At 72.3% G+C, this 57,671-nt stretch carries 45 protein-coding genes and 1 pseudogene (2 of these 46 only partly in view); 25 read left to right on the top strand and 21 right to left on the bottom strand.

Going from position 1 to position 57,671, the window contains the following annotated elements; translation table 11 throughout:
• Window positions 1-1,191 carry the 3' portion of a histidinol-phosphatase gene (locus tag ACZ5NW_RS03395; protein WP_468742007.1) on the top strand. The gene continues 492 nt to the left of window position 1, outside the view, so only the last 1,191 of its 1,683 coding nucleotides appear in the window; the start codon falls outside the window, past its left edge; it ends in the stop codon at window positions 1,189-1,191.
• A 10-nt stretch (window positions 1,192-1,201) separates the two neighbouring features.
• Here ACZ5NW_RS03395 and ACZ5NW_RS03390 read toward each other — a convergent pair whose 3' ends face one another.
• Genes ACZ5NW_RS03390 through ACZ5NW_RS03375 form a run of 4 tightly spaced genes read right to left on the bottom strand, consistent with a single transcriptional unit; the run spans window position 1,202 to window position 4,971 of the window.
• A complete protein-coding gene (locus ACZ5NW_RS03390; RefSeq protein WP_468742006.1) occupies window positions 1,202-1,657 on the bottom strand; it encodes a MaoC family dehydratase in 456 nt (151 codons plus the stop codon).
• The gene (locus ACZ5NW_RS03385; protein WP_468742005.1) at window positions 1,654-3,168 is read right to left on the bottom strand and encodes an acyl-CoA synthetase; all 1,515 of its coding nucleotides are present in this window, start codon (window positions 3,166-3,168) and stop codon (window positions 1,654-1,656) included. Before ACZ5NW_RS03385 ends, ACZ5NW_RS03390 begins: the two co-directional genes overlap by 4 nt.
• Window positions 3,169-3,178: 10 nt before the next feature.
• Window positions 3,179-4,054, bottom strand: a complete 876-nt coding sequence (locus ACZ5NW_RS03380) for an amidohydrolase family protein (protein ID WP_468742004.1) — start codon at window positions 4,052-4,054, stop codon at window positions 3,179-3,181.
• Window positions 4,054-4,971 (bottom strand): SDR family NAD(P)-dependent oxidoreductase, encoded by a 918-nt coding sequence (locus ACZ5NW_RS03375; protein WP_468742003.1) that lies wholly within the window; start codon window positions 4,969-4,971, stop codon window positions 4,054-4,056. Before ACZ5NW_RS03375 ends, ACZ5NW_RS03380 begins: the two co-directional genes overlap by 1 nt.
• Before the next feature lie 144 nt (window positions 4,972-5,115).
• On the opposite strand from ACZ5NW_RS03375, the gene ACZ5NW_RS03370 reads away from it, so the two are divergent.
• The gene (locus ACZ5NW_RS03370; RefSeq protein WP_468742002.1) at window positions 5,116-5,586 is read left to right on the top strand and encodes a MarR family winged helix-turn-helix transcriptional regulator; all 471 of its coding nucleotides are present in this window, start codon (window positions 5,116-5,118) and stop codon (window positions 5,584-5,586) included.
• Between the two features lie 25 nt (window positions 5,587-5,611).
• Window positions 5,612-6,394, top strand: a complete 783-nt coding sequence (locus ACZ5NW_RS03365) for an IclR family transcriptional regulator (RefSeq protein WP_468742001.1) — start codon at window positions 5,612-5,614, stop codon at window positions 6,392-6,394.
• Between the two features lie 19 nt (window positions 6,395-6,413).
• Here ACZ5NW_RS03365 and ACZ5NW_RS03360 read toward each other — a convergent pair whose 3' ends face one another.
• The 4 genes from ACZ5NW_RS03360 to ACZ5NW_RS03345 form a co-directional block, all read right to left on the bottom strand.
• Window positions 6,414-8,519, bottom strand: coding sequence for an MMPL family transporter (locus ACZ5NW_RS03360; RefSeq protein ID WP_468742000.1), 2,106 nt, complete (start codon window positions 8,517-8,519; stop codon window positions 6,414-6,416).
• Window positions 8,520-8,662: 143 nt separating this feature from the next.
• The gene (locus tag ACZ5NW_RS03355) at window positions 8,663-9,127 is read right to left on the bottom strand and encodes a GNAT family N-acetyltransferase (RefSeq protein WP_468741999.1); all 465 of its coding nucleotides are present in this window, start codon (window positions 9,125-9,127) and stop codon (window positions 8,663-8,665) included.
• Window positions 9,124-9,810, bottom strand: coding sequence for a response regulator transcription factor (locus ACZ5NW_RS03350; protein ID WP_468741998.1), 687 nt, complete (start codon window positions 9,808-9,810; stop codon window positions 9,124-9,126). Before ACZ5NW_RS03350 ends, ACZ5NW_RS03355 begins: the two co-directional genes overlap by 4 nt.
• On the bottom strand, window positions 9,807-11,066 hold the full coding sequence (locus tag ACZ5NW_RS03345) for a sensor histidine kinase (protein WP_468741997.1): 1,260 nt from the start codon (window positions 11,064-11,066) through the stop codon (window positions 9,807-9,809). The genes ACZ5NW_RS03350 and ACZ5NW_RS03345 overlap by 4 nt, the downstream gene beginning before the upstream one ends.
• 241 nt (window positions 11,067-11,307) lie before the next feature.
• On the opposite strand from ACZ5NW_RS03345, the gene ACZ5NW_RS03340 reads away from it, so the two are divergent.
• The 4 genes from ACZ5NW_RS03340 to ACZ5NW_RS03325 all read left to right on the top strand — a co-directional run bounded on the left by ACZ5NW_RS03340 (window position 11,308) and on the right by ACZ5NW_RS03325 (window position 15,831).
• On the top strand, window positions 11,308-12,612 hold the full coding sequence (locus tag ACZ5NW_RS03340) for a lipase family protein (RefSeq protein ID WP_468741996.1): 1,305 nt from the start codon (window positions 11,308-11,310) through the stop codon (window positions 12,610-12,612).
• Between the two features lie 287 nt (window positions 12,613-12,899).
• Entirely contained in the window at window positions 12,900-14,312 is a 1,413-nt protein-coding gene (locus tag ACZ5NW_RS03335; RefSeq protein WP_468741995.1) for a glycoside hydrolase family 16 protein, read from the top strand.
• Between the two features lie 70 nt (window positions 14,313-14,382).
• Complete coding sequence (locus ACZ5NW_RS03330) at window positions 14,383-15,411, top strand: NADP-dependent oxidoreductase (RefSeq protein ID WP_468741994.1); 1,029 nt, start codon at window positions 14,383-14,385, stop codon at window positions 15,409-15,411.
• Between the two features lie 39 nt (window positions 15,412-15,450).
• Window positions 15,451-15,831 carry a MerR family transcriptional regulator gene (locus ACZ5NW_RS03325; protein ID WP_468741993.1) on the top strand — a complete coding sequence of 127 codons (381 nt, stop codon included), beginning with the start codon at window positions 15,451-15,453 and terminating at the stop codon, window positions 15,829-15,831.
• A gap of 39 nt (window positions 15,832-15,870) precedes the next feature.
• Here ACZ5NW_RS03325 and ACZ5NW_RS03320 read toward each other — a convergent pair whose 3' ends face one another.
• Complete coding sequence (locus tag ACZ5NW_RS03320) at window positions 15,871-16,794, bottom strand: helix-turn-helix domain-containing protein (protein ID WP_468741992.1); 924 nt, start codon at window positions 16,792-16,794, stop codon at window positions 15,871-15,873.
• 190 nt (window positions 16,795-16,984) lie between these two features.
• Between ACZ5NW_RS03320 and tkt the strand changes: the two genes are divergently transcribed.
• From tkt to ACZ5NW_RS03275, 9 genes are read left to right on the top strand one after another with little or no spacing between them, the layout of a single operon-like run.
• Complete coding sequence (gene tkt / locus ACZ5NW_RS03315; protein WP_468741991.1) at window positions 16,985-19,081, top strand: transketolase; 2,097 nt, start codon at window positions 16,985-16,987, stop codon at window positions 19,079-19,081.
• Window positions 19,082-19,100: 19 nt separating this feature from the next.
• Window positions 19,101-20,255, top strand: coding sequence for a transaldolase (gene tal / locus ACZ5NW_RS03310; protein ID WP_468741990.1), 1,155 nt, complete (start codon window positions 19,101-19,103; stop codon window positions 20,253-20,255).
• Complete coding sequence (zwf, locus tag ACZ5NW_RS03305; RefSeq protein ID WP_468741989.1) at window positions 20,252-21,784, top strand: glucose-6-phosphate dehydrogenase; 1,533 nt, start codon at window positions 20,252-20,254, stop codon at window positions 21,782-21,784. Before tal ends, zwf begins: the two co-directional genes overlap by 4 nt.
• The gene (gene opcA, locus ACZ5NW_RS03300) at window positions 21,781-22,710 is read left to right on the top strand and encodes a glucose-6-phosphate dehydrogenase assembly protein OpcA (RefSeq protein WP_468741988.1); all 930 of its coding nucleotides are present in this window, start codon (window positions 21,781-21,783) and stop codon (window positions 22,708-22,710) included. The genes zwf and opcA overlap by 4 nt, the downstream gene beginning before the upstream one ends.
• Entirely contained in the window at window positions 22,703-24,343 is a 1,641-nt protein-coding gene (gene pgi, locus ACZ5NW_RS03295; protein WP_468741987.1) for a glucose-6-phosphate isomerase, read from the top strand. The genes opcA and pgi overlap by 8 nt, the downstream gene beginning before the upstream one ends.
• A gap of 8 nt (window positions 24,344-24,351) precedes the next feature.
• The gene (gnd, locus tag ACZ5NW_RS03290; protein ID WP_468741986.1) at window positions 24,352-25,233 is read left to right on the top strand and encodes a phosphogluconate dehydrogenase (NAD(+)-dependent, decarboxylating); all 882 of its coding nucleotides are present in this window, start codon (window positions 24,352-24,354) and stop codon (window positions 25,231-25,233) included.
• 7 nt (window positions 25,234-25,240) lie between these two features.
• Complete coding sequence (locus ACZ5NW_RS03285; protein WP_468741985.1) at window positions 25,241-25,834, top strand: histidine phosphatase family protein; 594 nt, start codon at window positions 25,241-25,243, stop codon at window positions 25,832-25,834.
• A 45-nt stretch (window positions 25,835-25,879) separates the two neighbouring features.
• Window positions 25,880-27,310 carry a membrane-associated oxidoreductase gene (locus ACZ5NW_RS03280; protein ID WP_468741984.1) on the top strand — a complete coding sequence of 477 codons (1,431 nt, stop codon included), beginning with the start codon at window positions 25,880-25,882 and terminating at the stop codon, window positions 27,308-27,310.
• A complete protein-coding gene (locus ACZ5NW_RS03275) occupies window positions 27,307-27,990 on the top strand; it encodes a TetR/AcrR family transcriptional regulator (protein ID WP_468741983.1) in 684 nt (227 codons plus the stop codon). The genes ACZ5NW_RS03280 and ACZ5NW_RS03275 overlap by 4 nt, the downstream gene beginning before the upstream one ends.
• Window positions 27,991-27,999: 9 nt before the next feature.
• On the opposite strand, the gene ACZ5NW_RS03270 is transcribed toward ACZ5NW_RS03275, so the two are convergent.
• The gene (locus ACZ5NW_RS03270) at window positions 28,000-28,605 is read right to left on the bottom strand and encodes an LmrA/YxaF family transcription factor (protein WP_468741982.1); all 606 of its coding nucleotides are present in this window, start codon (window positions 28,603-28,605) and stop codon (window positions 28,000-28,002) included.
• Between the two features lie 109 nt (window positions 28,606-28,714).
• Here ACZ5NW_RS03270 and ACZ5NW_RS03265 point away from each other — a divergent pair, with 109 nt between their 5' ends.
• A complete protein-coding gene (locus tag ACZ5NW_RS03265; protein WP_468741981.1) occupies window positions 28,715-29,593 on the top strand; it encodes an NAD(P)-dependent oxidoreductase in 879 nt (292 codons plus the stop codon).
• On the opposite strand, the gene ACZ5NW_RS03260 is transcribed toward ACZ5NW_RS03265, so the two are convergent.
• Window positions 29,590-30,039, bottom strand: coding sequence for a PPOX class F420-dependent oxidoreductase (locus tag ACZ5NW_RS03260; protein ID WP_468741980.1), 450 nt, complete (start codon window positions 30,037-30,039; stop codon window positions 29,590-29,592). The two genes, ACZ5NW_RS03265 and ACZ5NW_RS03260, sit on opposite strands and share 4 nt — an antisense overlap.
• A 53-nt stretch (window positions 30,040-30,092) precedes the next feature.
• On the opposite strand from ACZ5NW_RS03260, the gene ACZ5NW_RS03255 reads away from it, so the two are divergent.
• From ACZ5NW_RS03255 to ACZ5NW_RS03245, 3 genes are read left to right on the top strand one after another with little or no spacing between them, the layout of a single operon-like run.
• Entirely contained in the window at window positions 30,093-30,686 is a 594-nt protein-coding gene (locus ACZ5NW_RS03255; RefSeq protein ID WP_468741979.1) for a TetR/AcrR family transcriptional regulator, read from the top strand.
• The gene (locus tag ACZ5NW_RS03250) at window positions 30,683-32,095 is read left to right on the top strand and encodes an MFS transporter (RefSeq protein WP_468741978.1); all 1,413 of its coding nucleotides are present in this window, start codon (window positions 30,683-30,685) and stop codon (window positions 32,093-32,095) included. Before ACZ5NW_RS03255 ends, ACZ5NW_RS03250 begins: the two co-directional genes overlap by 4 nt.
• A 56-nt stretch (window positions 32,096-32,151) precedes the next feature.
• Window positions 32,152-33,384 (top strand): serine hydrolase domain-containing protein, encoded by a 1,233-nt coding sequence (locus ACZ5NW_RS03245; protein WP_468741977.1) that lies wholly within the window; start codon window positions 32,152-32,154, stop codon window positions 33,382-33,384.
• A gap of 6 nt (window positions 33,385-33,390) precedes the next feature.
• On the opposite strand, the gene ACZ5NW_RS03240 is transcribed toward ACZ5NW_RS03245, so the two are convergent.
• Window positions 33,391-34,536 carry an NAD(P)/FAD-dependent oxidoreductase gene (locus tag ACZ5NW_RS03240; RefSeq protein WP_468741976.1) on the bottom strand — a complete coding sequence of 382 codons (1,146 nt, stop codon included), beginning with the start codon at window positions 34,534-34,536 and terminating at the stop codon, window positions 33,391-33,393.
• 35 nt (window positions 34,537-34,571) lie between these two features.
• Entirely contained in the window at window positions 34,572-35,231 is a 660-nt protein-coding gene (ribA, locus tag ACZ5NW_RS03235; RefSeq protein ID WP_468741975.1) for a GTP cyclohydrolase II, read from the bottom strand.
• A 39-nt stretch (window positions 35,232-35,270) separates the two neighbouring features.
• Here ribA and ACZ5NW_RS03230 point away from each other — a divergent pair, with 39 nt between their 5' ends.
• Window positions 35,271-36,059: a creatininase family protein gene (locus ACZ5NW_RS03230; RefSeq protein WP_468741974.1), complete on the top strand. Its 789-nt coding sequence runs from the start codon at window positions 35,271-35,273 to the stop codon at window positions 36,057-36,059.
• 92 nt (window positions 36,060-36,151) lie between these two features.
• Here the strand turns inward: ACZ5NW_RS03230 and ACZ5NW_RS03225 are convergent.
• From ACZ5NW_RS03225 to ACZ5NW_RS03205, 5 genes and pseudogenes are all read right to left on the bottom strand, one after another.
• A pseudogene (locus tag ACZ5NW_RS03225) lies at window positions 36,152-37,243 on the bottom strand (lysylphosphatidylglycerol synthase transmembrane domain-containing protein); the annotation flags it as partial.
• On the bottom strand, window positions 37,240-38,331 hold the full coding sequence (locus ACZ5NW_RS03220) for a class I SAM-dependent methyltransferase (RefSeq protein ID WP_468741973.1): 1,092 nt from the start codon (window positions 38,329-38,331) through the stop codon (window positions 37,240-37,242). The gene ACZ5NW_RS03220 and the pseudogene ACZ5NW_RS03225, both read right to left, overlap by 4 nt.
• The gene (locus tag ACZ5NW_RS03215; protein ID WP_468742973.1) at window positions 38,328-39,524 is read right to left on the bottom strand and encodes a glycosyltransferase family 4 protein; all 1,197 of its coding nucleotides are present in this window, start codon (window positions 39,522-39,524) and stop codon (window positions 38,328-38,330) included. The genes ACZ5NW_RS03220 and ACZ5NW_RS03215 overlap by 4 nt, the downstream gene beginning before the upstream one ends.
• A gap of 11 nt (window positions 39,525-39,535) precedes the next feature.
• Window positions 39,536-39,934, bottom strand: coding sequence for a 6-pyruvoyl trahydropterin synthase family protein (locus tag ACZ5NW_RS03210; protein WP_468741972.1), 399 nt, complete (start codon window positions 39,932-39,934; stop codon window positions 39,536-39,538).
• A 116-nt stretch (window positions 39,935-40,050) separates the two neighbouring features.
• Window positions 40,051-41,034 (bottom strand): zinc-dependent alcohol dehydrogenase, encoded by a 984-nt coding sequence (locus ACZ5NW_RS03205; RefSeq protein WP_468741971.1) that lies wholly within the window; start codon window positions 41,032-41,034, stop codon window positions 40,051-40,053.
• 107 nt (window positions 41,035-41,141) lie between these two features.
• On the opposite strand from ACZ5NW_RS03205, the gene ACZ5NW_RS03200 reads away from it, so the two are divergent.
• Window positions 41,142-41,900: a CDP-alcohol phosphatidyltransferase family protein gene (locus ACZ5NW_RS03200; RefSeq protein WP_468741970.1), complete on the top strand. Its 759-nt coding sequence runs from the start codon at window positions 41,142-41,144 to the stop codon at window positions 41,898-41,900.
• Between the two features lie 130 nt (window positions 41,901-42,030).
• On the opposite strand, the gene ACZ5NW_RS03195 is transcribed toward ACZ5NW_RS03200, so the two are convergent.
• Window positions 42,031-46,734: a glycosyl hydrolase family 18 protein gene (locus tag ACZ5NW_RS03195; RefSeq protein ID WP_468741969.1), complete on the bottom strand. Its 4,704-nt coding sequence runs from the start codon at window positions 46,732-46,734 to the stop codon at window positions 42,031-42,033.
• Between the two features lie 213 nt (window positions 46,735-46,947).
• Between ACZ5NW_RS03195 and ACZ5NW_RS03190 the strand changes: the two genes are divergently transcribed.
• The 3 genes from ACZ5NW_RS03190 (at window position 46,948) to ACZ5NW_RS03180 (ending at window position 56,856) form a co-directional block, all read left to right on the top strand.
• A complete protein-coding gene (locus ACZ5NW_RS03190) occupies window positions 46,948-53,217 on the top strand; it encodes a protein kinase domain-containing protein (RefSeq protein ID WP_468741968.1) in 6,270 nt (2,089 codons plus the stop codon).
• Window positions 53,218-53,237: 20 nt separating this feature from the next.
• Entirely contained in the window at window positions 53,238-56,144 is a 2,907-nt protein-coding gene (locus ACZ5NW_RS03185) for a helicase-related protein (protein ID WP_468741967.1), read from the top strand.
• An 82-nt stretch (window positions 56,145-56,226) separates the two neighbouring features.
• Complete coding sequence (locus ACZ5NW_RS03180; protein ID WP_468741966.1) at window positions 56,227-56,856, top strand: hypothetical protein; 630 nt, start codon at window positions 56,227-56,229, stop codon at window positions 56,854-56,856.
• A 60-nt stretch (window positions 56,857-56,916) separates the two neighbouring features.
• Here ACZ5NW_RS03180 and ACZ5NW_RS03175 read toward each other — a convergent pair whose 3' ends face one another.
• Window positions 56,917-57,108, bottom strand: a complete 192-nt coding sequence (locus ACZ5NW_RS03175) for a DUF397 domain-containing protein (RefSeq protein ID WP_468742972.1) — start codon at window positions 57,106-57,108, stop codon at window positions 56,917-56,919.
• A gap of 250 nt (window positions 57,109-57,358) precedes the next feature.
• Window positions 57,359-57,671 carry the 3' end of a GH1 family beta-glucosidase gene (locus ACZ5NW_RS03170; RefSeq protein ID WP_468741965.1) on the bottom strand. Its footprint extends 1,046 nt past the window's final position, so only the last 313 of its 1,359 coding nucleotides appear in the window; its start codon lies off the right edge, out of view; its stop codon occupies window positions 57,359-57,361.

Raw genomic sequence — 57,671 nt, 5'->3', positions numbered from 1 at the left:
CTGCTCACCCGGTTCGAGAGCGCCTACGACGGCAAGCTGCTCGGCTACACCGACGGCGCCCCGGACAGCCCGAACACCGCCCGCAACGAGGCGCACGCCGTCAAGGCGATCCAGTGGCTGGCCGAGCAGCGCCGCACCGGCTACGTCGATGACGTCCTCGTCCTCGCCAACCACCCGATGCGGCTCGGCATCGACTCCCCGCACGAGCTGCGCGACTGGCGGGACGCGGCCCCCGAGATCATGATCGGCATGGAGGGCGCGCCGGGCGCCCAGGGCGCCGCGATCCCCGGCCGGCGCGGCGCGACGTCGATCCGCGGCGAGTACGAGAACAAGCCGTCCGCCAACTCCTTCGCGGGGTATCCGGCGGGCGCCTACCTCACGTACGGCGGCTTCGACTGGGCGACCGCGACGGTGGGCGGGCTGTGGGACTCGATGCTGGCGGAGGGCCGCCTGTTCTCGATCACCACCAACTCCGACGCCCACCGGATCGTCTTCGACACCTGGCGGAACGGCGACTGGCCGGCCGGGCAGACCTTCGACACCACCGGCAGACTGCCCGACCCGGTGAACACCGGCACCCCGCAGCCCGGCAGCGACTTCTGGCCCGGCCAGTTCAGCCGCACCCATGTCGGCGTCACCCGTTTCGGCTACCGCGCGGTGATGGCCGGTCTGCGCGCGGGCCGCGTCTGGCTCGACCACGGCCATCTGCTGGACGGCCTCGACGTGCGGCTGAAGCGCCACTGCGACCTCGGCCGGGGTGTCACGCTCGGCGGCCGGCTGCGCGTGCGCAAGGGTGAGCGGCTCACCCTGAGCGTCACCGTGACCAGCGCCTCCCGCCCCAACCCCCAGGGGATCCTGCCCCAGTTGGCGCATGTGGACGTCGTCCGGGGCGCGGTGCGCGGCCCGGTGGACGACCGCGACGGCTGGCGGGCGCCCGACACCCGGGTCGTCCACACGTCGGACGTGACGGGGCGGACGGGGACGTACACCCTGCGGATCCCGCTGACCGCCGGCGACGAGTCCTTCTACGTCCGGCTGCGCGGCAGTGACGGCAACCGGCACGGCGCTGGCTTCCTCGGCGCCGCGGTCGACCCGCACGGCCCGATCCCGCACGCGCCCGGTGACGGCGACCCGTGGACCGACACGTGGTTCTACTCCAACCCCGTGTTCGTGGACGTCACCGGAGCCTGACCCGCCTCGGTCAGGCGTAGAACCGGGACAGGCTCTGGAGTACCGCGGCCGGCTTGGCGGCGCCCTCGATCTCGATGGTGCCGTCGACGGTGATCTGGACACCGCCGGGCACCTCCTCGACATCGGCGAGTTTGCCGACCAGGCGGATGCGGGAGCCGACCTTCACCGGGGAGGGGAAACGCACCTTGTTCAGCCCGTAGTTGACCTTCGTGGTGACGCCCTGGACGTCCAACAGCTCGGTGAACAGCGGGATGAACAGCGAGAGAGTCAGGTAGCCGTGGGCGATCGGGGCGCCGAAGGGGCCCTCGGCCGCACGCTCCGGGTCGACGTGGATCCACTGGTGGTCGCCCGTGGCGTCGGCGAAGGTGTTGATGCGCTCCTGGGTGACCTCGATCCACTCGCTGGTGCCCAGGTCGCTTCCGGCCAGCTTCTTGAGTTCGTCGAGGCCGTTGACGGTGATGCTCATGAGGTTCCTTCACTGTTGCCGTACCGGGTACGGACACGGGACTTGAGGAGTTTTCCGGAGGCGGTGCGCGGCAACTCGTCCGCGACGACGACCGACTTGGGGATCTTGTACTTGGCCAGGCGGCCGGCCAGGGACGCCAGCACCGCGTCCGGGTCGAGCTCGGCGCCCGCGCGGGGCACCACGACCGCCCGCGGCACTTCGCCCCATTTGTCGTCCGGTACGCCGATGACCGCGCACTCGACGATGTCCGGGTGGGTGAGGAGCAGGTCCTCGATCTCGGCGGGGTAGATGTTCTCGCCGCCCGAGATGATCATGTCCTTGATGCGGTCGACGATGAAGACATAGCCGTCCTCGTCGACGCGGGCCGCGTCCCCGCTGCGGAACCAGCCGTCCGTGAAGGACGCGGCCGTCTCCTCGGGGAGCCCCCAGTAGCCGGGCATGACGTGCGGACCGCGGACGACGACCTCGCCGGTCTCGCCGACGTCGACCGGTGCCATGTCCGGTCGTACGACCCGTACGTCGCTGAAGAAGTGGGGCACGCCCGCCGAACCGGCCTTGCGCACCGCGTGCTCGGCGTCCAGGAACAGGGTTCCGGGGGAGGCCTCGGTCATGCCGTAGCCCTGGAGGAAGGTCAGGCCCCGCTCCTGGTAGACGCGGATCATCGACGTGGGGACCGGTGAGCCGCCGCAGGTGAGGATGCGGAGGGAGGACAGGTCCGCGTCCGGCCAGCGCGGGTGGCGGGCGATCTGCTCGAACATCGTCGGGACGCCGAACATGAAGGTGATCCGGTGCTGTTCGATCAGGTCGAAGGTCGCATGGGGGTCGAAGGCCTCGACCAGGACACAGGTGCCGCCCTTCAGCAGCACTGGCAGCGTCAGCATGTTCAGACCCGCCGTGTGGAACAACGGGGCCGAGACCAGGGCGCGTTCGTCGGCGATCAGGTCGTGGTCGATCAGGACGTTGATCGCGTTCCAGGTGAGGTTGCCGTGGGTGAGCATGGCGCCCTTGGGCCGGCCCGTCGTGCCGGAGGTGTACATGATGATGCAGGTGTCGTCGGGGGCGACGGGTTCGTCGATCGGTTCGTCGGGCGCGCCGGCCAGCGCCTCCTCGTAGTCGGCGCCGACCTCGACGTACGTCCGCACATCGGTGTGCCCGGGCAGGCCGGCGACGACCGCGGAGTGGGCGGGGGCGTGGATGAGGGCCTTGGCGCCGGAGTCGGCGAGCTGATAGGCGATCTCGGGGCCCGCCAGGCGGGTGTTGAGGGGGACGAAGACCGCGCCGAGCGATCCGGCGGCGAAGAGGGTCTCCAGGTAGGAGGGGTGATTGGGGCCGAGGTAGGCGACGCGGTCGCCGCGCCGGATACCCCGGGCGCGCAGGGCGTGGGCCAGGCGCGTGGTGCGTGTATGCAGTGTGCGGTAGTCCGTCGACTGCTCACCGTGGACCAGGGCGGTGCGGTGCGGGGTCTTGCGGGCCCGGCGTGCGGGCCACGACCCCAGTCCCTCGTTGCGCATCTGCGGCCCCTTATGACTTCGTCAGCCCGAGCAGGCGGGCGGCGTTCTCCTTGAGGATCTTCGGCCTGACCTCGTCCTTGATCGGCAGCTTCGCGAAGTCGGCGAGCCAGCGGTCGGGGGTGAGGACGGGGAAGTCCGAGCCGAAGAGGACCTTGTCCTTCAGCAGCGTGTTGGCGTAGTGCACGAGCTGCGGCGGGAAGTACTTCGGCGACCAGCCGGACAGATCGATGTGGACGCCCGGCTTGTGCGTGGCGACGGCCAGGGCCTCGTCCTGCCAGGGGAAGGACGGGTGCGCCAGGATGATCTTGAGGTGCGGGAAGTCGGCGGCCACGTCGTCCACGTGGAGCGGGTTGGAGTACTTCAACCGGATCCCGCCGCCGCCCGGGACTCCGGCGCCGATGCCGGTCTGGCCGGTGTGGAAGAGGGCGATCGTGCCGGTCTCCTCGATGACCTCGTAGAGGTCGTAGGCCACCGCCCGGTCGTTGGGGAAGAAGCCCTGGATGCTGGGGTGGAACTTGAAGCCCTTGACCCCGTACTCCTCGACCAGGCGGCGCGCCTGCCGCACGCCCGCCTTCCCCCGGAAGGGGTCGATGGAGGCGAAGGGGATGAGGACGTCGGCGTTGGCGGCGGCGGCCTCGGCGACCTCCTCGTTGGGGACGGGCGGGGTGCCGGTCGCGGACTCGGCGTCCACCGTGAAGATCACGGCGGCCATCGACCGTTCGCGGTAGTGGGCGGCCGTCTCCTCAAGGGTCGGCTTCCGCTCGCCCTCGACCTTGAAGTAGGCCGACGAGGCGTTGTGCAGGTCGTCGTCCAGGGAGGAGTGGCCCTTCGAGGACACCTCCGCGTGGGTGTGGACGTCGATGGCCACCAGGGAGTCGAGGTCCATCACGCCTCCGGGAGCTTCGGCGCCGGGATGCCGACCGTCTGGAGTTCGGCGCCGACCGAGGCCGGGAAGACGTCGGCGAGGGTCTCGGGGGTCCAGCCGCCGTCGGCGTAGGCCGTGCGGATCTCCTGCGGATGCGACCAGAGTGCCACCTTGTCGCCGCCGATGCCGATGGCCTGGCCGGTGATGCCCCGGGCGGCCTCGGAGGCGAGGAAGGGGACGATCGCCGCGCAGTCCTCGGGGGTGCCGAAGCCCTCGCCCTTGCGCAGGAAGTCCGGGAGCGCCTCGCCGTTCCTCATCGCCTCGATGTACGGGGCGAAGGCGGGGATGGTCTCGGTCATCGCGGTCGCGGCCACCGGAACGATCGCGTTGACGGTGATGCCCGCCCGGCCCAGTTCCATGGACCAGGTGCGGGCCATGGCGGCGATGCCGGCCTTGGCGGCGGCGTAGTTGGTCTGGCCGAAGTTGCCGCGCTGGCCGGCCGGGGAGCCGACGAGGATCAGCGTGCCGCCCTCGCCCTGCTCGCGCAGGCGTACGGCGGCGGCGCGGGCGCAGGTGAAGGTGCCCCTGAGGTGGGTGGTGAGCACCGCGTCGAAGTCGTCGTCGGTCATCTTCCACAGCACCTTGTCGCGCAGGATGCCGGCGTTGGTGACGAGGACGTCGAGGCGGCCGAACTCCTCGACCGCGCGGTTCACGAGCCGGTCGGCGGCCTCGGCGGTGCCGACCGGGACGACCTCGGCGACGGCGGTGCCGCCGGCCTCGGCGATGGATTTCACGGCCGCCTCGGCCACCGCCTCGTCGACGTCGTTGACGACCACGGACGCGCCGTGGGCGGCCAGCGCGTGGGCGTAGGCGAGGCCGAGGCCCCGGCCGCTGCCGGTGACGACGGCGACCTTGCCGGTCAGATCGATGGTGGGCACGGCTGTCCCTTCGGTTGCGGGGCGCGGGATGCGCCGCGCCTCGGTGTCGGGGCGCGGGATGCTCTGCGACGAGATCGAAGCTAAGAGCAATAATTGTTGTCGTCAATAGTTGTTCCGGACCGGCGGCTGCGGAAGACTGGGGTCATGAAGACGACGAAGACGCCGGCCATCGACGCGAACGAGCCCTGGATGCGGGCCCTGCACGCCGACACCGGCTATCTGCTCTACCGGCTGGGCCTGCGCTCGGGGCAGCTGTTCAACGCCTGCCTCCAGGAGTCCGGGCTGCGCCTGCGCCACTACGCGGTGCTGCGCTTCCTGGCCACCGGCGAGGGCGCGCTCCAGCGCGAACTGGCCGCCCGGCTCGGCTACGACCCGAGCGCGATCGTGGGGCTCGTCGACGACCTGGAGCGGCAGGGCTTCGCCGAGCGCCGCCCCTCCCCCGACGACCGCCGCAGCCGGATCGTCGTACTGACCGACGCGGGCCGCGCCTTCCTGCGCGACACCGACGAGGCCGGCCTGCGGGTGACCGGCGACCTGCTGGACCCGCTGGACGCGGCCGAACGGGAGACGCTGCACGCGCTGCTGCTGCGGATCGCCGGGGACGGCCTCCAGTGACAGGTGGGGGGAGGGAAGCGGCGGGATGACGGCCTCCCGTTCCGCGCCGGACCGGCTGCTGTCCGTGCTCGCCGCGTTCGACCACGAGCATCCGGCGCTGTCGCTGACCGAGATCGGCCGACGGGCCGGACTGACCCTGACCACCGCGCACCGGCTGGTGGGCGCCCTCACCGCGTGGGGCGCCCTGGAGCGGGACGCGTCGGGGATGTACCACGTGGGGCTGCGGCTGTGGGAGGTCGCCGCCCTCGCCCCGCGCGGCCTGGCGCTGCGCCAGGCCGCGCTGCCGTATCTGGAGGACCTGTACGAAGCCACCCACGAGAACGTGCAGTTGGCGGTCCGGGACGGCTCCGAGGTGGTCTACACCGAGTGGATCTCGGGGCGTTCGGCGGTCGGCGTGCACATCCGGGTGGGGGCGCGGTGGCCGCTGCACGTCACCGGGGTCGGCCTGGCGCTCCTCGCCCACGGCGACCCCGAGCTCCAAGAGGCTTACTGCGCCGGGCCGTTGGCGTCCTTTACCGAGCACACGGTCACCGATCCGGCCCGGTTGCGCCGGATGCTCGCCGACGTACGGCGTACCGGCGTGGCGGTGAGCAGGCGTCAGGTCACCGATGACGCCCTGTCGGTGGCCGCCCCGGTGCGCGGACCCGGCGGCGGTGTGACCGCCGCCGTGTCGGTGGTGGTGCGCGCCGCCGACGCCCAGGTCGCGACGCTCGCCCCGGCGGTACGGCTCGCCGCGCGGGGCATCTCCAGGGCCCTGGGCTGGCGGCCTGAGGACCACCGGGGAACGGCGCCGGCGTCCGGTCCGTGAGGTCGCGTGCGGTGGGTGGTCAGGCGCTCGTAGCGGCCCGTGGTCCGGGCGGTGCCGGTTCCTCCCGGGGGCCGAACCGGTCGTGCGCCCGCCGCAGCGCCGGCGGGGCCCACCAGGCCCTGCGCCCCAGCAGCGCCATCGTCGCCGGCACCAGCAGCATCCGGACGACCGTCGCGTCGATGAGCACCGCCAGCGTCAGACCGAGGCCGATCTGGAGGATCGGGGCGAAGCCACCCGTCATGAAGGCGCCGAACACCACCGCCAGAAGCAGCGCCGCGCACGTCACCACGCGGCCCGAGCGGCGCAGCCCGGTCACCACGGCCTCCTGGTCGTCGCCGGTCCGCAGACGTGCCTCGCGCATCCGGGCCAGGATGAACAACTCGTAGTCCATGGCCAGGCCGAAGGCGATCGCGACGATCAGGGGCGGGGCCGTCAGGCTGAGCGCGCCCAGGCCCTGGGAGCCCAGCGCCCCGGCCAGGTGACCGTCCTGGAACACCCGGACCACCACGCCGAGCGCCGCGCCCAGGCTGAGCAGCGTCGTCGCGATGGTGCGCAGCGGGATCAGCACGGACCCGGTGAACGCGAACAGCAGCGCGAAGATCCCGGCCAGCACGGTCAGGGCCGCCCAGGGCGCCCGATCGGCCAGCATCGCCCGGAAGTCCACCAGCCGGGCCGCCGCGCCGGTGACCTGGACCGGCTCGTCGCCGCGCACCTCCCGCACCTTCCTCACCAGCGCGGTCGCCGCGGCGCCGTCCACGCTGCCGCCCGGGGGCAAGGAGACGACCGTCGTCCCGTCGGGCAGCGCGCGTGCCGAGGCGGCCGGGGAGAGTGCGCGGATGGCACGGGCGGTCCCCGGGTCCGTGCCGGGCTTCAGTACGACGGTGACGGGTGAGACGCCTGTGCCCGGCGGGAAGTGGGCGTCCACCGTGTCGTAGAGCTGCCGTGCCTCGGTGTCCGGCGGGAGTTGCCGGGCGTCCCCGATGTCGACGCGCAGGCCCGTGACCGGCAGCGCGAGCAGCAGCAGCGCGGGGACGACCACGGCGAGCACGGCGACCCTGCGGCGCGCCGCGAAGCGGGCCAGCCGGGCGAACACACGGCCCTCCTCGCCGCACGGGCGGGCCTTCGCCGGGGCGATCCGGCCGCCGAACCGGGCGAGCAGGGCCGGCAGCAGGGTGATCGCGGCGAGCATGTCGACGACCACCACGGCGGCCACGGCGAGGCCCATGCTGCGCAGGAACGTGCTGGGGAAGACCAGCAGCCCGGTCAGGCTGACCGCGACCGTGAGGCCGGAGAACAGCACGGTGCGGCCGGCGGCGGCGACCGTGCGGTACACGGCCTCGACGACGTCCGGGGTGGCGCGCCGCTCCTCGCGGAACCGCACCAGCATCAACAGGGCGTAGTCCACGGCGAGTCCGAGCCCCAGCATGGTGGTGACCTGGATCGCGTACACCGAGATGTCGGTGACCTCGCTGAACAGGAACAGCGCGAGGAACGCGCCCGCGATCCCGCCCACCGCGATCACCAGGGGCAGGGCGGCCGCGCGCAGCCCGCCGAACACGACGAGCAGCAGGGCGAGGACGACCGGCAGGGAGATCAACTCCGCGTTCCGTACGTCCTCCTGGGCCCGCTCGCCCATCTGCGTGCCCAGCAACGGGCCGCCGCTGACATGGACTTCGGGGGCCTCGATCCGCTTGATCCGGGCGACGGCCGCGTCGACGGCCCGCTCCTCGGCGGCGTCGTCCAGACCGCCGTCGAGGGTCACCGGGACGACCAGCGCCCGCCCGTCCTCGGCCAACAGGCCGCGGGTGGTGTACGGGTCGGGGACGGCGGCGACCCCGGCGACGGTACGGACGTCGGCCACGGCCCGCTCGATCCGGGCCCGCGGACCCGGCTCGGACACGGCGAGGCCCTCGACGACCGCGGTGATCGTCTCCCCGGTGGGGTCGACGCGGTCGAGGTACTGCGCGGCCGTCTCCGACTCCGTTCCCGGCACCTCGGGAACGTTGTCGGACAGGCGCCCGAAGACACCCGTGCCGAGGCCGAGGCCGAGCAGCAGGAAGAGCGTCCAGAGCGAGATGACGGTGAGCGGACGGCGGGTCGCCGCCCGGGCGATGGTGGGGAGCACGGTCCCTCCCGGCGAGACTGGGGTCGGCATGCCCTCAGACTCGTGCGGGGGCGCCGGTGGCGGATCGCCGGAGGGAGCGGTTTCCCGGCCTCCGTCGTACGGGGGAGAAGGGGGGCCTCCTCCCTCGTACGGGGGAGGAATCGTCAGCCCCGGTTCCCGGGGTCGCCGGTCAGCGGGTAGTCGTAGCGGATGAACCCCTTGAAGGCCGCCAGACTGTCGTACAGAGCGCGGGCGGTGGTGTTGTGCTCCTGGGTGGTCCAGTAGAGGCGTTCGGCGCCGTGTTCCCGGGCCGCGTCGGCCACCCGCTCGATCAGCGCCCGCGCCGCGCCCCGGCCGCGCGCCGCCTCGGCGACGAACAGGTCCTGGAGGTAGCAGCTGCTGTCCGTTGTCCACACCGTGCCGTGGAACACGTAGTGCGCGATGCCGATCAGCCTGCCGTCGGCCCGGGCCCCGACGCCGTACACCCCGCTGCCGTCGTCCAGCAGCCGTCGCCACATGTGTTCGTAGCCCTCGTCGGAGACCTCGGTGGCGTAGAACTCCTTGTAGCCGCGCGCGAGTTCTTCCCAGGCGGCGCGGTCCTCCGCGTGCAGCGGTCCTATGTCGATCATGGTGGTCCATCCTGGCCCGCGCCGCCCGGCGTGACCAGTCCCGTCTCGTACGCGCAGATCACCGCCTGGACGCGGTCGCGCAGGCCCAGCTTGCCCAGCACATTGCTGACATGCGTCTTCACGGTGTGTTCGCTGACGAAGAGGGTCGTGGCGATCTCCGCGTTGGACAGTCCGCGGGCCAGCATCCGCAGGATCTCCACCTCGCGCGCCGTGAGCACGTCCAGGCGCCGCGGCGCGGCCTCGGTGGCGGCCTCCGCGCGGCGGCGGCGCACGATGTCCGCGACCAGGCGGCGCGTCACGGCCGGCGCGAGCAGCGAGTCCCCGGCGGCGACCACCCGCACCGCGTGCACCAGGTCGTCGCGCCGCACGTCTTTGAGCAGAAAGCCGCTGGCGCCCGCGTACAGCGCCTCGTACACGTACTCGTCGAGGTCGAACGTGGTCAGCATGACCACCTTGCAGCCCGAGTCGGCGCAGATCCGGCGCGCCGCCTGGAGCCCGTCCACCACCGGCATCCGGATGTCCAGCAGGGCCACGTCGGGCGTGTGCCGGCGCACCGCGGCGACCGCCTCCGCGCCGTCCCCGGCCTCGGCGACGACCTCGATGTCACCCTGCGCCTGGAGGATCATCGAGAAACCGCTGCGCACCAGTTCCTGGTCGTCGGCGACGACCACCCGGATACTCACCCCAGTGCCGCCTCCCGGTCGGCGGCGGCCGGCAGCCGTACGACGACCCGGAAGCCGCCCCGAGGGCCACGGCCGGCCCACGCGCTGCCCCCGCACGCGGCGGCCCGTTCCCGGATGCCGATCAGCCCGTGCCCGCCGTGGTCACCACCGCCGCCGCCCTGGTCGTCCTGGTCGTCCTGGTCACCATGGTCACCTAGGGTGCCCGTTGCGCTCGCGGGGCCCCGCCCGTCGTCCGTCACCATCAGTGTCAACGCGTCCTCCGCCCAGTCGAGTTCGACGACCGCGCTGGAAGCGTACGCGTGCTTGACGGTGTTCGTGAGGGCCTCCTGAACCACTCGGTAGGCGGCGACACCGGTGTCGGGCGGCAGCGGGATCGGCGCGCCGCGCACCCTCAACTCCACGCGCAGACCGGCCGAAGCGCCGACCTGACGGACGAGCGCGTCGAGCGCGCCGAGACCGGGCTGGGGCGTGCGCCGGGCCTCGCCGTCCTGACCCTCCTTCAGCACCCCGAGGATGCGGCGCAGTTGGGACATGGCGTCCCGTCCGGCCCCCGCGATCGCGTCGAACGCGGCCTCCGCGCGCGCCGGATCGCTGCGGACGACGACCGGTCCCGCCTCCGCCTGCACCACCATCAGGCTGACCGCGTGCGCCAGGACGTCGTGCATGTCCCGGGCGATCAGGGCCCGTTCCTGCGCCCGGGCCCGCGCGGTGTCCGCCGCCCGCTCCCGCTCAAGGCGCCGCGCCCGGTCCTCCAGCTCGGCCGTGTAGGCGCGCTGCACCCGGGCGAGCACCCCGAACGCGTAGGCGCAGACCACGCTGAGCAGTTGGAAGGCGTACTCGAAGGGCTGCGCGCCCTCCTTCTCGGCCATCGTCACCGACACGCCGATCAGCCAGCCCACCAGCATGAACCGGCGCTGCCAGGGTCTGCCCAGCCCGGCGATGGTGTAGAGGGCGACGATGCCGCCGTACATCACGTCGGGCGGCGGCGCGTGGTAGACGGCCTGGGTGGACGTCGCCAACGACACCGCGCAGGCGGTCGCGAACGGCGCCCGCCGCCGCCACACCAGCGGCAGGGCCGTGGCGGCGCCCAGCAGCCAGCCCTGCCAGGTCAGCCGGTCGTCCCCCTCGTCGGGGAACATCCACTGGAGGGAGGCGGCGAACAGCACGAGAGCGGCCAGGGCGGCGTCGACGGCGTAGGGATTCGCCGTGCGCAACCGGGCGAGCGCGCCGGCGTACCAGGTGCGGAGGACGGGCATCGACGGCTCCTTCGGGCAGCGGCCCTTCCAGTCTCCCGGGCCGGGCCGGCGCCCGCCTCACCGGTGCGAGGGATTTCCGGCGGCTGGTCAGCGGCCGGCCGGCGGCTAGTCACAGGAACACCAAGCTGCCGGCTCCGGTTCGTCGTCCTTTAACTATCAGCGCTTACCTACGGCTCCGTAACCTCACGGTCTGCTCCACCGCAGATGCCTTTTCACCCCACGGAAGGGACGTTCCGAGGTGATGTCACACAGCAAGCGCAGTGTGCGGAACAGGTCCGGGAGAGCCGCCCTGGCCACGGTGTGCCTCGTCGCGGGCGCGGCGCTGGCGGTGCCCGTCGGCACCGCCGGGGCCGCCGCCACGGCGGACACCTGCACCGCCGCCGACACCGCCATCTACCGGCCGCAGGACACGGCCACCCCCGCTCCGGGCGAGATCGCCGACTGCCGCGCGGTCGCCACCCTGCCCATGGTGATCACCAGCACGCCGTACTCCGCGTGGAAGGTGCGCTACGGCTCCACGGACGGCCACGGCCGGGCGGCCCCCGTCGCCGGGACGGTGATCGTGCCGCGCACGCCCTGGACCGGGCCCGGGGAGCGGCCGCTGGTCGCGTTCGTGCCCGGCACGCTGGGCATCGGGTCGCAGTGCGCCTTCTCCAAGCAGCTCGCCGGCGCCTACCAGGACGCCTACGAGGGCCCGAACCTGGCCGCCCTGCTGGACGCCGGGTACGCGATCGCCGCCACGGACGGCGCCGGGTACCTCGACGGCCAGGTCCATCCGTACGTCTCCGGCGCCGACGCCGGGCACGCCGTGCTCGACCTCGCCCGTGCGGCCTCCCGGGTGCCCGGCGCCGGGGTGAGCGCGACCGCGAAGGTCGGCATCTGGGGTTACTCGGAGGGCGGCTCCGGCAGCCTGTGGGCGGCGCAGCTCGCCGCGTCGTACGCCCCCGAACTGCACGTGGTGGGGGTGGCGTCCGGTGCGGCGCCGGCCGATCTGAAGCAGGTCGCCGCGCAGCTCGACGGCGGCACGTTCGCCGGGTTCCTGGTCGACGCGGTGATCGGACTGGCCGCCACCCATCCCGACCTGCCCTTCGACTCGCTCCTCAACGACCGGGGGCGTACGGCGGTCCGGGACGCGAAGGCGCAGTGCGCGATCGGCACGGTTGCCCGGTTCGCCGGCGCCCGCATCGAGAACTACACCGAGGACCGGCTCACGCTGGACCAGATGTACGCGCTGACCGGCCCGGACGGGACGAGCTGGGGCGACGCCGTCGAAGCGAACAAGCTCGGCGTCGGCGTGGGCCGCCCCGGCTCCGGCGCGCGCTACGAGATCGGTTTCCCGGTGCTTCAGTACCGCGGGGTGCTCGACGAGGTGATCCCCGCCGCGACCGCCGACGCGACCCGGCGGGCCTACTGCGCGGCGGGGATCCCCACGCGCAGCGTGCCCTACGTGGGAGACCACCTGCTGACCGACCCGGCGGCCGTGAACGAGGTCGTCGCCTGGCTCGACGGCCGCTTCACCGGGATCCCGACGGCCGGAGGCTGCTGAGCCTCCCCGATCCCCCGCCGTCCCCGCGCCGGAGCCCCACGGCGCGGGGACTCGTCGTGCGTCGGCCGCGGGCCGCCGCTTCTACGACTTTGTCACCTTTACGGAGTGAACTCCCCTGCCCCGCAAGGACTTTCCTTGCTTTAACTCTTGACGGCCGGAGGGGCGGAGAGCACATTGGCGGCACCTTGAGAGCGCTCTCAGAGGCTCTCGGGGCCACCCGCGAGCACTCCCAGAGGCTCCCGGGGCCACCCGCGCATCTCCCTCCGTACCCGAGAGGCACCCCACGCATGAGGCACACCTCCGGCACCTCACGGCACACCTCCGGCACCCCGAGACGGCGAAGGGTCCTGCTCGCCGTCCTGTCCACCCTGGGCCTCGCGGCCGCCGCCGCGACGGGCGTCACCCTGCCCGCCAGCGCCTCCGCGCCCACTCCCCCGTCGGGCTGGACCCAGGTCTTCCTCGACGACTTCGACGGCGCGGCGGGCACCGGCGTGAACACCGCCAACTGGCAGTACGACACCGGGACGTCGTATCCCGGCGGCCCCGCGAACTGGGGCACCGGCGAGGTCGAGACCATGACCACCAGCACCAGCAACGTGGCGCTCGACGGCAGCGGCAATCTGCGCATCACCCCGCGCCGCGACGCCTCCGGGAGGTGGACGTCCGGCCGCATCGAGACCGTGCGCACCGACTTCCAGCCCCCGGCCGGCGGCAAACTCCGCGTCGAGAGCCGGATCCAGATGCCGAACGTCACCGGCACCGCCGCCGAGGGCTACTGGCCGGCCTTCTGGATGCTCGGCGCGCCCTACCGCGGCAACTACCAGAACTGGCCGTCGGTGGGCGAGCTGGACATCATGGAGAACGTCCAGGGCCTGAACCGGGTGTGGGCGACGATGCACTGCGGCAGCAGCCCCGGCGGCCCCTGCAACGAGACGTCCGGCATCGGCAACAACATCGCGTGTCCCAACAGCACCTGCCAGTCCGGCTTCCACACCTACGCCACGGAGTGGGACCGCTCGGTCAGCCCCGAGGCCATTCGCTTCTACGTCGACGGCGTCAACTACCACACGGTGACGGCCAATCAGGTCGACTCGACCACCTGGGCCAACGCCACCAACCACGGCTTCTTCGTCATCCTGAACGTGGCGATGGGCGGCGGCTTCCCCGACGCGTTCGGCGGCGGCCTCGACGGCGACACCCAGCCGGACCACCCGATGGTCGTGGACTACGTCCAGGTCCTGCGGTCCACCGGCGGCGGGGGCGGCACCACTCCCCCGCCCACCGGCAACCGCGACGCCTACAGCGCCATCCAGGCCGAGTCGTACGACAGCCAGTCCGGCGTGGGCACCGAGACCACCACCGACACCGGCGGCGGCCAGAACATCGCCTCCCTCGCGAACGGCGACTGGGCGCTCTACAAGGGCGTCAACTTCGGCTCCACGGCGGCCACCCAGTTCTACGGAAGGGTGGCCAGCGGCGCGGCGGGCGGGGTGAGCGGACTGGTCGAGGTGCGCCTGGACAGCCGTGGCAACGCGCCGGTCGGAAGCTTCGCCCTCTCCAACACGGGCGGCTGGCAGTCATGGCGGACGATCCCGGCGAACATCACCGGCGTGACCGGCACCCACGACGTCTACCTCACCTTCACCAGCGGCCAGCCGGCTGACTTCGTGAACGTGAACTGGTTCGACTTCGGCCACTGACGCGCCGCACCGGGCCGGCGGCGCCGGGGGTTTGACCTTCACGCATACGTCAACCCCTACCGTCGCCGGCATGACGACCCCACCGAGGAACTCCGCCGTCACGGGCCTGGAGGTCCGCCTGCGCACCCGCCCGACCGGCCTGCCCACGCCCGACGACTTCCGGCTCGCCGAGGTCCGGGTGCCGCATCCGGCGTCCGGACAGGCCCTGGTCCGCAATCTGTTCATGTCCCTGGACCCGGGCATGCTCCTGCTGCTCTCCGGCGAGCCCGGACTGCCCATGCCCCGCTACGAGGTGGGCGAGCCGCTCTACGGGGACGCGGTCGGCGAGGTGATCGCCTCCGCCGACCCGGCCCTGGCCGAGGGCGATCTGGTGGTGCACCGGCTGGGCTGGCGCGAGTACGCGCTCGCCCCGGCCGGCGCCTTCCGGCGGGTCGACCGGGCCGCGTATCCGTCCCCCTCGCTGCATCTGGGCTTCGGACTCGTCGCCTACGTCGGCCTGGTGGAGGCGGCGCGACTGCGGCCCGGCGACACGGTGTTCGTCTCCAGCGCGGCCGGGGCCACCGGCGGCATGGCCGGACAGATCGCCCGGCTGCTGGGCGCGGGACGGGTGGTGGGCAGCGCCGGCTCGCCGGAGAAGGTCGCCCATGTGACGGGACGGCTCGGCTTCGACGCGGCCTTCGACCACCACGACGGCCCGCTCGTCGACCGGCTGCGCGAGGCGGCCCCGGACGGCGTCGACGTCTGCTTCGACAACGTCGGCGGTCCCCAACTGCGGGCGGCGATCGAGGTGATGAACCCGCACGGCCGGATCGCCCTGTGCGGCGCGCTGCACCGGCAGAGCGGCGGGCGCCCCGACCCCGGGCCGGGCGATCTGCTGCCGGTCCTCGCCAAACGTCTCACCCTGCGCGGCTTCACCCTGCTCGACCACCTCGACCGCACCGCCGAGTTCGGGGAACGGATGCGGGACTGGCTGAGGGAGGGGGCGATCGTCGTCGACGAGACGGTGGTGGAGGGCGGCCTGGCCGCCGCGCCGGGCGCGCTGCTCGATCTGGTGCGGGGCGCGTACACCGGGAAGACCCTGGTGCGGCTGAGTGGTTGACGCCGTGGACGGTGTACCCATGAGCCCGGAGACGACGTGATGCTGATCGGAGAGCTGGCCGCCCGCACCGGGACCACGACCCGGGCGCTGCGCTACTACGAGGAACAGGGCCTGCTGGAGTCCGAGCGGACGCCGGCCGGCTACCGGGTGTACGCGGCGGGCGCGGAGACCCGGGTCCGCAATGTGCGCGACCTGCTCGCCTCGGGTTTCACCGTGGAGAACGTGAAGTCCTTCGTCCGCTTCCTCGACGGCGATCTGCCGGAGGTCTTCGCGTACACCGAGTCCTGCGCGGCGAACTACGCGCTCGGGGCCCGGCGGGTGGCCGAACTGACCGAGCGGATCGAGGCGTTGACCCGGATGCGGGACACGCTCGTACGACGGATGCCCTGGCTGGACGACCGGGAGCGGGCCACGTCCTGACCGTGCCCCCTCTGTCGTAGCGCCCGCTCCCGGCCTCGGTCAGCGCAGTTCCGCGCGGAACGCCGCCGGGGTGCTGTCCGTGTGCTGGTGGAAGAACTTGGAGAAGTTCGCCGGGTCGGGGAAGCCGACGGCCGCGCCCACGCGGCCGATCGGCAGGTCGCTGTGGGCCAGCAGCCGCTTGGCCTCCAGCACGACCCGCTTGTCGATGAACGCCTTCGGGGTCAGGCCGGTGGCGGCGCGGACCGCGCGGACCAGGGTGCGGCGGGAGTAGCCGAGGGCGTCGGCGTAGGCGCTGACGCTGTGGTTGACGGCGAAGTCCCGCTCCACCGCGTCCCGGAAGAGGGTGAAGGTGGTGTCGGCCCGCCGTTCGGCCTCCGCCGAGCTGGCCGCGAGATGGGCGAGGCGCAACAGGAACGCGGTGAGGGCGTGCCGCAGCACCGCCGTGCGCAGGCCGAGCGGGAGCGTGGCGGTGTCCTCGTACTCCTGGCGCAGGTACGTCAGCGCCCCGCGCAGGGCGGCGAGCTGGGCGGCGTCGGGGCGCAGCAGCGGCGGCAGGTCGTAGCGGTACAGGCCGGTGGCCTCGACGGTGGCGCGGGGCAGGAAACCGGGCTGCATGGTGAGCACGGTTCCGCGGTACTCGCAGGCACGCGAGAAGCGGTGCACCTGGCCGGGGCGGATCCACAGCAGGTCGCCGGCGGTCGCCTCGTACTCGGTGAAGTCGACCATGTGCCGCACGGGCCCCTCGGCGAAGAGCATCACGACGTGGAAGTCGATGCGGTGGACCCGGTCCAGGGGGGCGTCGGCGTGCCAGCGCCGCTCGGTGCCCATCGGGCCGACCTGCATCCCGACACCGCCGACGCTGAGGTCGGCCGGAAAGGGGAAGGTCCTGATCTCGGTCCTGATCTCGGTGCCGATCTCGGTGCCGTTCTCATCGGTCGCCGATGAGTGCTTTCTGTCCGTCATGTCCCGCTCGCACCGCTCTTCTGTCACCCGCCCCGCTCATGTCGCTTCGTTCATGCGCGGGCGTGTCCCACTTTCACCACAGACTGACACACCCCACCCTTCCCCCTTAAAAGTCAGACTTTTAGAGTCGAAGGCGCTTGACCAGCAACGACGCTCTATTTCATGACCTCTTGAAGGGGACTGCCATCAGATGAGCACGCAGACACCCGACCGTCTCGAGTGGACCGAACTCGACCGGCGTGCCGTCGACACCGCGCGCCTGCTGGCCGCGGACGCCGTCCAGCGGGTCGGCAACGGCCACCCCGGCACGGCGATGAGCCTCGCGCCGGCCGCGTACACGATCTTTCAGAAGGTGATGCGGCATGATCCCGCGGACCCCGAGTGGACCGGCCGTGACCGCTTCGTCCTCTCCCCCGGCCACACCTCGCTGACGCTCTACACCCAGCTGTTCCTCGCCGGGTACGAGCTGGACCTCGACGACCTGAAGGCGTTCCGCACCCACGGCTCCAAGACCCCGGGCCACCCCGAGTGCGGGCACACGGCCGGCGTGGAGACCACCACCGGTCCGCTCGGCCAGGGTGTCGCCAACGCGGTGGGCATGGCGATGGCCGCCCGCTACGAGCGCGGCCTGTTCGACCCCGAGGCCCCGCGGGGCGAGTCCCCCTTCGACCACACCATCTGGGCGATCGTCTCCGACGGCGACCTGGAGGAGGGCGTCTCCGCCGAGGCGTCGTCCCTCGCCGGCCACCAGAAGCTCGGCAACCTGGTCTTCCTCTACGACGACAACCACATCTCCATCGAGGGCGACACCGCGACGGCGTTCTCCGAGGACGTGCTGAAGCGCTACGAGGCGTACGGCTGGCACACCCAGCGCGTCGAGCCCACGCCGGACGGCGACGTCGACGTACCGGCCCTGTACGCGGCGCTCACGGCCGCGCGGGCCGAGACCGACCGCCCCTCGATCATCGCGCTGCGCACGATCATCGCCTGGCCCGCCCCGAACGCCCGCAACACCGAGGCGTCCCACGGCTCGGCGCTCGGCGAGGACGAGATCGCCGCCACCAAGCGCCTGCTGGGCTTCGACCCGGAGCGGACCTTCGAGGTCGCCGACGAGGTCCTCGCCCACACCCGCAAGGCCCTCGACCGGGGCGCCGAGGCGCACGCCGCCTGGGACAAGCGGCTCGCCGCGTGGCGCGGCGCCCGGCCCGAGCGGGCGAAGCTGTTCGACCGGGTCGTCGCCGGGCAGCTCCCGGAGGGCTGGGAGGACGCCCTGCCGGTCTTCGAGGAGGGCAAGTCCGTCGCGACGCGCGCCGCCTCCGGCAAGGTGCTCCAGTCGCTGGGCGCCGTCATCCCCGAGCTGTGGGGCGGCTCCGCCGACCTGGCCGGCTCGAACAACACCACCATCGACAAGACGTCGTCGTTCCTGCCGGAGGGCAACCCGCTGCCCGAGGCCGACCCGTACGGCCGAACGGTCCACTTCGGCATCCGCGAGTTCTCGATGGCCGCGGAGATGAACGGCATCGCGCTGCACGGCAACACCCGTATCTACGGCGGCACCTTCCTGGTGTTCTCCGACTACATGCGCAACGCCGTCCGTATGTCGGCGCTGATGCAGCTGCCGGTGACCTACGTGTGGACGCACGACTCCATCGGCCTCGGCGAGGACGGCCCGACGCACCAGCCGGTCGAGCACCTCGCCTCGCTGCGGGCCATTCCGGGGCTGAACGTCGTCCGCCCGGCGGACGCCAACGAGACCGCGGTGGCCTGGGCCGAGATCCTGAAGAGGCACGCCACCCGTCCCGCCCCGCACGGGCTCGCGCTCACCCGCCAGGGCGTGCCGACGTACGCGCCGAACCCCGACGCGGCGAAGGGCGGCTATGTGCTGCGCGAGTCCTCCACCGAGACCCCGGAGGTGATCGTCGTCGCCACCGGATCCGAGGTGCGGCTCGCGGTCGCCGCCCGCGACCTCCTGGAGGCCGAGGGGATCGGCACACGCGTGGTGTCGATGCCGTCCGTGGAGTGGTTCGAGGAGCAGCCGCGCGCATACCGCGAAAGCGTGCTGCCGCCGTCCGTGAGGGCGCGGGTCGCCGTCGAGGCCGGGATCGGGCTGACCTGGTACCGCTACGTCGGGGACGCCGGCCGGATCGTCTCCCTGGAGCACTTCGGCGCCTCCGCCGACGCGCAGACCCTGTTCGCCGAGTACGGCTTCACCCCCGAGAACGTCGCCGCCGCGGCCCGGGAATCCCTGACCGAGGCCCGGGAATCCCACGCCGCCGCCCGCGGTTGATCCGATCGCCAGAAAGAAGATGATCACAGTGACCGAAGCAACCGCGACCGCGGGGAACCTCAAGCGCCTGGCCGACGAGGGCGTTTCCATCTGGCTGGACGACCTGTCCCGCGAGCGGATCGAGAGCGGCAACCTCGCCCAACTGATCGAGACGACCCACGTGGTCGGCGTGACCACGAACCCCTCCATCTTCCAGGCCGCCATAGGCTCCGGCGCCGGCTACGAGGAGCAGCTCGCCGATCTGGCCGTACGGGGTGTCACGGTCGACGAGGCCGTACGGATGATGACGACCGCCGATGTGCGGGCCGCCGCCGATATTCTGCGTTCCGTACACAGCGCATCGCAGGGTGTGGACGGCCGGGTGTCGATCGAAGTCGACCCCCGTCTGGCCCATGACACGAAGGCGACGATCGCCGAGGCCAAGCAGCTGGCCTGGCTCGTCGACCGCCCCAATGTGATGATCAAGATCCCGGCGACCAAGGCCGGCCTTCCGGCCATCACCGAGGTCGTGGGCCTCGGCATCAGCGTCAATGTCACGCTGATCTTCTCCCTGGAGCGCTACCGCGAGGTCATGGACGCCTACCTCGCCGGCCTGGAGAAGGCGCGGGCCAGGGGCCTGGACCTGTCGACGATCCACTCCGTCGCCTCCTTCTTCGTCTCGCGTGTCGACTCCGAGATCGACAAGCGTCTGACGGCGATCGGCACCCAGGAGGCGCTCGCCCTCAAGGGCAGGGCGGCGCTGGCGAACGCGCGGCTGGCCTACGAGGCGTACGAGGAGGTCTTCGCCGGTGAGCGCTGGCTCGCCCTGGCCGGGGCGCACGCCAACAAGCAGCGCCCGCTGTGGGCGTCCACCGGTGTGAAGGATCCCGCATACAAGGACACCCTGTATGTGGACGATCTCGTCGCCCCCGGCACCGTCAACACGATGCCGGAGGCCACGCTGAACGCGGTCGCCGACCACGGCGAGATCACCGGCGACACCGTGACCGGCGGCTACACGCGGGCCCGCGCCGACCTCGCCGCCGTGGAGGCGCTCGGCGTCTCCTACGACGAGGTCGTCGCACAACTGGAGGACGAGGGCGTCGCCAAGTTCGAGGCGGCCTGGCAGGACCTGCTGGACGCCGTCGCGACGTCACTGGAGAACAAGGGCAGCAAGGGAGCTGACGCGGAATGACCACCCCCGTGTTCACCAATCCGCTCCGGGACGGGCGCGACCGGCGCCTGCCGAGGATCGCCGGCCCGTCCGGCCTGGTGATCTTCGGTGTCACCGGTGACCTGTCCCGCAAGAAGCTGATGCCGGCCGTGTACGACCTGGCCAACCGCGGGCTGCTGCCGCCGGGCTTCTCGCTCGTCGGCTTCGCCCGCCGCGACTGGGAGGACCAGGACTTCGCGCAGGTCGTCCATGACGCGGTGCGCGAGCACGCCCGCACCCCGTTCCGCGAGGAGGTCTGGCAGCAGCTCGCCGAGGGCATGCGGTTCATCCCCGGCGACTTCGACGACGACACGGCGTTCAAGCAGCTGCGCCAGACGGTCGACGAGCTGGACGCGGCCCGCGGCACCAGCGGCAACTACGCCTTCTACCTCTCCGTACCGCCGAAGTTCTTCCCGAAGGTCGTCCAGCAGCTGAAGAAGCACGGTCTGGCGAACGCCCCCGAGGGCTCCTGGCGGCGCGCGGTGATCGAGAAGCCGTTCGGCCACGACCTGGCGTCGGCCGAGGAGCTCAACGCGGTCGTGCACGACGTGTTCGACCCGGAGCAGGTCTTCCGCATCGACCACTACCTGGGCAAGGAGACCGTCCAGAACATCCTGGCGCTGCGCTTCGCCAACACGATGTTCGAGCCGATCTGGAACCGGTCGTACGTCGACCATGTGCAGATCACGATGGCCGAGGACATCGGCATCGGCGGGCGGGCGGGCTACTACGACGGCATCGGCTCGGCCCGTGACGTCATCCAGAACCACCTGCTCCAGCTGATGGCCCTCACCGCGATGGAGGAACCCGCCTCCTTCGACGCGGCCTCGCTGCTCACCGAGAAGCTGAAGGTCCTCAAGGCCGTGAAGCTGCCGGAGGACCTGGGCGCGCACACCGTGCGCGGGCAGTATGCGGCCGGCTGGCAGGGCGGCGAGCAGGTGCGCGGCTACCTCCAGGAGGACGGCATCGACCCGGCCTCGACGACGGACACGTTCGCGGCGATCAAGCTGAACGTGGACAACCGGCGCTGGGCGGGCGTCCCCTTCTATCTGCGCACCGGCAAGCGGCTGGGCCGCCGGGTCACCGAGATCGCGGTGGTCTTCCAGCGGGCTCCCCACTCCCCCTTCGACTCCACGGCCACCGAGGAGCTGGGCTCCAACGCGATCGTCATCCGCGTCCAGCCCGACGAGGGCATGACGGTCCGCTTCGGCTCCAAGGTGCCGGGCACCTCGATGGAGATCCGGGACGTCACGATGGACTTCGCCTACGGCGAGTCCTTCACCGAGTCCAGCCCGGAGGCGTACGAGCGCCTCATCCTGGACGTGCTGCTCGGCGACGCCAACCTGTTCCCGCGTCACCAGGAAGTGGAAGAGTCCTGGAAGATCCTCGACCCGATCGAGGAGTTCTGGGCCCGGCACGGCAGGCCGGCCCAGTACGCGTCGGGCAGCTGGGGACCCGAGGAAGCCGACGAGATGCTCGCACGAGACGGACGGAGCTGGCGCAGGCCATGAAGATCGACCTGAGCGACACCACGGCAAGCAAGATCAACAAGGCGCTGGTGCAGGGCCGCCGCGCCCTGGGCACGCCCGCCGTGGGCATGGTCCTGACGATGGTCATCGTCACGGACGAGGAGAACGCCTACGACGCCATCAAGGCGGCCGAGGAGGCGTCGCACGAACACCCCGCGCGCACCCTGGTCGTCATCAAGCGGCACGCCCGCACCCCGCGCGACCGCACCCACTCCCACCTCGACGCCGAGGTGCGTGTCGGCTCGGACGCCGGCACCGGCGAGACGGTGCTGTTGCGGCTGTACGGCGAGGTGTCCGACCACGCCGACTCGGTCGTCCTGCCGCTGCTGCTGCCGGACGCGCCGGTCGTCGTGTGGTGGCCGGTGGACGCGCCGGACGTGCCCTCCAAGGACCCGCTGGGCGCGCTGGCGCAGCGCAGGATCACCGACATGTACGCCGTCGAGCGGCCGCTGCAGACCCTGCAGACGCGGCTCGCCTCGTACGCGCCCGGTGACACCGACCTCGCCTGGACCCGGCTGACGCCCTGGCGTTCGATGCTGGCGGCGGCCCTGGACCAGGCCCGGCTGACGGTGACCTCGGCGGCCGTCGAGAGCGAGGCGGAGAACCCCAGCGCCGAACTGCTGGCCCGCTGGCTGGAGGCGCGCCTGAACGTGCGGGTGGAACGGGTCGTCACCGCGGGGCCGGTCGTCACCGCCGTCCGCCTGGGCACCGCCGACGGCGAGATCGTCATCGACCGCCCCGAGGGCCCGCTGGCCACGCTGTCCCTGCCCGGCCAGCCCTCCCGCACCCTCGCGCTGAAGGTGCGCCCCACCTCCGAACTCATCGCCGAGGAGCTCAGGCGCCTCGACGCCGACGAGATGTACGCCGTCGCCCTGCGCGGCACCGAGGAGACCCCGGCACATGTCTGAGACCCCTGTACTGACGAACCGGCCGGAGTGGACCGCGCTGGCGGACCACCGCGCCCACTGGCAGGCCCATCTGCGGGAGCTGTTCGCCGACGATCCCGGGCGCGCGGAGCGGTACGTCGTGCGCGTCGGCGATCTGCGCATCGACTACTCCAAGCACCTCGTCACCGACGAGACGCTGACGCTCCTGCGGGAGCTGGCCGCGGCGACGGATGTGTTCGGGCTGCGGGACGCCATGTTCCGTGGTGAGAGGATCAACATCACCGAGGACCGGGCGGTGCTGCACACCGCGCTGCGGGCGCCGCGCGGGGCGGTGATCGAGGTCGACGGGGTGAACGTGGTGCCGGGTGTGCACGCGGTCCTCGACAAGATGGCGGGTTTCGCCGACCGGGTGCGTTCGGGTGAGTGGACGGGCCATACCGGCAGGCGCATCCGCAATGTCGTCAACATCGGTATCGGCGGCTCGGATCTGGGTCCGGCGATGGCGTACGAGGTCCTGCGGGCGTACACCGCGCGGGAGATGACGTTCCGTTTCGTCTCCAACGTCGACGGCGCGGATCTGCACGAGGCGACCCGCGATCTGGATCCGGCGGAGACGCTGTTCATCGTGGCGTCCAAGACGTTCACGACGATCGAGACGATCACCAACGCGACGTCGGCGCGTTCGTGGCTGCTGGAGGGGCTGGGCGGCGACGAGAAGGCCGTGGCGCGGCACTTCGTGGCGCTGTCGACGAACGCCGAGAAGGTCACGGACTTCGGTATCGACCCGGAGAACATGTTCGAGTTCTGGGACTGGGTGGGGGGCCGTTACTCCTACGACTCGGCGATCGGCCTGTCGTTGATGATCGCGATCGGTCCGGACCGCTTCCGGGAGATGCTCGACGGTTTCCGTCTCGTCGACGAGCACTTCCGCACCGCCCCGGCCGAGGCCAACGCCCCGCTGATCCTGGGCCTGCTGGGAGTGTGGTACGGCAACTTCCACGGCGCGCAGTCGCATGCGGTGCTGCCCTACAGTCACTATCTGTCGAAGTTCGCCGCGTATCTCCAGCAGCTCGACATGGAGTCCAACGGCAAGTCGGTGGACCGCGAGGGCCGGCCCGTGCAGTGGCAGACCGGTCCGATCGTGTGGGGCACGCCGGGTACCAACGGGCAGCACGCGTACTACCAGTTGATCCATCAGGGCACCAAGCTCATCCCGGCGGACTTCATCGGCTTCGCCCGGCCCGTCGCCGAGCTCAGTGGTGAACTCGCCGCGCAGCACGATCTGTTGATGGCCAACTTCTTCGCCCAGACCCAGGCGCTCGCCTTCGGCAAGACCGCCGACGAGGTCCGCGCGGAGGGCGTGGCCGAGGAGCAGGTCGCGCACCGCACCTTCCAGGGCAACCACCCGACCACCACGATCCTCGCCCCGGACCTGACCCCGTCGGTCCTCGGCCAGCTGATCGCGCTGTACGAGCACAAGGTGTTCGTGCAGGGCGCGATCTGGAACATCGACTCCTTCGACCAGTGGGGCGTGGAACTCGGCAAGGTCCTCGCCAAGCGCGTCGAACCCGCCCTCACCGAAGGCGCCGACGTCCCCGGCCTCGACGCCTCCACCGCCGCCCTCGTGGCCGCCTACCGCGAACTCAGGAAGTGAGCACGACCATGCAGCTCGGACTTATCGGCCTCGGCAAGATGGGCGGCAACATGCGCGAGCGGATCCGCCGCGCCGGCCACACCGTCATCGGCTACGACCGCAACCCCGAGGTCTCCGACGTGGCGAACCTCGCCGAACTCGTCGACGGGCTTCAGGCCCCCCGCGTGGTGTGGGTGATGGTCCCGGCCGGTGCCGCCACCCAGTCCGTCATCGACGAGCTGGGCGGCCTCCTGGAGGCCGGCGACACCGTCGTCGACGGCGGCAACTCCCGCTGGACGGACGACGAGAAGCACGCCGAGGAGCTGGGCGCCAAGGGCATCGGCTTCGTCGACGCGGGCGTCTCCGGCGGCGTGTGGGGCCTGGAGAACGGCTACGCCCTCATGGTCGGCGGCGACAAGGAGCACGTCGACCGGCTCCAGCCGATCTTCGACGCGCTCAAGCCGGAAGGCCCGTACGGCTACGTCCACGCGGGCAAGGTCGGCTCCGGCCACTTCTCCAAGATGGTCCACAACGGCATCGAGTACGCGATGATGCAGGCCTACGCCGAGGGCTGGGAGCTGCTGGAGAAGGTCGACTCCGTCACCGACGTCCGCGAGGTCTTCCGCTCCTGGCAGGAGGGCACGGTCATCCGCTCCTGGCTGCTCGACCTCGCGGTCAACGCCCTCGACGAGGACGAGCACCTGGACAAGCTGCGCGGCTACGCCGAGGACTCCGGCGAGGGACGCTGGACCGTCGAGGCGGCCATCGACAACGCCGTGCCGCTGCCCGCGATCACCGCCTCGCTCTTCGCGCGGTTCGCCTCCCGCCAGGACGACTCGCCGCAGATGAAGATGATCGCCGCGCTGCGCAACCAGTTCGGCGGCCACGCCGTCGAGTCGGCGAAGGAGTAGTCCGGCCGTGGGGGATCTCCTGCTGGTCCGCCACGGCGAGACGGAGTGGAGCAGGTCGGGACAGCACACCGGCTGGACCGACCTGCCCCTCACCGAACGCGGTGAGGAACAGGCCAAGTCACTCGCTCCGCTCCTGTCCGGCCGGACCTACTGCGTCGCACTCACCAGCCCGCTGCAACGCGCGGTCCGCACCGCCGAACTCGCGGGCGTCACCGGGGCGGTGACCGACCCCGACCTGCACGAATGGGACTACGGCGCCTACGAGGGCGTCACCACGCTGGAGATCCACCGCACCCGTCCCGGCTGGGACCTGTGGACCGACGGCGTGCCGCCGGGACCGGAGGGCCACCCCGGTGAGTCGCCGGCCGAGGTCGGGCTGCGCGCGGACCGGGTCCTGTCCATGGTGGACGCGGCCCTCGCCAGCTGCGGCGGCGACGCCCTCCTCGTCGCCCACGGCCACTTCCTGCGGGTCCTCACGGCCCGCCGGCTCGGACTCCCGCCCGCCGACGGCCGGTTGTTCCAACTGGCCACGGGCACGGTGAGCCGCCTGTCGACGGAGCACGGGCGCCCGGTCATAGCGGAGTGGAACACCCGGGCCTAGCCGCCGGTTGACACCGGGTCAGCAGGCCCGCCAGAGTCGCCGCTGATGGAGATCAACGATCTGACACCGGCGGAACAACGGATCTGGCGGGCCTTTCCGACGGGTGCCGAGGTGGACTTCGGCGAGGAAGACGCACAACCGTCCGTTCGCGCACGGGTGTTGCGGGCCCTGCTGCTCAACGGGCCCCGCGAGGCGGGGGAGATAGCGGCCCTGAAGGTCATGGGCGCGCGGTTCACCGGCGTGCTGGACCTACGCTACGCCGCCGTCGACAGCGTCGTCCGCCTCAACGACTGCCACTTCGACGAGGTACCCCGGCTCGCCGGCGCGCAGCTGAACTACCTGAATCTGAGCGGCTCGCGACTCCCCGGACTCGCGGCGTCCCGGACCCGCGTCGACGGCAGCGTACGGCTCACGCGCTGCCGTATCGACGGGCCGGTGCGGCTGGGCGGGGCACAGATCTCCGGCGCGCTGTTCCTGGAGCAGGCCCACATCACCGGCGAGTCCCCGGTGGAGCCGGTGCTCCAGCTCAACCAGATCAGCCTCGACGACGACCTGTGCGCCCGCGGGCTGCGCGTGCGGGGCCTGATCCGGCTCGACGGCGCGACCGTGGCCGGCTCGATCGACCTGGAGTACGCCGACCTCGGCAACCCCGGCGCCACCGTCCTCCAGGCCGAGGCCCTCGACGTCGGCGCCAACCTGGTCGGACGGCGACTGCGCGCCGAGGGCCGTATCGACCTGCGCGGCGCCCGCATACCCGGGCGCGTCGACCTGCTGCACGCACGGCTGGCCAACCCCGGTGGCACAGCCCTGCGCACCAGCAGTTGTGTGATCGGCGAGCTGTGGCTGCGCGGCGGAGAGCGCATCGCGGGCCGGCTCAATCTACGACGGGCCGAGATCAACCAACTGCACCTCGAACCCGAGATGCTGCCCGACGACGTACGCCTGCTGGACCTCACCTACACCTTCCTCACCCCGCACGAACCCGTCGAGCGCCGTCTGCCCATGCTGGAGCGCGACGGCGACTCCTTCGACCCGCACGCCTACGAGCAGTTGACGGCCTCGTACCGCCGCATCGGCGACGATCGGGCGGCCCGCCTCGTGCAGCTGGCCAAGCAGCGCCGGCACCGCCGTACGCTTCCCTGGTACGGCCGGGTCTGGGGCCGGCTCCAGGACGCGACCGTCGGCTACGGCTTCCGGCCGCTGCGCGCGGGCGGCTGGCTGCTGTCGCTGCTCGCGGTCGGCTCCGTCGCCTTCGCCCTGCACCACCCCGCACCGCTGAAGGCCGGCGAGGCCCCGCCGTTCAACCCGGTCTTCTACACGCTCGACCTGCTGCTGCCGGTCATCTCCTTCGGCCAGGAGGGCGCGTTCGCCCCGACCGGCTGGTGCCAGTGGCTGTCGTACGTCCTGGTCGTCACCGGATGGATCCTGGCGACCACGGTCGTCGCCGGTGTCACCCGGACGGTCAGCCGCCAGTGACCAGCGTGGACGAACCGGCACGTTCCGAGGGGCGCCCGCGCGACGCCGCCCGCACCCGGGCCGAGATCCTCGACGTGGCGACCCGGGAGTTCGCGCGGGCCGGCTACGACGGGGCGCGCGTCGACGAGATCGCCGCCCGCACCCGCACCACCAAGCGGATGATCTACTACTACTTCGGCGGCAAGGAACAGCTGTTCACGGCGGTCCTGGAGCGGGCGTACGGGGTCATCCGCGACGCCGAGCGGGAACTCGACGTCGAGCACCTGGACCCGGTCGCGGCCCTGCGCGGGCTCGCGGAGGTGACCTTCGACCACCACGAGCGGCATCCGGACGTCATCCGGCTGGTCGGCATCGAGAACATCCACGGCGCCGAGCACATCGCCGCCTCCGAGAAGCTCGGCGGGACCGGCTCGCCCGCGCTGGACGTGATCCGCCGGATCCTGGCGGCCGGCCGGGAGTCGGGGCTGTTCAGGACCGACGTGGACGCCGTCGACCTGTACGCGATGATCAGCTCGTTCTGCTTCTTCCGGGTGGCCCACCGGCACACCTTCGGCGCGCTCTTCGGGCGGGACCTGGTGGACCCGGCGCGGCGGGAGCGCTACCGGACCATGCTGGGCGACATGGTGATCGCCTATCTGACGGCGGGGCGGGCGTCGGCGGATCGGGCGTCGGCGGACTGATCCCGGGGCTCACTCCCGGTCGACCGCCGCGTCGAGCAGGGGGCCGAGTTCCGTCACCACCGTGGTCAGCGGCCGGGTGTCCTGCTCGGCGCGGGCCATCAGGATCGCCCCCTCCAGGGCACTGATCATGAGCGTGGCCAGGGAGGCGGCCCGGGGCGCCGGTACGCCCATGTCCGTCAGCGCCTCGGCCACGGGGGTGCTCCAGGCGGCGAACGCGGCGGCCGTGGCCCGGCGTGTCTCCGGGTCGGTCGTCGCGCACTCCGTCGTCGCGGCGGCGACCGGACAGCCGGTGGCGAAGCCGTGCGTCGCGTACTCGTCGGTCCACTGGCGGGCCATCGCGGCGAACAGGCCCGCCGGGGTCGACTCGCCGCGTTCGGACAGCTCGGCGAGGAAGCGGGCGACGCGCCGCCCGGCGTAGCGGCCCGCCCAGACCACGGCCTCCCCCACGAGCTGTCGCTTGCCGCCGGGGAAGTAGTGCTGGAGCGATCCGCGCGGCGCGTCGGCGTGGACGGCGACGTCCCGCATGCCGGTGGCGGCGATGCCGTCGCGGCGGATGAGCTGGGCGGCGCTGAAGACCATCCGCTCGCGCGGCCCGTACTGCGGCGACTCCGGCATCGACGACCTCCCGTGAACGTGCGCCCTCCAGCCTATGACCACGGTCATAGGGCCCGCTACTATGACCGTGGTCATAGATCCTCGCGGGGCGACGGAGAGGCGGTCCGCCATGCAGGTCGGATTCATCGGTCTCGGGGTGATGGGCCGCCCCATGGCGCTGCGGCTGGCCCGCGCGGGCACCCCCTTGCTGGTGTGGAACCGCACGCCCGATCGCGCCGAGCCGCTGCGGGCGGCGGGCGCGGAGGTGGCGGCGGACCCCGCGGACGTCTTCGCGCGCGCCGATGTGGTGTTCCTGATGCTGGCCCACGAGGCGGCGATGGACGCCGTCCTGGCGCGCGGCACCGCGGACTTCGCGCGCGTGGCGGACAGGGTCGTCGTCCACATGGGCACGACGTCGCCGGAGTACTCGCGGGCCGTGGAGAGCGACATCCGGGCGGCGGGCGGCCGCTATGTCGAGGCGCCGGTGTCCGGCTCCCGGATCCCGGCGGAACAGGGCGAGTTGGTGGCGATGCTGGCGGGCGACGAGACGGCGGTGGCCACCGTACGGCCGCTGCTGGCGCCGCTGTGCCGGGAGACGTTCGTGTGCGGTCCCGCGCCGGGCGCCCTGCTGATGAAGCTGGCGGTGAACCTGTTCCTCATCACCCAGGTCACCGGCCTGACGGAGGCGTTCCACTTCGCCGAGCGGCACGGCCTGGACCGGGGGCTGTTCCTGGACGTCCTGGACGCGGGCCCGATGGCCAGCGCGGTCTCCCGCATGAAAGCGCCCAAGCTCCTGACCGGCGACTTCACGGTCCAGGCGGCCGCGCTGGACGTCCTGAAGAACAACCGCCTGATCGCCGAGGCCGCCCGCACGGCCCACCTGGCGTCCCCTCTCCTGGACACCTGCCACACCCTGTTCGAGGAAACCGTCACCCTGGGCCACGGCGACGCGGACATGATCGCCGTCCTCCACGCCCTGGAGGCCCGCACGTCGGCGGGCGGGGCCTAGCCCTCGTTGGTCCCCTTGGGGATGCCGTACGTGCGGTCCACCCGGAGTCTGACGACCAGGCGGCGGTCGCGGACCATGGCGGTGCGGTAGTCGTCCCAGTCGGGGTGTTCGCCGAGGACGTCGCGGTACAGGCGGACGAGTTCCTCGACCGTGTCGTCGTAGGGGTCGCGCGCCACGGGTGAGAGGTCGGCGGTGCCCTCGGCGACCGTGTAGGCGCGGCGGTCGGGCGTCGAGACGTGGTACGACGCCCGTGGGTCCCGGCGCAGATTGCGCGTCTTCGCGCGGCCGTCCGTGACGGAGATCCGGATCACGCCCTCGTCCGGATAGTAGTGGTGGCTGACGTTCGACAGCTGGGGGCGGCCGTCGCGCTTGAGGGTGACGAGCACGCCGCCGCGGCCCTCGGAGAGCAGGGCGAGCAGAGCGTGATGCGTCGGGTCCTGGGTCATGTTCTGCACAACGGGCGGTGGACGGGTGGGATTCCCTGGTAGACACTGTCTACGTGACAGACACCGCCACTCCCCCGGACACCGGTCTTCGTGATCGCCTCGTCGACGTCGGCGTCGACCTCGTGACCCGGGAGGGGGTGGGTGCGCTGACGCTGCGGGAGATCGCGCGGCGGGCGGGGGTCTCCCACGGTGCTCCTCGCCGCCACTTCCCCACGCATCTGGATCTGCTGTCGGCCATCGCCCGGCGCGGCTTCACCGAACTCGCGGAGCAGACGCGGGCCGCCCTCGCCGGCGACCCCGTTCCGCCGCGCGCCGCGATCGCCGAACTGGCCCGTGTCTACGTGCGGTTCGCCCTCGGCAACCCCGGCATGTACGACCTGATGTTCCGTCATGATCTGCTGGAGAGCGGACGGTTGGCGCTGCGGGACACCAGTCTTCCGCTCTTCGGTGTGCTGGTGGAGCTGGTGGGCCGGGCCCGGCCCGACGCCGACGCCCCGGCCGTCGCCGCCTCGCTGTGGGCGAACCTGCACGGCATCGCCCAGCTGTGGCGCTGGGGAAGCCTCCAACTCGCCACCGGCACGGAGGACTTCACGCCTCTGCTGCGGACCGCCCTGGACGCGCACCTCGGACCGGAGCCGTCCGCGTGAGCCGACGGACGACTCTGGCCGCGAGTATCGCCGGGGCCGTCGTGGTCGCCCTGGACGGCACGGTGCTGACGGTCGCCCAGCCCACGCTCCAGCGCGACCTGGGGGCCTCGTTCGCCCAGGTGCAGTGGACCGGTACCGGGTATCTCGTCGCCGTCGCGGGCCTGTTGGTGTTCGCGGGACGGCTCGGCGACCGGTACGGACACCACCGTACGTACACCGTCGGCATGCTCGGCTTCGGAGCCGCCTCGGCGGGGGTCGCGGTGGCGCCCGGCGTGGGCTGGGTGATCGCACTGCGAGTGGTCCAGGGCGTGTTCGGGGCGCTGCTGCAACCGGCCACGCTGGGGATGCTGCGGGCGGCCTACCCGCCGGAGCGGTTGCGCGGGCCGCTCGCCGCGCGCACGGCCGCGATCGGGGTGGCGGCGGCCGCGGGTCCGGTGCTGGGCGGGGCGTTGGCCACCGCCTTCGGATGGCGCGCGGTGTTCGTCGTACAGGTCGCACCGGCGCTGGCCTTCGGGGCGCTCGCGCTCAGGCGCGGCGAGCCCGGGCGTCGCCGGGACACAACGGCGCTCGACCTGCGCGGCGCCCTCCTTCTCGCCGTCGCGCTGGCCTCGCTCGTCCACGCCCTCGTGGCCCTCCCCTCCTCCCCCGGCTCACCGTCGGGCCTGCTCGGCGCCGCGGTCGCGCTCGGCGCCGGGGTCGTCTTCGTCCGGCACGAGCGGCGCGTGACCGGGCCCCTGGTGCCCACCGAGGTCATCGGTGTCCCGCCCGTCCGCGCCGCCCTCGCCGTGCTCGTGATCGTCTCCGCCGCCCTCAACGGCGCCCTGTTCTCCTGCGTCTACGTCCTTCAGCGCGACCTGGGCCTGACCCCGCTGCGCTGCGCCCTGCTCAGCCTGCCGCTGGCGGTGCTGCTGATCGCGGCGGCGCCCGCCGGCGCCGTCCTGCTGCGCCGGGCCGGGGCGCGTCGTACCACCGCGGGGGCCGTCGGGCTGCTCGCGCTGGGCCTGCTCGTGCTGGCGCGCGCTCCGGGGCAGGGCGCGTTCTGCGCCGGGTTCGCGCTGGTCGGCGCCGGGTTCGGCGCGGTGATGGTGGCGGCGACCCATGTCGTCGTACGGCGGGCCCCCGAGGCGTCGGCCGGAGTGGCGGGCGGGTTGCAGCAGACGGCGATGAACGTCGGACCGGTGCTCGGCGTGGCCGTGGCCACCGTGCTCATGGACCTCGGCGACGCCCGGGCGCCGCTGCCCGTCCTGGCGCTCGGCGCGGCGGCGGCCGTACCGCTCGCCCTCGCGCTGCCGGGGCGCCCGGCGCCCGCCGCGACCCTCGTTCCGGCCGGTCAAGGCGACACAGCCCACACCGAACACGAGGCCGAAACGGGTCCGTTCCGGCGGTCTCTGCGCCACGATGAGGTCTGAGGTCGCCCGGGCGGGGTACGCCGGTGGCACCTCGCCGAACGTACCGGAGGAGAGCGATGGCACAGCTGCGGCAAGAGGTGGACCCGAGCGAGGTCGGGCTGGACGCGAAGGTGCTGGACCGCCTGGACCAGCACATCGCCCACGAGGTCGACGAGGGCCGGCTGCCCGGCTTCCTCGTGGCCGTCGCACGCGGCGGCCGGGTCGCCCACCTCACCACGCACGGCCACCGCGACATCGCCGCCGGGCTGCCCGTGGAGGCCGACACGCTGTGGCGGATCTACTCCATGACCAAGCCGGTCACCACGGTCGCCGCGCTGACGCTGGTCGAGGAGGGGCGGCTGTCGCTGGACGACCCGGTCGACGCCCATCTGCCCGCCTTCGCCGAGCCGCGCGTGTATGTGAGCGGTTCCGGCCGGGACGTGGTCACCCGCCCGGCGGACGGCCCGATCCGCGTCCGCCATCTGCTCACCCACACCGCGGGCCTCACCTTCGCCTTCTACCACTCCCACCCCGTCGACGCCCTCTACCGCGAGGCCGGGCTGGAGTCGGCGGTGGCGCCGGGCACCGATCTGGCGGGCACCGTCGACGTGTACGCGTCGCTGCCGCTCCAGTTCGAGCCGGGCACGCAGTGGAACTACTCGGTCGCCACCAATGTGCTGGGCCGCGTCCTGGAGGTGGTGGCCGACAAGCCGCTGGACGAGGTCGTCGCCGAGCGGGTCCTGCGGCCGCTGGGCATGTCCGACGCCGGGTTCCATGTCGACGACGCCCGGGCGGGGCGGCTGTCGGAGCTGTACGGGGAGACCGAGGACGGCGGGATCAAGCCGATCCCCGGACTGCCCCTGCGCGGGGGCCGGCCCCGGTTCCTGTCCGGCAGCGGCGGCATGGTGGCCGGCGCCTACGACGTGCACCGCTTCGCCGAGATGCTGCGCCGGCGCGGTGAACTGGACGGAGTGCGGCTGCTCGCGCCGGAGACCGTCGACCTGATGACCCGCAACCATCTGCCCGGCGGCGCCGACCTGCGCTCCTTCGGCAGCCGCCCCGCCCACGACGAACCGGGCAACGAGGGCGTCGGGTTCGGCCTCGGCGTCTCCGTGGTGATCGACCCGCACCGCACCAAGGCCCCCGCCGGGATGGGCACGTTCGGCTGGAGCGGGGTCGCCACCACGACGTTCTGGGTGGACCCGAGCCGCGATCTGACCTTCCAGTTCATGACGCAGGTACGGCCCCGGTCCTCACGCACCCTGTACCAGGACCTCAAGCGGCTGATCCACGAGGCCGTCCTCGACTGAGCCCGGTCATACGCGGTTGGCCTCCGGACGCGGGGCGTCGGCCGCGAACCGGCCGGCGCGCAGGGGGGTGACGTCCACGAAGGGTTCGCGGCCGAGGTACAGGTCGCGGACCACCTCGCCGACGGCCGGCGCCTGGAGGAAGCCATGGCCGGAGAAGCCGGTCGCGTACAGAAATCGGGAGACCGAAGTCGCCTCGCCGATCAGGGCGTTGTGGTCCGGGGTGATCTCGTACAGCCCGGCCCAGCCGCCGGTGCGCCGCAGGTCCAGCAGGGACGGGGCGCGGCGCTGCATGGCCTCGGCCAGGCGGGGGATCCAGCGGTCGTGGGTGTCGGTGGCGAAACCGGGGCGCTCGTCGGGGTCGGACAGGCCGACGAGGAGCCCCAGGCCCTCGGCGTGGAAGTAGAAACTGCTGGTGAAGTCGATGGTCATCGGCAGGTCGGGGGGCAGTCCGGGGACCGCCTCGGTGACCGCGATCTGGCGGCGCAGCGGCCGCACCGGCAGGTCGACGCCGACCATCGCGCCCACGGCCCGCGACCAGGCACCCGCCGCGCAGACCACCGTGTCGGTGGTGACGCGGCCGGAGCCGGTGTGCACGGCGGTGACGGTGTCCCCGCGCAGTTCGATGCCGGTGACCTCGGTGTGGCGCAGGACGCGGGCGCCGAGGCGGCGGGCGGCGGCCGCGTAGCCGTGGACGACGGACTCCGGGGTGCAGTGCCCGTCGTCGGGCGAGAACGCGGCGGCGAGCAGGCCGTCGGTGGTGATCAGCGGGGAGAGCCGGGCGGCCTCCTTCGGGCCGATCATGCGGCTGGGCACGCCCAGGGAGTTCTGCAGGGCCACGCTCCGCTCGAAGGAGGCGACCTCCTGGGGCGTCGACAGCAGGAACAGATAGCCGACCCGGTGCAGCCCGATGTCCTGGCCGATCTCCTCCCCGAACCGGGCGAACGCCTCCAGACTGCGCGCCCCCAGCTGGATGTTGAGCGCGTCCGAGAACTGGGCGCGCACCCCGCCCGCCGCCCGTGAACTCGATCCCGCGCCCAGCTCGTCGCGCTCCACCAGCAGGACGTCGCGAACGCCCGCGGCGGCGAGGTGGTAGGCGATGCTGGTGCCCACCACTCCGCCGCCGATGACGACGACCGAGGCATGTGTGTCCACGGGCCCATCCCTACCCCGGGTGACGGGAGAGGAACTCAGGACCAGTGCGCCACGGCGTCCAGATGGGGCAGGTGGTGGTCCATGCGCTCCCGCTTGGTGCGCAGATAGGTGATGTTGTTCTCGCACGGCGGGATGAGCAGCGGGACCGTCTCGGCGACGTCGATGCCGTTGTCCGTGAGCGCCTCCCGCTTGCGCGGGTTGTTGGACATCAGACGCACCGAGCGCACGCCCAGGTCGCGCAGGATCTCGGCGGCGACGCCGTAGTCGCGGGCGTCGACGGGCAGGCCGAGCGCCAGGTTCGCCTCCACCGTGTCCAGGCCCTCCGCCTGGAGGGCCATCGCGCGCAGCTTGCCGAGCAGGCCGATGCCGCGGCCCTCGTGGCCGCGCAGGTACACCACTATGCCGCTGCCCTCCGCGACCACCGCCCGCAGCGCGGAGGCGAGTTGATCGCCGCACTCGCAGTGCTGGGAGCCGAAGGCGTCACCGGTCAGGCATTCCGAGTGCAGTCGGACGAGCACGTTCTCGGTGCCGATCTCGCCGTGGACGAGGGCCACTTGTTCGTCGCCGCGGTCGTGGTCCAGGTAGCCGATCGCCTGGAATTTCCCGTACACGGTGGGCAGCGGCGCATTCACCACGCGTTCCACACCGGTGCGCTGCGCTGCCTTCTTGCCGAGTACGCCAATTTTCTCTGTCATGATCTGGTTCCTAAGCGTCAGACGAAAGGCCGGGAAAAGATGAGTGGTTCGGGAAGACGAGCGGCAGCGTACGGAGTGTTGCCGGCGGACACCACGCAGGACGTGGGCGCGCGCGGCGCCGGCGTGCCGGTGCAGGTGGCGGTCCTGCCGGTCGGGAGCTTCGAGCAGCACGGCCCGTACCTCCCGCTGGCCACCGACACGCTCGTCGCCTGCGCGATCGCCCGGGAGATCGCCGCCGCGCACCCCGTGCACCTCCTGCCGCCGGTGAGCATCGGCTGTTCGCACGAGCACGCGGCCTGGCCGGGAACCGTCAGCATCTCCTCGGTGACCCTTCACGCGGTGGTACGGGACATCGCGGCGTCGCTGCGCCGCTCGGGCGTGACGGCCCTGGTCGTGGTCAACGGGCACGGCGGCAACTACGTGCTCGGCAACGTCGTCCAGGAGGCCTCCGCGCGCGGGGAGCGGATGGCGCTGTTCCCGGCCCCGGAGGACTGGGAGGCGGCGTGCGAGCGAGCCGGGGTGGTGACCTCGCTGCTCACCGACATGCACGCCGGGGAGATCGAGACCTCGATCCTGCTGCACACCGACCCGGACGTCGTCCGGCCCGGATACGAGTCGGCGGATTTCGTCGCCGACGACCGTCGTCATCTGCTCACCACGGGAATGTCCGCCTATACCGATTCGGGTGTCATCGGCCGACCTTCCCTGGGATCGGCGGAAAAGGGGAAGGAACTCCTGGCGAGCCTGGCGGATTCCTTCTCGGCGTATTTCTCACTGCTCACCTCGGATACGGCGACGGGTGACGCGGCGGACGACGGGCGCGGATAGTCCCCGGCGCCGGACGTGCCGTCGACGGCCGTGCCGGCGCGCAGGTCGGTGTACCAGCGGGCGACCAGGACGACGAGGCCCGGCAGGGCGGCGACGAAGCTGAACACGCCGTAGACGACGGCCACGGCGAGCCCGGTGTCCGCGCCGAGGCCGGCCGCGCCGAACGCCCAGGCGGTGACGCCCTCGCGCGGGCCCCAGCCGCCGACGTTCACCGGCAGGCCCATCGCGATCAGGGCGAGGACGGCCAGCGGCAGCAGGGCGAGCACGGAGGCGCCCGATCCGGCGACGCGGGCCGCCACGACGAACATCCCCAGATGGCCGGCGAGCACGGCCAGCGAGGACAGCGCCACGCCCGGCCCGGTGCGCCGCGACACGAGCCCCTCGCGGGCCTCGGCGAGCAGCGCCCGCGCCCGGCCGCCCCGGCGGTCGGCCGAGGACGAGCGGTTCATGCGCAGCGCGAGGGTGACCGCGAGCGCGCCGGCCAGGGCCACCGCGGCGAACGGCACGAGATGCCGTACGTCGGCCCTGACCGGGTTCGGCACGACCAGCAGGACCGTCACGCCGACGACGGCCAGCGCGATCTGGCCCGCGGCCCGCTCCAGCACCACCGCGCGCACCCCGCGGCCGACGTCACCGGCGCTGCGCCCGTGCCGTACGGCCCGGTGCACATCGCCCAGGACGCCGCCGGGCAGGGCCGCGTTGAGGAACAGGGCGCGGTAGTAGTCGGCGACGGCCGGTCCGAGCGGCAGCCGGATGCGCAGGCCCCGGGCGACCAGGGCCCAGCGCCAGGCGCTGAACACCGTGGTGAGCGTGCCGATCCCGAGCGCCAGCAGGAGCGTCGGCGCGTCGATGCGGCGCAGGCCGTCCAGCATGACCCCGGTGCCCATGCGCCAGAGCAGGACGCCGAGGATGAGCGCGCCGGCGACCGTACCGCCGTGGGCGCGCAGGGCTCGGCCGACACCGGAGCGCCGGGGGTCGGCGGCGTCGGCTGGGGCGGGCCGAGCGCTGCTCGCCGGTTCTCGCGAGGGGTCCGCCGACGGCGTCCGCGCGGATGCGGCCGGGTCGGTGCGGACGTCCTGGGCGGGCCGCGGCGGCGCCGTCTTCGGCGCGGGGCGCCTCGGGCCTCGTACGATCCAGCGGGTGTCCTCGGCCCAGGCGGCCGGTGCCGTCGTCCCCGCGCTCATCGGGTGCCGCCCGTCGGGCGGGGCAGGGCCAGCAGGTCGCTGTGGTGGACGGTGACCCGCAGCTCGCCCGCCGCGCAGGCGGCCAGGCGCGCGGCGAGGTACGGCTCGGCGCGGGCGGCGAGTTCGGGGCGCTGTTCCACCGCGGCGCCGACCCAGCCGCGCAGCCACTGGGCGGTGAGGGCGGCCTCGGCGGGGCCCAGTCGCCAGGGGCTCGGGTTCAGCTTGACCGTGGCGCCGTGGGCGGCGAACGCCTCGCAGGCGACGGTGACCGCGTCCGGGCCGAGGAGACCCTCGCGCCGCTGGTGCGCGTTGAAGGCGGCGGCGATCTCCGCGTCCAGGGGGTCGCCGGGGGTGAGTTCGACGCGGCCGGCCACGGAGAGGGTGAGCAGGGCCGGGCAGCCGGCGCCCGCGCAGGCCGCGGCGAGGGTCTCGACCTCCTCGCGGGTGAGGACGTCGAGCAGCGCCGAGGCGGTCACCAGGGAGGCACCGATCAGGGCGTCCGGGGTGAGCCGGGCGACGTCGCCGCGCCGCGTCTCGACGGTGACGCCGCTGCCGTCGGCGGCGGCGCGCGGGGAGGCGACGGCGGCGAAGTGGAGGAGGTAGGGGTCGCGGTCGTGCAGCACCCAGTGCTGGGCGCCGTCCAGTCGGGGGGCGAGCCAGCGGCCCATCGAGCCGGTGCCGCATCCCAGGTCGTGCACGACGGTCCCGCCGGTGCGTCCGGGCAGGTTGGCGAGCCGGATGCGCAGCGGGTCGAGGAGTTCGGCGGACCGCGCGGCGGCGTCGGCGCCCTCCCGCAGTTGCAGCCATTCGGGCGCGTACCGGGGCGGATCGTCGGGCCCGCCCTCGCGGAGCCGCACGGTGGGCCGCTCCCCGGCCGGCGCCACGGGTCCGGCGCCGGGGATGACGCCGTCCGAGGCGTCGGTCTCGGCGGGGACTTCGCCGGCACCGGCGGCACCCGCCGCGGCGAGCGCGCCGACCGATGCCTCCAGGGCTCCCGGGCCGGAGCCGGCGCCCCGTGCTCCCGGCTGGGACGGAACGCGGCCGAGGACGCGGGCCATGTCCGCCGGTGTCGCCGTCGACTTCCTCATGCTGCCCTCCGGGGTTCGCTGGGGAGCCGGAGCAGGACGCCGGCCAGGCTCTGGGCGGTGGTCGCCCAGCCGTTGAGGGCCGCGCGGCGGCCGCGCGCGGCGGCCTTGAGCCGGCGGCGCACATCGGCCTCGCCGAACCAGCCGCGCAGCTCGGCCGCGAGGGCCGCGGGGTCCTCCGGCGGGACGAGGATGCCGGGGACGCCGCCGTCGGGCGCTCGGCCGACCGCCTCAGGGAGTCCGCCGACGTCCGTGGCGAGCACGGGGATGCCGCGGGCCAGCGCCTCGGTGACCGCCATGCCGTACGTCTCCGCGTAGGAGGTCAGCACCATGAGGTCGGCGGACGCGTAGCTGGCGTCCAGCTCCGCCCCGGCCTGCGGGCCCGCGAGATGCAGGCGGTCCTGGAGGCCGTGCTCGGCGATGAGCGCGCGCAGCCGGGCCACGTACGCGGGGTCCTGGTCGAGGCCGCCGACGCACACACAGCTCCACGGCAGGTCGGTGACCGCGGCCAGTGCCTCGATCAGCCGGTGCTGTCCCTTGCGCGGGGTGACGGCGGCCACGCACAGCAGACGGGAGACGCCGTCGGTGCCGGAGGCGAGGGGCGCGATGTCGGCGCCGGGCGCGGCGACATGGACGCGCTCGGGGGCGAGGCCGTGGTGGGCGACGAGCCGGCGCACGGCCCACTCGCTGGTGGCGATGACCGCGGGGACCGCCCGCAGCACCTCGCGCTCCTTGGCGTCGAGTTCGGCGGCGGCATCGGGCGCCAGCCCCGTCTCGTCGCCCAGCGGGAGGTGGACGAGGACGGCGAGCCGCAGCCGTTCGGCCTCGGGGACGACGATCTCGGGGACGCCGCAGGCGACCAGTCCGTCGAGGAGGACGGCCGTGCCGTCGGGCAGTTCGCGCAGGGCGCGGGCGAGTTCCGCGCGGGCCTCGGCGCCGGGGCGGGGCCAGGAGCCGTCCACGAGGTGCCGGCGCACCTGCCAGCCGAAGCCGGGCAGGTCCAGGCAGACGCGGCGGTCGTAGGCGTTGCCGCCGCTGGGCCGGGACAGGTCGTCGACGCCGCCCGGCATCACGAAGTGCACGGTGCGCAGGGACATGGGCACGATGTCGGCGTTCCTGAGCGCGGAGTGCTGCACGGGCACGTAGGTGAGGTTCGCCTGCTGGAGGGTCGCCTGCTGGACGCTCGTCTTCTCCATGGTCACATCGGTCACAGCGCACGCTCGTAACTCGCCCACGCGATGTGCGACTCGTGGAGCGTGACGGCGATCTGGGCGATGCCCCGGGCGCCCTCGCCCAGCGCGCCCTTGTGGATGCGCTCGGCGAGCCGGTCGGCGACGACCTTGGCGAGGAACTCCGTGGAGGTGTTGATCCCGGCGAAGTCGGGCTCGTTGTCCAGATTGCGGTAGTTCAACTCGCTGACGACGGCACCGAGTTCCTGGGTGGCCAGTCCGATGTCGACGACGATGTTGTCGTCGTCCAGCTGCTCCCGCCGGAACGTGGCGTCCACCAGGAACGTCGCTCCGTGCAGGCGCTGCGCGGGTCCGAAGACCTCGCCGCGGAAGCTGTGGGCGATCATGATGTGATCGCGGACGGTGACACTGAACAACGGACGACCCTCCAGTGCGGTGCGTCTGGCCCCTCCGGCCCCTTGCTGCCGGGGGATGCCGAGTAGTACGGCTGTGCGCTGCCCCGCGTTCAGCGGGATCTCACTCTTTTCTCAGGTCAGGCGCTCGCGTCGTAGCGGACGCGGTGGCACAGCGCGGGAATCTCCCCGGAGGCGAGCCGCGGCATCACCTCCGGCAGCTCCTCGAAAGCGCTCTCCCCGGTGACGAGGGCGTCCAGGGCGGGATCGGCGAGCAGGTCGAGGGCGAGGGCGAGCCGGTCGGCGTAGGAGCGGCTGGCGCGGCGGGCCGGGGAGACGGTGCCGACCTGGCTGCTGCGGATGACGAGTCGCCGGGAGTGGAAGTCCTCGCCGAGCGGGAGCGCGACCCGCCGGTCGCCGTACCAGCTCAGTTCGAGGACCGTGCCTTCGGGCGAGAGCAGTTCGAGGGAGCGGGCGAGGCCCTGTTCGGTGGCGCTGGCGTGGACGACGAGGTCGCAGCCGTCGAGGGCGTCGCCGGGCAGCGCGAAGCCGACGCCGAGCGCCTTGGCGATGTCGGCGCGCGCCGGGTCGGCGTCCACCAACTGCACGCGCACGCCGGGGAAGCGGGCGAGCAGCGCGGCCACCGAGCAGCCGACCATGCCGCCGCCGACCACCGCGATCCGGTCCCCGACCAGCGGCGCGGCGTCCCACAGGGCGTTGACGGCGGTCTCCACGGTCCCGGCGAGGACGGCCCGCCCGGCGGGCACCGACTGCGGTACGACGGTGATGGCGGTGGCCGGGACGACGTAGCGCGTCTGGTGCGGGTAGAGGCAGAAGACCGTACGTCCCAGCAGGTCCGCCGGTCCCTCCTCGACCTCCCCGACACTCAGGTAGCCGTATTTCACCGGGCCGGGGAAATCGCCCTCTTGGAACGGGGCCCGCATCACGTTGTACTGGCTCTCGGGCACCCCGCCGCGGAAGACGAGGGTCTCGGTGCCGCGGCTGACGCCGGAGTACAGCGCGCGCACCAGCACGTCGCCCTCGGCGGGCCGCGGCAGCGGGACCTCCCGCAGGGCGCCCTCGCCCGGGCGGTCGGTCCAGAACGCGACGGCGGTGCGTTTCATCGGCTTCCTCCTGAACGATCGGGAACCTGTTCACGTACGGAGATGTGCACAGGCCGCGCACAGTACGCGGCGATGATCGACTCTGTCATTCGGCCGGAGGATGTGCGGTGGCCCTGAACAACACGTACGACGCGAGGCTCGTCCAGCAGGAGACCGCTGTGGGAGCGGGTGTGCAGATCCTGCTGCTGGCGCTGCTCGGCACGGCGGTGGGCATGGGCCCGGCCGGCTGGCTGACCGGCCTCGCCTTCGCGATCGCGACCTGGGCGGTCCTCGCCCGGGCGCTGCACCGCGCCCGGCCGCGCACCTTCGGACCCGCGAACCGCGTCACCCTCGGCCGCGCGATCCTCGTCGGCGGGGTGACGGCGCTGGTCGCGGACTCCTTCGAGAGCGCGCCGCCGGTGACGCTGTTCGTCGGCCTCACGGCGGTCGCGCTGATCCTCGACGGCGTGGACGGCAAGGTCGCGCGCCGCACCGGCACGTCGACCGCGCTGGGCGCGCGCTTCGACATGGAGGTCGACGCGTTCCTGATCCTGGTGCTGAGCGTCTACGTGGCCACGCAGCTCGGCCCGTGGGTGCTGCTGATCGGCGGCATGCGCTACGCCTTCGTCGCCGCGGCCCGTGTGGCGCCCTGGCTGAACGCGCCGCTCCCGCCGAGCACCGCCCGCAAGACGGTCGCCGCGGTCCAGGGCATCTTCCTGCTCCTGGCCGGCTCCGAACTCCTGCCCCACACCGCCAACTTCGCGGTGGTCGCCCTGGCCCTGGGCTCCCTGGTGTGGTCGTTCGGCCGCGATGTGCTGTGGCTGCGCCGGACGTCGCGGGTGACGGTACGTCAGGAGCGCCGGGAACTGGTCCTCACGGGCCGCTGAACGTCGGCCCGCTGCCGCGCGAAAACGCCGGAGAGTGCTTCTTCCCAGCAGCCGGCGGGACCCTGGACGAGTCCCGTCGGTGCGGGTCGGAAGCACTCTCCGGTTTATTTGGTTCAGTCGGTCGCAACGGTCAGCCGGCGCTGCCGATCAGCTTCCAGGGCTCGTGGTCGGAGTCGGCACCGGTGCCCGGGGCGCTGCCCTTCGTCTCCCACTTGGCCTTCCAGACCTTGCCGTTGTACTTGACCGTGGTCTGCTCGATCGGCTGGCTCGCCGGGGAGTAGACCTTGGTCGCGTCCCAGTTCGCGGCGCCGCAGCCACCGGCCGGCGGGGTCGCCGTACCGAGTCCCTTGAGGTTGTCGGTCACCGGCGCGTACGCCGTACCGCCGATCGACAGACTCGTGTTCACCGGACCGGTGATCGGGAGGAAGTAGATGATCGGCAGGTCGAGGGACTTGCCGGCCGGGATGATCTGGCAGTAGTCCAGCGTCGTGGTGACCCGGTGGAACGTCGAACCGGGCGTCACCTGCCACTGGCCGCCTTGTGCGCCGGTCTGCCAGTTGCCGTCCTTGACCAGCGGTGACGTGGAGGCCGGAATGTCGAACGACAGCTTGGTGTCCTTGCCGCCGCCGAGCGTGCGCCCGGTGTTGTTGGTGATCCGGACCGTCGGCTGCAACGGCCACAGGTTCGCCGTGGAGGTCGGGTAGTTGACCAGCTCGACGCTCACATTGGCGGTCACCGTCGGCCCGGCACCACCGGTGCCGGCGCGCAGGCTGTTGTTGTAGGCGCCGATGTTGCCCAGCTTCTCGTTGAGCCGGGTGGTCAGCGTGTACCCCATCCCGCACGGGGTGTCCGGCTGGACGTCCGCCGGGCAGGAGTAGTCGCCGCCGAGCTCCCACATCATCACGCCGCCCGCACCGGTCGACTTGACCAGATCGGTGACCGCGTCGATGCCCTGCTCGTCCTCGGTCGACAGGAACACCTTCTTCTGGGCGTTCCACAGCCACGACGTCTTCGTGGTGTCGTCCCAGTACCGGACGTACTGGCCCGTGCGCCGGTCGGTGACGTCGGTCTCCGGCGTCAGCCCGACGCTGCGCGCGTACACCGGCGTGATGTTCTTCTCCAGGTTCTTGGTGTGCCACAGCGGGTTCGTCCCGGAGCCGAGCTCGCTGCCGTTGTTGGTCTCGTCGTGCCAGATGTTGTCGATGCCGAAGGCGCCGTCACCGCACGGCCGCTTGACGCCCGTACCCGGCTCGCAGCCGCTCGGCTTGCGGGACGTGCCCCACAGGCCGTTGGTGCCGCCGGTGACGTTCTGCCAGCCGCGCGTGTAGTAGGGCACACCGATGTTGACGCGCCCGGCCTGCATCGCGCCGCGCATGTACTTCATCGCCCAGTCGGTGTTGAAGTACCCGATCTTCCCGTACTCGGGCGTGGCGTACTGGTCGGCCAGTTCCGGGTCCTTTCCGTCGTCGAACAGCGCCGCGTTCGGACCCACGACGTCGTTCCAGGTGCCGTGGTAGTCGTAGGCCATCAGGTTGGTGAAGTCCTGGTACTTCAGCGCGGTCTGGTTCGCCATCCCTCGGGCCAGGTAGCCGGAGGCGGACGACGCCGAGGTGAGCAGGTAGTACGTGTTGTCCGCGACGGAAGCCCGGTTCAGCGAGTCCCGCAGCGTCTTCATCAACGCGGCGTACGCCGTGGGCAGACCCTTGCGCCGCGGGTTCGACACCGCCCAGTCGGCCGGGTTGCCGCTGTCCTCCAGGACGGTGGGGTACTCGAAGTCGATGTCGACCCCGTTGAACCCGTAGGTGCGCAGGAAGTCCACGACCGAGGCCGCGAACGTGTCGATCCCGGCCTGGTTGACCGAGCCGTCGGCGTTGGTGGTCATGGCGTAGAAGCCACCGGTACCGGCCCAGCCGCCGACCGAGATCAGCGTCTTCACCCGCGGGTGCAGGCGCTTGTACTTCGTCAGCAGGTTGAAGTGCCCCTTGTAGGGCAGCGAGGGATCCATCTCCGCGCCGACCTCGCCGGGCCACTCCTTCTGGGTGGCGTTCGCGTCGACCTTGATCTTGTTGTTCTCCACCGACGCGAACGCGTAGTTGATGTGGGTCACCTTCGACCAGGGGATGTTCTTCACCAGGTAGTGCGGTGTGCCGTCGGCGCCCGTGCGGCCCCCGTTGAAGTAGCCCACGACCCTGCGGCCCCGGCCCTCGCCGAGCCATTCGCGGCCGTCGCTCTGGTAGACCTTGCAGTACGGCGTCGCCACGCCCGTCGTGGTCGCCAGGCCCTCCGGACGGCAGTCGCCGGACGCGGCCGGCCGCGTACCGCCGTCGTCGCCGCCGGGGTGCGACTCCATCGGGTCGCCGACACCACCGTTGACACCGAGATCACCGGCACCGCCGTCGCTGCGGCTGCCGTCGCCGTAGCTCGGCACCAGCCAGCCCTCGATGTCACCGGCGGCGCTCACGGCGGCCGCCGCTCTGACGGCCGTCTTCGCCGTGGTGGCCGTACCGGAGCGGGTCACGGCGAAGTCCTGGATCCCATCGCCGTTCAGGTCGGCGAAGGTCCCGAAGGTGCCCTGGAACGGGTCGTCGGAGCGGATCACGCCCAGCGACTTCCAGCCGGAGGTGACGCTCCACGGAGAGCCGGTGTTCTGCCAGGCCCGGACCTCACCGGTGGTGAACTCGACCCGGACCGTGTCGGCCTTGCCGTCACCGGTGATGTCGGCGAAGGCGACCTGCGCGCCGCGCGCCTCACCCGGAGTGGCGAAGCCCGAGATCTTGGTCCAGCCGCCCTCGGTCGGCATTCCCTTGCCCTTGTTCTGCCAGGCCGTCGGGAAGCTCATCCGGTCCAGCGTGATCAGGTCGTCGCGGCCGTCCCCGTCGAGGTCGGTGAAGTACAGCTCCGGCTCGTAGCCGAGGTTGTTCGCGACGATCTTCGCGCTGTCCCAGCTGATCGTGGAGCCGCTGCTGGTGTTGCGCGACATCCGCATCGCGGCGATGCCGGTCGGCGAGTCGGCCGGCGGCAGGATCCGGATGTAGTCGTCCTTGCCGTCGCCGTCGAGGTCGGCGAAGTAGACCAGCGCCGGGTTGTTGCCGCGGTCGGCCGGGCTGATGTCGCCCAGTGAGACGGCTGACTTGGTCGGGTCGTCGTTGCGCCAGCCGGTGACCTTGCCGTCGGTGCCGACGACCGCGTAGTCGGCCTTGCCGTCGCCGTTCAGGTCGGGGAAGGCGATCTTCGAGCCGGTCGCGGCGGCGTCCCGGATCTTGCCGATCGGCTTCCAGACGTAGGAGCGGGCGCTGATCATGCGCTGTGCGACCGCGATCCGGGTGCCTTCGCCGAAGGCTTGCGCGATCTTCTGGTAGCCGGCGTCGGTCGGGTAGATCTCGTTGACGATGTCCTCCGGGCCGACCGAGCCCAGGTCGACCAGCACCAGCCGTGCGCCGCTGTCCATCTTGGCGTAGGCCATCGAAGTGAGCGCGGTGTTGTAGGCGTCGATCCGGGCCTGGTACGTCGGGTTCGTCGACGGCGGCAGGGTGGCGAGCAGGACCGTGGTCGTCGGTGAGGTCCGGTAGATCGCCTCCAGGAAGCTCTTCATCTTCCCGGCCGTCGCCTCACCGTCCGCGCCGCCGGCCAGGTCGGCCGTGCCCGCGAGCAGGGTGATCATGTTCGGCCGCAGCGTCTGGAGCGCGGGGATCGTCCGGGCCTTGATGTCGTCGATGCCCTTGCCGTCGAAGCCCATGTGGTCGGGGTCGCCGCGCTTGCCGTTCTTCTGCTCACCGACGAAGTCCGTGCGCTTGAAGATGATGCTGGCGCCGATCACCGCGGCGGTCGTCATGCCCTTGATGAGGGTGCCGAAGGAATCCCGGTAGCCGCTCTCGTCGGTGCTGTTCACCCCGACCGTGAGCCCGTCACCGGCCGCCATCACCCGCAGCTCGTCGATCTCCGGGTCGGCGGCGGGCGACGGAGTGGGTCCGGCCGCGCTGAGCCGGCCCCACTCGACCGGCCGGTGGTCGGAGTCACCGTCGGACCGGACCTCGACCCCCGGATCGAGGTTCGCGTGGGTGCTGACGAAGTAGTCGAGCTGACTGCCGCTCTGGTGGGTCGCCCTGCCCGAGGCCTCGATCTCCATGGCCTGGGGGAAGTTCGCCCGCCGGGAGAGGACCCCGGGCTCGACGTTGAAGTCGCCACCGACCGTCACGTGGTAGGTGACGCCACGCTGGGTCCCGAGGGCCGCGATCTGGTCGTTGATGGCGCTCAGCATCACCGCGGAGTCTCCGCCGCCGCCGGACAGGCCGTGGAAGGTGAAGTACCACTCGTTGCCGAACCGCGCGCCGAGCGCGTTGCGGCCGGCGTCGACCGGGTTGCCGACGACGAGGATCTCGTCGGGCCCCTCGCTCAGGACGAGCGCGATGTTGACCCGGCCGCCGATCCGGCGCGGGTTGGTCGCGTCGTCGTCGGTCTGGAGGAAGTAGACCTCACGGGTCGGGATGGGGGTGCGGTAACCGGTGTCGATGATCCAGGTGTTGTGCAGCACCGTGTGCTGGTGCTGGTTGCCCTGGCTGTCGGTCGTGGTGAAGGTCTGGCTGGGCTGCCGGTCGCTACGCGGGGGCGGCTCCGGGCCGGCCTCCTGAAGCATCACGATCGGCGCCTCCATCGCCTGCTGCCGGACCGTGTTGCTCCACTTGCTGCCGGTCTTCGCCTTGAGGTTCGACCCCTGCATGTTCCAGGAGATCAAGTGCGTGCTGTCCGCGGGGAAGTCGGTGGCGGCGGCCGGAACGACAAGTGCCGCTGTCAGCCCGGCCAGCACCGCCACCACGGAGATCAGTCGTCTTAACAAGAGCCCCCTCATTTCTCGCGTCCGGCGGATCGGGAACAACCGCACCGCCGGAAACTAGTTTCCTTCTCAACTATATGACTCGACGATCATGCCCGATCGATCACGGCCGGTCGATCATGGCCGGTCGATCATGGCCCCGTGACGACAGCCGCTCTGTCCGTTCTGACACGATGGGCGTGCGGTATGGGGTGAGGGGAAGGCAGGGAAGCGGCAGTGGGCCACGAGCTCGTCGACGGCAGATTCCGCATCGTGCGCGTCATCGGCAGAGGAGCCATGGGCGAGGTCCACCGGGCCGAGGACCTGTGGGCTCCCGAGGGCTCGCCCGAGCGCGTGGTCGCCGTGAAGACGATCCTGCGCCGCCGCACCGGCATCCGCGTCGACACCGGCGACGACACCGAGGCCGTGGAGCGCTTCGCCCGCGAGGTCGGCATCCTGCGCCACCTGGACGACCACCCCAACCTCACCCGGCTCATCGCCGGCGGCCTCGCCGCGGACCGCGACGGTCTGCCCTATCTGGCGATGGAGTACCTGGACGGCGCCTCGCTGCGCGACCTCATCGAGGAGGAGCCGCGGCTCCCCGTCTCCTGGGCCGCCGCCATCGGCGCCCAGGTGGCCGCCGGCCTCGCCGCCGCGCACGCGCGGGGCGTGGTCCACCGGGACCTGAAGCCCGCCAACGTCATGCTCACCCGGGGCGGCAGGGTCAAGGTGCTCGACTTCGGCATGGGCGGCGTCGTCGACGACCCGGACCGGACCCGCCTGACCGGCACGGGCGTCGGCGCGGGCACCGCCCGGTACATGGCGCCCGAGCAGTGCCGGGCCCAGCGGGTGACGCAGGCCGCCGACCTCTACGCGCTGGGCTGTGTGCTGTACGAGATGCTGGTCGGCGTCCCCCCGTTCACGGGCGATGCGGCGTACGAACTGGCCGAGCGGCACGTCCATCAGGAGCCCGGTCCGGTCCGCGCGGTCCGCGGCGAGGTTCCCGCCGAACTGGCCCGTCTCGTCGACCGGTTGCTCGCGAAGCGGCCGGCCGACCGCCCGGCCGACGCCGTGGCCGTACGGGACGCCCTGCTTCCGCTCGCCGCTCCGCCACGGGACGGTGGCTGCCTGATCCCCGCCTGGAGCCACCTGGACCCCACGTCCCCTCCGCACGAGCCCGCCCCGCGGCGGCCGCCCGCCCCGGTGACCGCGTCCGGCACCACCATGGACGTCTTCGGCGTCCACCGGGCCCTGATCCGCGACTACCGCTCCTTCACGGAGGGCGGCACGGTCATCCGCGACGAGCGGATCAGGGCGTACGTCGGGAAGGACCTCGACGACAAGTCCCAGTGGCCCAACCCGTGGTTGTCGCTCAACCCGTTCTTCGAGAGCGGTGGCACGGTGGTCGAGCTCGTCCGGCAGAAGGTGCTGCATCCCGAGTGCGCCCGCGTCTTCCAGGCGCGGAAGACCGAGGGCGGCACGGTCTGCGACGGCCGACCGCTGCTCCTGCACCGGCACCAGCGCGACGCCGTCGACGCCGCCGCCTCGGGGGCGTCGTACGTGCTGACGACCGGCACCGGCTCCGGCAAGTCGCTCTCCTACATCGTGCCGATCGTCGACCGGGTGCTGCGCGCACGGGACGCCGGGGGCCCGGACGCCCCGAAGCGCGTCCGGGCGATCATCGTGTATCCGATGAACGCGCTCGCCAACAGCCAGCTGCGGGAGCTGGAGAAGTACCTGCGCGACGGCTACGGCCCCGGACGCGAGCCGGTCACCTTCGCCCGCTACACCGGTCAGGAGGACGACGCGAGACGCAGGGAGATCCGCGACGACCCGCCGGACATCCTGCTCACCAACTACGTGATGCTGGAGCTGATGCTGACCCGCCCGGCCGACCGGGCGAGCCTGATCAGGATGGCGCGGGGCCTGGAGTTCCTCGTCTTCGACGAACTGCACACCTATCGCGGCCGCCAGGGCGCCGACGTGGCCCTGCTGATCCGCCGGGTCCGCGAGGCCTGCGCGGCGGGGAGCCTCCAGTGCGTCGGCACATCGGCGACCATGTCGACCGAGGGCACCCTGGAGGAGCAGCGGCAGGTGGTCGCCGGGGTGGCGAGCACGCTGTTCGGTACGACGGTCCGCGCCGAGCACGTCATCGGCGAGACCCTGGTCCGCGCGACCGGCGAGGCGCCCGCCACCGTACCGGCCGAGCGCCTCACCGCCCCCGCCCCGCGCGCCTACGACGAGCTGGTCCGCGATCCGCTCGCCCGGTGGATCGAGGACCGCTTCGGCCTGGCCGAGGACGCCGCCACGGGCCGTCTCGTCCGCCGACCGCCGACGCGGATCGAGGTCGCGGCGCGGGAGCTGCACGCGATGTCGGGCGTCGACGAGGAGCGGTGCGCGCAGGCGATCCGCGCCACCCTGGAGGCCGGCTCCCGGGCGCTCGACCCCCGTGACGAACGGCCGTTGTTCGCGTTCCGCCTGCACCAGTTCCTCTCCAAGGGGGACACGGTGTACGTCACCCTGGAGAGCAAGGCCGACCGCCATCTGACCCGCTCCTACCAGCTCGAACAGCCCGGCAGCGGCGGCAAGTTGCTGATGCCGCTCGCCTTCTGCCGGGAGTGCGGCCAGGAGTATCTGACGGTGTGGCGCACCGAGCAGGACGGCGAGGTGCGCTACGCGGCCCGCCGCGACACCTCGGCGACCGGCGGCCGACAGGGCGACGGCTATCTGTACATCGACCATGAGCGCGCGTGGCCGTCCGACGTCCAGGACGCCGTCGACGACCGCCGACTGCCCGAATCCTGGCTGGAGTCGGACGATCGGGACCAGGAGGTCGTCAAGGGCGCCTACCGCGACCGCGTCCCGAGGGCCGTCACCGTCGACCCCTTCGGCCGCGAGGGGCGGGGCGAGCTGAAGGCGGCCTTCATCCCCTCCCCCTTCCTCTTCTGCCTGCACTGTGGTGTGGCCTACGAGCAGACGCGCGGCCGGGACTTCGCCAAGCTGGCCACGCTGGACCAGGAGGGCCGCTCCTCGGCGACCTCGCTGGTCTCGGCGTCGATCGTCCGCTCGCTGAGGTCGGTGCCGCGGGAGGCCCTGGACAAGGAGGCGCGCAAGCTCCTCACCTTCGTCGACAACCGGCAGGACGCCTCCCTCCAGGCTGGCCACTTCAACGACTTCGTGCAGATCACCCAGTTGCGCGGGGCGCTGTACCGGGCCGCCCTGGACGCCGGCGAGGACGGTCTGCACCACGAGGAGCTGGCCTCGGAGGTCACCAAGGCGCTCGCGGTCTCCCCCGCCGACTGCACCGGCGAGGCCGACCTTCCGCCGTCGCTCGCCCGCAACGCGGCCCGCACCCTGCGCGACGTGGTCGCCTTCCGGCTCTATCTGGACCTGGAGCGCGGCTGGCGCGTCACCATGCCCAACCTGGAGCAGACCGGCCTGCTGGAGATCGGCTACGAGGACCTGGACTGGGTCGCCGCCCAGCAGGACCGCTGGGCGGGCACCCACCGGGCGCTGCGGGACGCCGACCCGGTGCTGCGGGCCGAGGTGATGAAGGCGCTGCTCGACGAGATGCGCCGGTCGCTCGCCATCGACGTGTCGTACTTCCGCGACGACGCCTTCGACTCCCTCCGGCGCGCGAGCGAGGAGCGGCTGGTGGACCCGTGGGTCCTGTCCTCCGCCGACAAACCCCGGATCGGCACCGCCTATCCGCACCCGTCCCGGCCGGGCATGGACCGCTCCGGCCTGTTCCTGTCGGCGCGCGGCAAGTACGGCAGATACCTGCGGCGCTCGGACCGGGCCTTCCACGACCTGGGCCACGACGATCTCCAGCTGGTCGTCACCGAGTTGCTGAGGGTGCTGACGAAGGCGGGCCTGGTGAAGGAGGTGGAGGAGGCGCCCCAGCGGGCCGGCCGCTTCCGCGGGACGTCGTCCCCCGTGGCGACCGGCTACCGGGTGGCCGCCCAGTCGCTGGTGTGGCGCGCCGGCACGGGCGAGTCGGGCGCGCACGACCCGCTCACCCGCACCTACCAGAGCGGCGACGGCCCGCGCGTCAACACCTTCTTCCGCGGCCTGTACCGGGAGGCGGCCGACGCCCTGTCCGGCCTGTACGCCCGCGAGCACACCGCGCAGGTGTCGCCGAAGGACCGCGAGGCCCGCGAAGAGGCGTTCCGCAAGGCGGAGTTGAAGCTGCTGTACTGCTCCCCCACCATGGAGCTGGGCGTCGACATCTCCTCGCTCAACGCGGTGATGATGCGCAATGTGCCGCCCACGCCCGCCCATTACGCCCAGCGTTCGGGCCGCGCGGGCCGCAGCGGGCAGCCCGCCCTGGTGACGACGTACTGCGCGACGGGCAACGGCCACGACCAGTACTACTTCCGCCGCTCCGAGCGCATGGTGGCGGGCGCGGTGGCCCCGCCCCGCCTGGACCTGGCCAACGAGGATCTGGTCCTCTCCCATCTCCAGGGCATCTGGATCGCCGAGGCGGGCCTGCGCCTGGGCCGCTCCGTCCCCGACGTGCTGGACGTGTCGTACCCGGACACGGGCGACCGCCCGGACCCCGCCCTGCATCTGCTGCCCGGGATCCGGGAGAAGTCGCTCGACGAGGGCGCGCGGTGGCGCACGGTGGACGCGGCGCGGCGCGTGCTCGGGCCGCTGTTCGGGGAGTTCGCCGAGACGACGTGGTGGCACGACGACTGGATCGACGACAAGGTCCGGACCGTCGCTGAGCGCTTCGACCGTGCCTTCGACCGCTGGCGCGCCCTGTTCCGGGCCGCGCTGGACGACCAGTACGTGCAGAACAGGCGGCGCCTGGACTACGGCCTCACCGAGAGCGACCGCAACCGTGCCGACGCCCGCCGCCGCGAGGCCGAGACGCAGCTGAACCTCCTCATGAACGAGAGCGCCGACAGCATGTCGGTGCTCTCCGACTTCAACCCGTACCGCTATCTGGCGTCCGAGGGCTTCCTGCCGGGCTACAGCTTCCCGCGCCTGCCGCTGGCCGCGTACATCCCGACGGCCGGCCGCCGCCGGGGCGACGGCGACTACCTCCAGCGCCCCCGCTTCCTCGCCGTCCGCGAGTTCGGCCCCGGCGCGCTGATCTACCACGAGGGCGCCCGCTACCAGGTGACCCGCGTGCAGCTCCCGCCGGACTCCTCGGGCGAGCTGACCACGGGCGAGGCGCGGCGCTGCGCGCACTGCGGCTACCACCACGAGCCGAAGGAGCGCGAGGACCGCTGCGGCTTCTGCGGCGAGACGCTGGGCGCGGCGACGTACGGACTGCTGCACCTGCACACCGTGTACACCACCCGCCGGGAGCGGATCTCCTCGGACGAGGAGGAGCGGCGCCGGGCCGGATTCCGGCTGGAGACGTCGTACCGCTTCCACGACCACGGCATCCGCGAGGGGCGCCTCGACGCGACGGTCGCGGACCGGCACGGGCGGTTGGCGCGGCTCACCTACGGCGACTCCGCGACGGTCCGCGTCACCAACACCGGCCGGGTCCGCGCCCGTTCGGGCGAGCCGCCGGGCTACTGGCTGGACCTCGCGGACGGCCGTTGGATGAACGACAAGGACGCGGCCGAGGCGTCCGGCGACTCCGGCGAGCTGCCGCTGGTGGACGCGGACGGCAACGAGCGGCGCCGCAGGAAGCGGGTCGTGCCGTTCGTGGAGGACCGGCGCAACATCCTCGTCGTCACCCTCGACGAGGCGCTGCCCGAGCCGATCGCGCTCACCCTGATGTACGCGCTGGAGCGGGGCATCGAGGCGGAGTTCGAGCTGGAGGACGCCGAGCTGGCCGGCGAGCTGCTGCCGCCGGACGACGGCCCGAGGCGGCGCATCCTGTTCATGGAGGCGGCGGAGGGCGGCGCGGGTGTGCTGCGCCGCCTCCAGGCGGAGGACGACGCCCTCGCCAGGGCGGCCCGCCGCGCGCTGGACATCTGCCACTTCTCGGCGGACGGCCGGGACGAGGGCGGCGAGGAGCACCGCCCCGGGCGGGCCTGCGCGCTCGGCTGCTACGACTGCCTGCTCACGTACGGCAACCAGCTCGACCACGCCCGGATCGACCGGCACACGGTGGCCGGTCCGCTGGTGCGGTTCGCGTCGGCGACGGTGGAACGCGCCCCGCGCGGCGAGTCCCGTTCGCAGCGGTACCGCAGGCTGCTCAGCGAGCCGGAGCCGACGCCCGTCGAGGAGTCCGCCGCCGACCTGGCCGCGCGGGGCGACTTCCTGGGGTGGGTGAAGGCGCGCGGTCTGCGGCTGCCGGACGAGAAGGACGTGTACGTGACGGAGGCGGACGCGGCGCCGGACTTCGTGTACCGGCTGCCGGGCGCGCGGGTCGCGGTGTTCGTCGACGGCCCGGCGACCGACGCGGGCGCGCTGCGTGACGCCGACGCGGAGGAGCGGCTGTTCGACGCCACCTGGGACGTCGTCCGCTTCGCGCACGGCGCCGACTGGGACGCCGTCGCCGCCGCCCACACCCGCTACTTCGGCTCCACTACGGCCGACTGACCGAGGATTTGACGATCGCTATGGCATTCACGTTCTCCGCCGGATCCCTGGTGAAGGCCCGTGGCCGCGAGTGGGTGGTGCTCCCCGAGAGCGAGCCCGACCTGCTGGTGCTGCGCCCCCTCGGCGGATCGGACGACGACATCGCGGCCGTCCTCCCGTTCGAGCCGGTGGAGGAGGCCCGCTTCGCGCCGCCCGAGCCGTCCGACCTCGGCGACCAGCGGGCCGCCGGTCTGCTGCGTACGGCGCTGCGGGTGGGGTTCCGCTCGGGCGCGGGTCCGTTCCGCTCGCTGGCGGGCATCGCGGTGGAGCCGCGCGCGTACCAGCTGGTCCCGCTGCTGATGGCGCTGCGCCAGAAGACGGTCCGCATGCTGATCTCGGACGACGTCGGTATCGGCAAGACGGTCGAGGCGGGCCTGATCGCGAGCGAGCTGCTGGCGCAGGGCGAGGCGACGGGACTGGCGGTGCTGTGCTCCCCGGCTCTGGCGGAGCAGTGGCAGCAGGAGCTGCGCGGCAAGTTCGGCATCGACGCGGAACTCGTGCTGGCGTCCACCGTGTCCCGCCTCGAACGGGGCCTGGACCTGGGGCAGTCGCTGTTCGCCAGGTACCCCCACGTCATCGTGTCCACGGACTTCATCAAGTCCCCGCGCCACCGCGACGACTTCGTACGCCACTGCCCCGACCTGGTGATCGTGGACGAGGCGCACACGTGCGTGACGGCGGGCGACGCGTCGTCGAGCGCGCAGAGCCAGCTGCGCTACGAGCTGCTGCGCCGGGTGGGGGCGGACGCGGACCGTCATCTGCTGCTGGTGACGGCGACCCCGCACAGCGGCAAGGAGTCCGCGTTCCGCAACCTGCTCGGGCTGGTCCGGCCGGAGCTGGCCGAGGTGGACCTGGAGTCGGAGGCGGGCCGGAAGCTGCTCGCCCGGCACTTCGTGGCGCGCAAGCGGGCGGACGTACGTCAGTACCTCACGAAGGAGGACGGCCTCGCGGACGACTCGCTCGCCGAGCGCACCGCGTTCCCCTCGGACCGCTACTTCAAGGACGAGACGTACCGACTGTCCCCCGAGTACCGGGCCCTGCTGGACGACGCGATCGCGTACGCGGGTGAGCGCGTCGAGGAGGCGGGCGGTCAGGGGCGGCGGGAGGCGCGGATCGCCTGGTGGTCCGCGATCGCGCTGCTGCGCTCGCTGGTGTCGTCGCCACGGGCGGCGGCGCAGACCCTGACGACGCGTTCGGTGGCGGCGATCGCGGCGAGCGCGGAGGAGGCCGACAGGCTGGGCGCCCCGCTGAGCGGCGACGCGGCGGACAGCGACGCCATGGAGGGCATGGACGTGGCGCCGGGCGCGGAGACGACGACGGGCTCCCCGCTGGCCGAACTCGCCCAACGGGCCGCCCGGTTGGAGGGCCCGGAGCAGGACCTCAAGCTGAAGGCGCTGATCAGGCACCTCAAGGCGCTGCTGGCCGACGGCTACCACCCGATCGTCTTCTGCCGCTACATCCCGACGGCGACGTACCTGGCCGAGCAGTTGGAGAACGACCCGCAGACGAGGAAGCGCGGCCCGCTGGGCGCGAGGACGGTCGTCAAGGCGGTCACGGGCGAGCTGTCCCCGCAGCAGCGCGTCGAGCGGATCGAGGAGCTGGCGGCGGAGGCCGGCGACGACGCGGCGGCCCGCAGGGTGCTGATCGCCACGGACTGCCTCTCCGAGGGCGTCAACCTCCAGCACCACTTCGACGCGGTCGTCCACTACGACCTGGCCTGGAACCCCACTCGTCACGACCAGCGCGAGGGCCGCGTCGACCGGTACGGCCAGCGCCGCGACGAGGTCCGGGTCATCACGCTCTACGGCGACGACAACGGCATCGACGGCAAGGTCCTGGAGGTGCTCATCAAGAAGCACCGCCAGATCAAGAAGGACCTCGGCATCTCGGTGTCCGTCCCCGACGAGCTGTCGACGGGCGTGACGGACGCGATCGTGGAATGGCTGCTGATGCGGGGCCGCGAGAACGAGGACGCCCTGTTCGGCGCGGACGCCTTCAAGGCCGGCAAGGAGAAGCTGGAGAGCGACTGGAACTCGGCGGCCGAGCGCGAGCGCGCCTCCCGCTCACGCTTCGCCCAGCGCTCGATCCACCCGGAGGAGGTGGCCCGCGAGGTCGCCTCGATCCGTCAGGCACTGGGCGACGCGGGCGAGGTCAGGACGTTCGTACGGGAGTCGCTGGGCGCGCTCGGCGCGGTGCTGCGCGGCGACGGCGAGGAGTTCACCGTCCAGGTGGGCGGCACCCCGGCGGGCCTGCGGGACGCGCTGGCGTCGACGGTGGGCGCGGAGGCGATCGAGCGGGACCGGCCGATCCCCTTCCGCGCCGATCCGGCGGTGGCGCGCGGCGAGGCGGCCCTGGTCCGCACGGACCCGGTGGTGGGCGCACTGGCGACGCACGTCCTGAACGCGGCCCTGGACACCCAGGCGGAGGGCGCCCGTCCGGCGCGCCGCTGCGGTGTGATCACGACGGACGCGGTGCGTACGCGGACGACGTTGCTGCTGGTCCGGTACCGCTTCCATCTGACGCTGCCATCGAGGAACGGTGAGCGGCAGCTGGTGGCGGAGGACGCGCGCCTGCTGGCCTTCGAGGGCGCGCCGAGGAACGCGGTCTGGCTGCCGCACGAGCGGGCGGCGGCCCTGCTGGAGGCGACGGCGTCGCAGAACACGGACTCCCACTTCGGCGAGCGCACGATGACCCGCATCCTGAGTCAACTCCCGGATGTGCGCGGGCATGTGGAGGCGTTCGGCGACGAGCTCGCCGCCGAACTGGACGCGGCCCACCGGCGGGTGCGGACCGCCTCCGGCGAGATCGTCCGGGGCCTGTCGGTGACGGCCCAGAAGCCGGCCGACGTCCTCGGCGCGTACGTCTACCTGCCCGACAACACCCTTTGAGCGAGACCCCGTTGAATGGACGATGACTTCAGCGTCCACGTTCCCGAACCCGTCCGATCCTCACGACAAGGCAGGACCGTATATGTCCGACAAAGCGCCCGAGCAGCCGGAGCCCCAGTCCGCGATCTCCGAGCCCGAACTCGTGGAGTCCTCGCACCCTCCGATGCCCCCGGCGCCGCCCACCGCTCCCCTGCCGTGGGCCCCTCCTCCCCCGCCGAACCGCCGGGGAAGACGCGCCCTGATAATCGGCGCCGCCGTCGCCGTCCTGCTCGCCGCCGGGGGCGTCACCTGGTGGGCGCTGGCCGACGACGGCGACGCCATGGACCACGTCAGCATCACCGGCGGCAAGCTCGTCACGCAGGAGAGCGACGACTCCGACGACGCGTACTGCGACGACGAGGACGACTACTCGTACAACGACTGCGACTCGACGGACGACGACTCGTCCGACGACACCACCTACGAGTTCAAGTACAAGATCACCAACAAGGGCGGCGAACCCGCCAACTACTCGGTGATCGTCAACGCCTTCGACGAGGACGGCGACTTCGTCGGCCAGACCTACATCGGCTCGGTCCACCTGGCGGCCGGCAAATCCGACTCCGACAGCAGCGAGTTCAACGACTACGACACGCTGGAGGACGGCCACGAGCTGTCCGACATCGCGTCCCTGAAGGTCGCCTACGTCGAGCGGACGAAACTGGCCAACTGATCCCGGCGTGCCGGCACCCCGGCGGTCGCACCAAGCTCGACCGCCGGGACCTACGACGCCTCACACCCGCGTCACGAACCCCACGAACCGCGACCAACCCTCACGCCCGACCGCGAAGTGAGGACGCGTCACATCCTTGGAGTCCCGTACGCGGACGGCCTGCTCGGTGAGGGCGACCTCGACGCAGCTGTCGCCCGAGCTGCTCCAGCAGACCCCGCGATTCTGACGAAGAGATCGGCGTACTGTCCACAGAACAGTTCGGCGTCGGGGTCGGCGTCGACCAGCGGGACGAGGTAGGGGCCGGTGACCTTGCGCAGCATGGCGGTCTCCCGCCGGAAGCGGGCCCGGTGGGCGGTGTCGGAGGCGAAGTCCCGGTGCAGCACCTTGACGGCGAGGGGAAACCCGCCCTCGGGGTCGGTCGCGCACACGGTGTTGACGCTGCCAACAAATACGGGGATGCGGTGGACGCGGGCTCCGGCTCCCGCGCCCACCGCGGTCCGGGTCAGGCCGCCCGGCGGGAGCGGGCGCGGTGGTCGCGGACGATGTCCGCGTACAGGCGGCCGCTGCCCTTGATCGTGCGGACCTGGGTCCGGTAGTCCACGTGCACGAGACCGAACCGCTTCGCGTAGCCGTAGGCCCACTCGAAGTTGTCCAGCAGCGACCAGGCGAAGTACCCGGCGAGCGGGGCGCCCTTGCGGACGGCCGAGGCGCAGGCGGCGAGATGCCGGACCAGGTAGTCCTGGCGCTCGGGGTCGTCGACGGTGCCGTCGGGGCGTACGACGTCCGGGAAGGCGGAGCCGTTCTCCGTGACGTAC

The organism is Streptomyces sp. NPDC032126, from assembly GCF_055580085.1.
Note: the sequence above shows the minus strand (reverse complement) of the source record. Positions and strands in the feature narration are given on the sequence as shown.

Excerpts from the sequence above, each read along its gene's own strand:
- ACZ5NW_RS03390 (WP_468742006.1), bottom strand. The coding sequence starts at position 1,657 with ATGAGCATCACCGTCAACGGCCTCGACGAACTCAAGAAGCTGGCCGGA.
- ACZ5NW_RS03385 (WP_468742005.1), bottom strand. The coding sequence starts at position 3,168 with ATGCGCAACGAGGGACTGGGGTCGTGGCCCGCACGCCGGGCCCGCAAG.
- ACZ5NW_RS03380 (WP_468742004.1), bottom strand. The coding sequence starts at position 4,054 with ATGGACCTCGACTCCCTGGTGGCCATCGACGTCCACACCCACGCGGAG.
- ACZ5NW_RS03370 (WP_468742002.1), top strand. The coding sequence starts at position 5,116 with ATGAAGACGACGAAGACGCCGGCCATCGACGCGAACGAGCCCTGGATG.
- ACZ5NW_RS03365 (WP_468742001.1), top strand. The coding sequence starts at position 5,612 with ATGACGGCCTCCCGTTCCGCGCCGGACCGGCTGCTGTCCGTGCTCGCC.
- ACZ5NW_RS03355 (WP_468741999.1), bottom strand. The coding sequence starts at position 9,127 with ATGATCGACATAGGACCGCTGCACGCGGAGGACCGCGCCGCCTGGGAA.
- ACZ5NW_RS03345 (WP_468741997.1), bottom strand. The coding sequence starts at position 11,066 with ATGCCCGTCCTCCGCACCTGGTACGCCGGCGCGCTCGCCCGGTTGCGC.
- ACZ5NW_RS03340 (WP_468741996.1), top strand. The coding sequence starts at position 11,308 with ATGTCACACAGCAAGCGCAGTGTGCGGAACAGGTCCGGGAGAGCCGCC.
- ACZ5NW_RS03335 (WP_468741995.1), top strand. The coding sequence starts at position 12,900 with ATGAGGCACACCTCCGGCACCTCACGGCACACCTCCGGCACCCCGAGA.
- ACZ5NW_RS03330 (WP_468741994.1), top strand. The coding sequence starts at position 14,383 with ATGACGACCCCACCGAGGAACTCCGCCGTCACGGGCCTGGAGGTCCGC.
- ACZ5NW_RS03325 (WP_468741993.1), top strand. The coding sequence starts at position 15,451 with ATGCTGATCGGAGAGCTGGCCGCCCGCACCGGGACCACGACCCGGGCG.
- ACZ5NW_RS03320 (WP_468741992.1), bottom strand. The coding sequence starts at position 16,794 with ATGACGGACAGAAAGCACTCATCGGCGACCGATGAGAACGGCACCGAG.
- tkt (WP_468741991.1), top strand. The coding sequence starts at position 16,985 with ATGAGCACGCAGACACCCGACCGTCTCGAGTGGACCGAACTCGACCGG.
- tal (WP_468741990.1), top strand. The coding sequence starts at position 19,101 with ATGATCACAGTGACCGAAGCAACCGCGACCGCGGGGAACCTCAAGCGC.
- zwf (WP_468741989.1), top strand. The coding sequence starts at position 20,252 with ATGACCACCCCCGTGTTCACCAATCCGCTCCGGGACGGGCGCGACCGG.
- opcA (WP_468741988.1), top strand. The coding sequence starts at position 21,781 with ATGAAGATCGACCTGAGCGACACCACGGCAAGCAAGATCAACAAGGCG.
- pgi (WP_468741987.1), top strand. The coding sequence starts at position 22,703 with ATGTCTGAGACCCCTGTACTGACGAACCGGCCGGAGTGGACCGCGCTG.
- gnd (WP_468741986.1), top strand. The coding sequence starts at position 24,352 with ATGCAGCTCGGACTTATCGGCCTCGGCAAGATGGGCGGCAACATGCGC.
- ACZ5NW_RS03280 (WP_468741984.1), top strand. The coding sequence starts at position 25,880 with ATGGAGATCAACGATCTGACACCGGCGGAACAACGGATCTGGCGGGCC.
- ACZ5NW_RS03270 (WP_468741982.1), bottom strand. The coding sequence starts at position 28,605 with ATGCCGGAGTCGCCGCAGTACGGGCCGCGCGAGCGGATGGTCTTCAGC.
- ACZ5NW_RS03265 (WP_468741981.1), top strand. The coding sequence starts at position 28,715 with ATGCAGGTCGGATTCATCGGTCTCGGGGTGATGGGCCGCCCCATGGCG.
- ACZ5NW_RS03260 (WP_468741980.1), bottom strand. The coding sequence starts at position 30,039 with ATGACCCAGGACCCGACGCATCACGCTCTGCTCGCCCTGCTCTCCGAG.
- ACZ5NW_RS03245 (WP_468741977.1), top strand. The coding sequence starts at position 32,152 with ATGGCACAGCTGCGGCAAGAGGTGGACCCGAGCGAGGTCGGGCTGGAC.
- ribA (WP_468741975.1), bottom strand. The coding sequence starts at position 35,231 with ATGACAGAGAAAATTGGCGTACTCGGCAAGAAGGCAGCGCAGCGCACC.
- ACZ5NW_RS03230 (WP_468741974.1), top strand. The coding sequence starts at position 35,271 with ATGAGTGGTTCGGGAAGACGAGCGGCAGCGTACGGAGTGTTGCCGGCG.
- ACZ5NW_RS03220 (WP_468741973.1), bottom strand. The coding sequence starts at position 38,331 with ATGAGGAAGTCGACGGCGACACCGGCGGACATGGCCCGCGTCCTCGGC.
- ACZ5NW_RS03215 (WP_468742973.1), bottom strand. The coding sequence starts at position 39,524 with ATGGAGAAGACGAGCGTCCAGCAGGCGACCCTCCAGCAGGCGAACCTC.
- ACZ5NW_RS03205 (WP_468741971.1), bottom strand. The coding sequence starts at position 41,034 with ATGAAACGCACCGCCGTCGCGTTCTGGACCGACCGCCCGGGCGAGGGC.
- ACZ5NW_RS03185 (WP_468741967.1), top strand. The coding sequence starts at position 53,238 with ATGGCATTCACGTTCTCCGCCGGATCCCTGGTGAAGGCCCGTGGCCGC.
- ACZ5NW_RS03180 (WP_468741966.1), top strand. The coding sequence starts at position 56,227 with ATGTCCGACAAAGCGCCCGAGCAGCCGGAGCCCCAGTCCGCGATCTCC.